This window comes from Streptomyces sp. NPDC006643, from assembly GCF_042870175.1.
Classification (GTDB): Bacteria; Actinomycetota; Actinomycetes; order Streptomycetales; family Streptomycetaceae; genus Streptomyces.
Window position 1 is genome coordinate 229820 of the sequence record NZ_JBIAHA010000002.1, and the last position, 56183, is coordinate 286002.

52 protein-coding genes (2 of these 52 running past the window's edge) are annotated in these 56183 nt (G+C 72.3%); 24 read left to right on the forward strand and 28 right to left on the reverse strand.

All coding sequences use genetic code 11. The features are described from left to right. From ACFYNU_RS03560 to fdhD, 3 genes are all read left to right on the forward strand, one after another. A protein-coding gene (locus ACFYNU_RS03560; RefSeq protein WP_356584877.1) for an NAD(P)H-dependent oxidoreductase subunit E crosses the window boundary here: on the forward strand, window positions 1-788 show its 3' end. It extends 1303 nt beyond the left edge of the window; the window shows 788 of its 2091 coding nt (coding positions 1304-2091); the start codon falls outside the window, past its left edge; the stop codon is at window positions 786-788. Further along, complete coding sequence (locus ACFYNU_RS03565) at window positions 785-1642, forward strand: 2Fe-2S iron-sulfur cluster-binding protein (protein WP_356584876.1); 858 nt, start codon at window positions 785-787, stop codon at window positions 1640-1642. Before ACFYNU_RS03560 ends, ACFYNU_RS03565 begins: the two co-directional genes overlap by 4 nt. Window positions 1643-1710: 68 nt before the next feature. Further along, window positions 1711-2550 (forward strand): formate dehydrogenase accessory sulfurtransferase FdhD, encoded by an 840-nt coding sequence (gene fdhD, locus ACFYNU_RS03570; protein WP_356584875.1) that lies wholly within the window; start codon window positions 1711-1713, stop codon window positions 2548-2550. A gap of 243 nt (window positions 2551-2793) precedes the next feature. Here fdhD and ACFYNU_RS03575 read toward each other — a convergent pair whose 3' ends face one another. Next, on the reverse strand, window positions 2794-3801 hold the full coding sequence (locus ACFYNU_RS03575; protein ID WP_356584899.1) for a bile acid:sodium symporter family protein: 1008 nt from the start codon (window positions 3799-3801) through the stop codon (window positions 2794-2796). 292 nt (window positions 3802-4093) lie between these two features. Between ACFYNU_RS03575 and ACFYNU_RS03580 the strand changes: the two genes are divergently transcribed. The 3 genes from ACFYNU_RS03580 to ACFYNU_RS03590 all read left to right on the forward strand — a co-directional run bounded on the left by ACFYNU_RS03580 (window position 4094) and on the right by ACFYNU_RS03590 (window position 8035). Continuing rightward, the gene (locus tag ACFYNU_RS03580; RefSeq protein ID WP_388765131.1) at window positions 4094-4990 is read left to right on the forward strand and encodes a LysR substrate-binding domain-containing protein; all 897 of its coding nucleotides are present in this window, start codon (window positions 4094-4096) and stop codon (window positions 4988-4990) included. Window positions 4991-5301: 311 nt separating this feature from the next. Then, window positions 5302-7101, forward strand: coding sequence for a long-chain fatty acid--CoA ligase (locus ACFYNU_RS03585; protein ID WP_356584874.1), 1800 nt, complete (start codon window positions 5302-5304; stop codon window positions 7099-7101). Between the two features lie 94 nt (window positions 7102-7195). Continuing rightward, on the forward strand, window positions 7196-8035 hold the full coding sequence (locus ACFYNU_RS03590) for an aldo/keto reductase (RefSeq protein ID WP_356584873.1): 840 nt from the start codon (window positions 7196-7198) through the stop codon (window positions 8033-8035). Between the two features lie 13 nt (window positions 8036-8048). On the opposite strand, the gene ACFYNU_RS03595 is transcribed toward ACFYNU_RS03590, so the two are convergent. From ACFYNU_RS03595 to ACFYNU_RS03620, 6 genes are all read right to left on the reverse strand, one after another. Next, window positions 8049-8759, reverse strand: coding sequence for a hypothetical protein (locus ACFYNU_RS03595; RefSeq protein WP_356584872.1), 711 nt, complete (start codon window positions 8757-8759; stop codon window positions 8049-8051). A 64-nt stretch (window positions 8760-8823) separates the two neighbouring features. Continuing rightward, on the reverse strand, window positions 8824-9780 hold the full coding sequence (locus ACFYNU_RS03600; protein ID WP_356584871.1) for an AraC family transcriptional regulator: 957 nt from the start codon (window positions 9778-9780) through the stop codon (window positions 8824-8826). A 50-nt stretch (window positions 9781-9830) separates the two neighbouring features. Continuing rightward, window positions 9831-10133 (reverse strand): 4a-hydroxytetrahydrobiopterin dehydratase, encoded by a 303-nt coding sequence (locus ACFYNU_RS03605; RefSeq protein ID WP_356584870.1) that lies wholly within the window; start codon window positions 10131-10133, stop codon window positions 9831-9833. Between the two features lie 3 nt (window positions 10134-10136). Further along, window positions 10137-11456 (reverse strand): NAD(P)/FAD-dependent oxidoreductase, encoded by a 1320-nt coding sequence (locus ACFYNU_RS03610; protein WP_356584869.1) that lies wholly within the window; start codon window positions 11454-11456, stop codon window positions 10137-10139. Window positions 11457-11515: 59 nt separating this feature from the next. Further along, window positions 11516-12490, reverse strand: a complete 975-nt coding sequence (locus ACFYNU_RS03615; protein WP_356584868.1) for a LamG-like jellyroll fold domain-containing protein — start codon at window positions 12488-12490, stop codon at window positions 11516-11518. After that, window positions 12480-13877 carry a PQQ-dependent sugar dehydrogenase gene (locus tag ACFYNU_RS03620; RefSeq protein WP_356584867.1) on the reverse strand — a complete coding sequence of 466 codons (1398 nt, stop codon included), beginning with the start codon at window positions 13875-13877 and terminating at the stop codon, window positions 12480-12482. The genes ACFYNU_RS03615 and ACFYNU_RS03620 overlap by 11 nt, the downstream gene beginning before the upstream one ends. Window positions 13878-14229: 352 nt before the next feature. On the opposite strand from ACFYNU_RS03620, the gene ACFYNU_RS03625 reads away from it, so the two are divergent. Next, the gene (locus tag ACFYNU_RS03625; protein ID WP_356584866.1) at window positions 14230-14856 is read left to right on the forward strand and encodes an LAETG motif-containing sortase-dependent surface protein; all 627 of its coding nucleotides are present in this window, start codon (window positions 14230-14232) and stop codon (window positions 14854-14856) included. A 151-nt stretch (window positions 14857-15007) separates the two neighbouring features. Here ACFYNU_RS03625 and ACFYNU_RS03630 read toward each other — a convergent pair whose 3' ends face one another. The 3 genes from ACFYNU_RS03630 to ACFYNU_RS03640 all read right to left on the reverse strand — a co-directional run bounded on the left by ACFYNU_RS03630 (window position 15008) and on the right by ACFYNU_RS03640 (window position 17912). After that, entirely contained in the window at window positions 15008-15571 is a 564-nt protein-coding gene (locus ACFYNU_RS03630; RefSeq protein WP_356584865.1) for a ferritin-like domain-containing protein, read from the reverse strand. Window positions 15572-15577: 6 nt separating this feature from the next. Beyond that, window positions 15578-15910, reverse strand: a complete 333-nt coding sequence (locus tag ACFYNU_RS03635) for a DUF5133 domain-containing protein (protein ID WP_356584864.1) — start codon at window positions 15908-15910, stop codon at window positions 15578-15580. Between the two features lie 157 nt (window positions 15911-16067). Beyond that, a complete protein-coding gene (locus tag ACFYNU_RS03640; RefSeq protein ID WP_356584863.1) occupies window positions 16068-17912 on the reverse strand; it encodes a transketolase in 1845 nt (614 codons plus the stop codon). A gap of 201 nt (window positions 17913-18113) precedes the next feature. Here ACFYNU_RS03640 and ACFYNU_RS03645 point away from each other — a divergent pair, with 201 nt between their 5' ends. Then, the gene (locus ACFYNU_RS03645) at window positions 18114-18941 is read left to right on the forward strand and encodes a helix-turn-helix transcriptional regulator (protein ID WP_356584862.1); all 828 of its coding nucleotides are present in this window, start codon (window positions 18114-18116) and stop codon (window positions 18939-18941) included. Between the two features lie 68 nt (window positions 18942-19009). Here the strand turns inward: ACFYNU_RS03645 and ACFYNU_RS03650 are convergent, their stop codons facing one another. The 4 genes from ACFYNU_RS03650 to ACFYNU_RS03665 all read right to left on the reverse strand — a co-directional run bounded on the left by ACFYNU_RS03650 (window position 19010) and on the right by ACFYNU_RS03665 (window position 22811). Further along, window positions 19010-19180, reverse strand: coding sequence for a hypothetical protein (locus ACFYNU_RS03650; protein ID WP_356584861.1), 171 nt, complete (start codon window positions 19178-19180; stop codon window positions 19010-19012). Window positions 19181-19345: 165 nt separating this feature from the next. Next, window positions 19346-19714 (reverse strand): hypothetical protein, encoded by a 369-nt coding sequence (locus ACFYNU_RS03655; protein ID WP_356584860.1) that lies wholly within the window; start codon window positions 19712-19714, stop codon window positions 19346-19348. A gap of 411 nt (window positions 19715-20125) precedes the next feature. Further along, window positions 20126-22270, reverse strand: coding sequence for a phage holin family protein (locus ACFYNU_RS03660; protein ID WP_356584859.1), 2145 nt, complete (start codon window positions 22268-22270; stop codon window positions 20126-20128). A 136-nt stretch (window positions 22271-22406) separates the two neighbouring features. Beyond that, complete coding sequence (locus tag ACFYNU_RS03665; RefSeq protein WP_356584858.1) at window positions 22407-22811, reverse strand: hypothetical protein; 405 nt, start codon at window positions 22809-22811, stop codon at window positions 22407-22409. 258 nt (window positions 22812-23069) lie between these two features. On the opposite strand from ACFYNU_RS03665, the gene ACFYNU_RS03670 reads away from it, so the two are divergent. Further along, window positions 23070-23855 carry an MBL fold metallo-hydrolase gene (locus ACFYNU_RS03670; RefSeq protein WP_388765134.1) on the forward strand — a complete coding sequence of 262 codons (786 nt, stop codon included), beginning with the start codon at window positions 23070-23072 and terminating at the stop codon, window positions 23853-23855. A gap of 11 nt (window positions 23856-23866) precedes the next feature. Continuing rightward, window positions 23867-24532: a VTT domain-containing protein gene (locus ACFYNU_RS03675; RefSeq protein ID WP_356584856.1), complete on the forward strand. Its 666-nt coding sequence runs from the start codon at window positions 23867-23869 to the stop codon at window positions 24530-24532. Between the two features lie 63 nt (window positions 24533-24595). Here the strand turns inward: ACFYNU_RS03675 and ACFYNU_RS03680 are convergent, their stop codons facing one another. Beyond that, complete coding sequence (locus ACFYNU_RS03680; protein ID WP_356584855.1) at window positions 24596-25879, reverse strand: aminotransferase class I/II-fold pyridoxal phosphate-dependent enzyme; 1284 nt, start codon at window positions 25877-25879, stop codon at window positions 24596-24598. 74 nt (window positions 25880-25953) lie between these two features. Continuing rightward, window positions 25954-26526, reverse strand: coding sequence for a TIGR03086 family metal-binding protein (locus ACFYNU_RS03685; protein ID WP_356584854.1), 573 nt, complete (start codon window positions 26524-26526; stop codon window positions 25954-25956). A gap of 135 nt (window positions 26527-26661) precedes the next feature. Between ACFYNU_RS03685 and ACFYNU_RS03690 the strand changes: the two genes are divergently transcribed. From ACFYNU_RS03690 to ACFYNU_RS03705, 4 genes are all read left to right on the forward strand, one after another. Further along, window positions 26662-28164: a phosphatase PAP2 family protein gene (locus tag ACFYNU_RS03690; RefSeq protein ID WP_356584853.1), complete on the forward strand. Its 1503-nt coding sequence runs from the start codon at window positions 26662-26664 to the stop codon at window positions 28162-28164. A gap of 115 nt (window positions 28165-28279) precedes the next feature. Beyond that, window positions 28280-28846, forward strand: coding sequence for a GNAT family N-acetyltransferase (locus ACFYNU_RS03695; RefSeq protein WP_356584852.1), 567 nt, complete (start codon window positions 28280-28282; stop codon window positions 28844-28846). Window positions 28847-28916: 70 nt separating this feature from the next. After that, window positions 28917-29726 carry a methyltransferase domain-containing protein gene (locus tag ACFYNU_RS03700; RefSeq protein WP_356584851.1) on the forward strand — a complete coding sequence of 270 codons (810 nt, stop codon included), beginning with the start codon at window positions 28917-28919 and terminating at the stop codon, window positions 29724-29726. 58 nt (window positions 29727-29784) lie between these two features. Next, the gene (locus tag ACFYNU_RS03705; protein ID WP_356584850.1) at window positions 29785-30144 is read left to right on the forward strand and encodes a VOC family protein; all 360 of its coding nucleotides are present in this window, start codon (window positions 29785-29787) and stop codon (window positions 30142-30144) included. A 97-nt stretch (window positions 30145-30241) separates the two neighbouring features. Here ACFYNU_RS03705 and ACFYNU_RS03710 read toward each other — a convergent pair whose 3' ends face one another. Together ACFYNU_RS03710 and ACFYNU_RS03715 are read right to left on the reverse strand one after the other, a co-directional pair. Beyond that, entirely contained in the window at window positions 30242-32230 is a 1989-nt protein-coding gene (locus ACFYNU_RS03710) for a DUF5107 domain-containing protein (protein WP_356584849.1), read from the reverse strand. Window positions 32231-32335: 105 nt separating this feature from the next. Continuing rightward, a complete protein-coding gene (locus ACFYNU_RS03715) occupies window positions 32336-33232 on the reverse strand; it encodes an arginase family protein (RefSeq protein WP_356584848.1) in 897 nt (298 codons plus the stop codon). A 67-nt stretch (window positions 33233-33299) separates the two neighbouring features. Between ACFYNU_RS03715 and ACFYNU_RS03720 the strand changes: the two genes are divergently transcribed. After that, window positions 33300-33647: a DUF6204 family protein gene (locus ACFYNU_RS03720; RefSeq protein ID WP_356584897.1), complete on the forward strand. Its 348-nt coding sequence runs from the start codon at window positions 33300-33302 to the stop codon at window positions 33645-33647. Here the strand turns inward: ACFYNU_RS03720 and ACFYNU_RS03725 are convergent. The 5 genes from ACFYNU_RS03725 to ACFYNU_RS03745 are packed head-to-tail and all read right to left on the reverse strand — an operon-like array spanning window position 33628 to window position 39402. Beyond that, window positions 33628-34194, reverse strand: coding sequence for a GNAT family protein (locus ACFYNU_RS03725; RefSeq protein ID WP_356584847.1), 567 nt, complete (start codon window positions 34192-34194; stop codon window positions 33628-33630). The two genes, ACFYNU_RS03720 and ACFYNU_RS03725, sit on opposite strands and share 20 nt — an antisense overlap. Before the next feature lie 33 nt (window positions 34195-34227). Further along, window positions 34228-35166 carry an LD-carboxypeptidase gene (locus ACFYNU_RS03730; protein ID WP_356584846.1) on the reverse strand — a complete coding sequence of 313 codons (939 nt, stop codon included), beginning with the start codon at window positions 35164-35166 and terminating at the stop codon, window positions 34228-34230. Then, a complete protein-coding gene (locus ACFYNU_RS03735) occupies window positions 35163-37178 on the reverse strand; it encodes a prolyl oligopeptidase family serine peptidase (RefSeq protein ID WP_356584845.1) in 2016 nt (671 codons plus the stop codon). Before ACFYNU_RS03735 ends, ACFYNU_RS03730 begins: the two co-directional genes overlap by 4 nt. Before the next feature lie 12 nt (window positions 37179-37190). Next, window positions 37191-38567: a M20/M25/M40 family metallo-hydrolase gene (locus ACFYNU_RS03740; RefSeq protein ID WP_356584844.1), complete on the reverse strand. Its 1377-nt coding sequence runs from the start codon at window positions 38565-38567 to the stop codon at window positions 37191-37193. Window position 38568: 1 nt separating this feature from the next. Then, window positions 38569-39402, reverse strand: coding sequence for a M55 family metallopeptidase (locus ACFYNU_RS03745; protein ID WP_356584843.1), 834 nt, complete (start codon window positions 39400-39402; stop codon window positions 38569-38571). Window positions 39403-39616: 214 nt separating this feature from the next. On the opposite strand from ACFYNU_RS03745, the gene ACFYNU_RS03750 reads away from it, so the two are divergent. Continuing rightward, on the forward strand, window positions 39617-40444 hold the full coding sequence (locus tag ACFYNU_RS03750; RefSeq protein ID WP_356584842.1) for a lipase family protein: 828 nt from the start codon (window positions 39617-39619) through the stop codon (window positions 40442-40444). A 72-nt stretch (window positions 40445-40516) separates the two neighbouring features. Here ACFYNU_RS03750 and ACFYNU_RS03755 read toward each other — a convergent pair whose 3' ends face one another. The 4 genes from ACFYNU_RS03755 to ACFYNU_RS03770 form a co-directional block, all read right to left on the reverse strand. After that, window positions 40517-41236 (reverse strand): class I SAM-dependent methyltransferase, encoded by a 720-nt coding sequence (locus ACFYNU_RS03755; protein ID WP_356584841.1) that lies wholly within the window; start codon window positions 41234-41236, stop codon window positions 40517-40519. Between the two features lie 48 nt (window positions 41237-41284). Continuing rightward, window positions 41285-43789, reverse strand: a complete 2505-nt coding sequence (locus tag ACFYNU_RS03760) for a SpoIIE family protein phosphatase (RefSeq protein WP_356584840.1) — start codon at window positions 43787-43789, stop codon at window positions 41285-41287. Window positions 43790-43924: 135 nt separating this feature from the next. Continuing rightward, a complete protein-coding gene (locus ACFYNU_RS03765) occupies window positions 43925-46408 on the reverse strand; it encodes an MFS transporter (protein WP_388765002.1) in 2484 nt (827 codons plus the stop codon). A 401-nt stretch (window positions 46409-46809) separates the two neighbouring features. After that, window positions 46810-47268 (reverse strand): SRPBCC family protein, encoded by a 459-nt coding sequence (locus tag ACFYNU_RS03770; protein ID WP_356584895.1) that lies wholly within the window; start codon window positions 47266-47268, stop codon window positions 46810-46812. 222 nt (window positions 47269-47490) lie between these two features. On the opposite strand from ACFYNU_RS03770, the gene ACFYNU_RS03775 reads away from it, so the two are divergent. From ACFYNU_RS03775 to ACFYNU_RS03790, 4 genes are all read left to right on the forward strand, one after another. Then, the gene (locus ACFYNU_RS03775; RefSeq protein WP_356584839.1) at window positions 47491-48525 is read left to right on the forward strand and encodes an Rv2578c family radical SAM protein; all 1035 of its coding nucleotides are present in this window, start codon (window positions 47491-47493) and stop codon (window positions 48523-48525) included. A 22-nt stretch (window positions 48526-48547) separates the two neighbouring features. Then, complete coding sequence (locus tag ACFYNU_RS03780; protein ID WP_356584838.1) at window positions 48548-49054, forward strand: O-acetyl-ADP-ribose deacetylase; 507 nt, start codon at window positions 48548-48550, stop codon at window positions 49052-49054. A gap of 103 nt (window positions 49055-49157) precedes the next feature. After that, a complete protein-coding gene (locus ACFYNU_RS03785) occupies window positions 49158-49586 on the forward strand; it encodes a RidA family protein (RefSeq protein ID WP_356584837.1) in 429 nt (142 codons plus the stop codon). 3 nt (window positions 49587-49589) lie between these two features. Continuing rightward, on the forward strand, window positions 49590-50186 hold the full coding sequence (locus tag ACFYNU_RS03790; RefSeq protein WP_356584836.1) for a GNAT family N-acetyltransferase: 597 nt from the start codon (window positions 49590-49592) through the stop codon (window positions 50184-50186). On the opposite strand, the gene ACFYNU_RS03795 is transcribed toward ACFYNU_RS03790, so the two are convergent. Continuing rightward, a complete protein-coding gene (locus ACFYNU_RS03795) occupies window positions 50170-50859 on the reverse strand; it encodes an adenylosuccinate lyase (RefSeq protein ID WP_356584835.1) in 690 nt (229 codons plus the stop codon). The two genes, ACFYNU_RS03790 and ACFYNU_RS03795, sit on opposite strands and share 17 nt — an antisense overlap. 367 nt (window positions 50860-51226) lie before the next feature. Here ACFYNU_RS03795 and ACFYNU_RS03800 point away from each other — a divergent pair, with 367 nt between their 5' ends. The 4 genes from ACFYNU_RS03800 to ACFYNU_RS03815 form a co-directional block, all read left to right on the forward strand. Continuing rightward, window positions 51227-53014 (forward strand): 3-hydroxyacyl-CoA dehydrogenase family protein, encoded by a 1788-nt coding sequence (locus ACFYNU_RS03800; protein ID WP_356584834.1) that lies wholly within the window; start codon window positions 51227-51229, stop codon window positions 53012-53014. A gap of 86 nt (window positions 53015-53100) precedes the next feature. Beyond that, entirely contained in the window at window positions 53101-53940 is an 840-nt protein-coding gene (locus ACFYNU_RS03805) for a TetR family transcriptional regulator (RefSeq protein ID WP_356584833.1), read from the forward strand. A gap of 485 nt (window positions 53941-54425) precedes the next feature. After that, on the forward strand, window positions 54426-55763 hold the full coding sequence (gene ccrA / locus ACFYNU_RS03810; protein WP_356584832.1) for a crotonyl-CoA carboxylase/reductase: 1338 nt from the start codon (window positions 54426-54428) through the stop codon (window positions 55761-55763). A 1-nt stretch (window position 55764) separates the two neighbouring features. Beyond that, window positions 55765-56183, forward strand: the 5' end (the start) of a protein-coding gene (locus ACFYNU_RS03815) for a protein meaA (RefSeq protein ID WP_356584831.1). The gene runs 1630 nt beyond the window's last position; only the first 419 of its 2049 coding nucleotides appear in the window; its start codon is at window positions 55765-55767; the stop codon falls past the right edge of the window.

Below are 56183 nucleotides of genomic sequence, written 5' to 3' on the forward strand. Positions count from 1 at the left end.
TCCTCGGCAACGACGTCCTCGGCCAGGGCTACGCCTTCGACATCGAGATCCGCCGGGGCGCCGGCGCGTACATCTGCGGCGAGGAGACGGCCCTCTTCAACTCCATCGAGGGCTTCCGGGGCGAACCACGCTCCAAACCGCCGTTCCCGGTGGAGAAGGGGCTGTTCGGCAAGCCGACGGCCGCCAACAACGTCGAGACGCTGATCAACGTCCTGCCCATCCTGACGATGGGCGCAGAGGCGTACGCGGCGATCGGCACCGAGAACTCCACCGGACCCAAGCTCTTCTGCGTCTCGGGCAACGTCGAGCGCCCCGGCATCTACGAACTGCCCTTCGGCGCCACACTCGGCGACCTCCTCGACCTCGCGGGCACCCCGACCGACATCCGGGCGATCCTGCTCGGCGGCGCGGCGGGCGGCTTCGTACGGCCCGACGAGCGGGACATCCCGCTCACCTTCGAGGGCACCAGGGCCGCGGGCACCACCCTCGGCTCCGGCGTGATCCTGGTCATGGACGACACCGTCGGCCTGCCCCGGACACTGCTGCGGATCGCCGAGTTCTTCCGCGACGAGTCCTGCGGCCAGTGCGTGCCCTGCCGGGTCGGCACCGTCCGCCAGGAAGAGGCGCTGCACCGCATCAAGGACCGTACGGGCGCCGAGGCGTCCGACGACATCGCGCTGCTGCGCGAGGTCGGACAGACCATGCGCGACGCCTCCATCTGCGGTCTGGGACAGACCGCGTGGAACGCCGTCGAGTCCGCCATCGACCGTCTGGGGGCTTACAAGTGACCGCCATCCCGCTTCAACTGCCGCGCCGTCTGCTGGAGTTCACGCTCGACGGCGAGCCCACCCGGGTCCCCGAGGGCGCCACGATCCTGGACGCCTGCCGGGCCGCCGGCAAGGACATCCCGACGCTCTGCGAGGGCGACACACTCACACCGAAGAACGCGTGCCGCGTCTGCGTCGTGGAGGTCGAGGGCGCCCGTACGCTCGCCCCCGCCTGCTCACGGCGGGCGGAGCCCGGAATGAAGGTCCTCACCGACTCCGAGCGCGCCAGGACCAGCCGCAAGGTCGTCCTGGAACTGCTCGCGTCCTCCACCGACCTGTCCACGACGCCGCGCGCCGCCGAGTGGATCAAGGAGTACGAGGCCAAGCCCGACCGGTTCGGGCCGGACGCGGCACGGGTCAACGAGACACCGAAGATCGACAACGACCTCTACGTCCGCGACCTCGACAAATGCATCCTCTGCTACAAGTGCGTCGACGCGTGCGGCGAGCAGTGGCAGAACACCTTCGCCATCTCCGTCGCCGGTCGCGGCTTCGACGCCCGGATCTCCACCGAGCACGCCGTGGCGCTCCCCGAATCGGCGTGCGTCTACTGCGGCAACTGCATCGAGGTCTGCCCCACCGGCGCGCTCAGCTTCAAGTCCGAGTTCGACATGCGGAAGGCCGGGACCTGGGACGAGTCGGCGCAGACGGAGACCACCACGATCTGCGCGTACTGCGGCGTGGGCTGCAACCTCACCCTGCACGTGCAGGAGAATGAGATCGTCAAGGTCACCTCACCGCACGACAACCCGGTGACCCACGGCAACCTGTGCATCAAGGGCCGCTTCGGCTACCAGCACGCGCAGCAGCGCTGAGGGCACGGCCAGAGGCGCGGGTCTTCGAGCAGCGGAATCCGAACGAGCGAGGAACGGGGAGGATCACCATGGGACGCGTCACCGAGCGCCGCCGCACCATCCGCATCAGGGACGGTGCCGTCACCAGCCGCCCCGACACCCTCGTCGCCGAGGAACCGATGGAGATCCGGCTGAACGGCAAGCCGCTCGCCATCACCATGCGCACCCCCGGCGACGACTTCGCGCTCGCCGCCGGGTTCCTCGTCAGCGAGGGCGTCCTCGGCTCGGCGGATGACGTCCGGTCGATCGTGTACTGCGCCGGGGCGACGGACGACGGCCGCAACACGTACAACGTGGTCGACGTCCAGCTCGCGCCCGGCGTCCCGATGCCGGACATCAACCTGGAACGCAACGTCTACACCACGTCGTCCTGCGGCCTGTGCGGCAAGGCCAGCCTCGACGCCGTACGCACCACGGCCCGCTTCCCCATCTCCGACACTCCCCCGGTCCGGGTCGAACCTGCTCTGCTGTCCCTCCTCCCCGACCGGTTGCGGGCGGCACAGCAGGTCTTCGACCGGACCGGGGGTCTGCACGCGGCGGCCCTGTTCTCCGAGGACGGTGAACTGCTCGACATCCGGGAGGACGTCGGCCGCCACAACGCGGTCGACAAACTCGTCGGACGGGCGCTCCAGCAGGGGCTGCTGCCCCTGTCACGGGTGATCCTGCTGGTGTCGGGACGCGCGTCGTTCGAACTCGCCCAGAAGGCGGTGATGGCCGGGATCCCGGTCCTGGCGGCGGTCTCCGCACCGTCGTCGCTCGCCGTCGACCTCGCCGCGGAGACCGGGCTCACCCTGGTCGGCTTCCTCCGCGGCCCCTCCATGAACGTGTATGCCGGCGACGACCGCATCGCCCTCCACAGCGAGGTGTGACGCGCTGCCGCGGCACGGGATACACGGGATAAGGACCCGGCCGGCGGGGAGCGCCCCCTGCGCCGGCCGGGTTCCTCCCCCTTTGGGGGGCTCGGTTCGCCTCCGGGGCGCTTTTAGTCGCTGTCGACGGTCGACCGTGCTCGGCCCCTCGTTCCTCGGGGCCCCCGCGCGCTCTCCCTTTCGACACCGACGCGCCCCTTCGGCTCACTCGCCGGGTGCCCCGCCGGCGGCCGTCCTATCTCTTCACGCGTCGGCGGTTCGGGTGGCCCGCGGTTCGGTGATCTCGCGCTCGGCCGGCCGTGGTTCACCGGCGAGCGGCTCATCCGGCTCGGGATCCAGCGCCCTGCGCTTGGCGATCACCGCGCAGACCAGCAGTTGCAGCATGTGGAACAGCATCAGCGGCATGACCGCGAGGCTCGCCTGCGCGCCGAACAGCACGCTCGCCATCGGGAGCCCCGCCGCCAGGCTCTTCTTCGAGCCGGCGAACTGGATCGCCACCCGGTCCGACCGGTCGAAGCCCAGCCGCCGCGCGCCGTACCAGCTGATCGTCAGCATCGCCGCGAGCAGCGCCACCTCGACCGCGAACAGCGCGCCGAGCCGGCCCGGGGTCACCTGGTGCCAGATGCCCGCGACCATGCCCTGGCTGAAGGCCGTGTAGACGACCAGCAGGATGGAACCGCGGTCCACCCGGCCCAGCAGTGTGCGGTGCCGGGCGAGGAAGCCGCCGACCCAGCGCCGTAGCAACTGCCCGGCCACGAACGGCAGCAGCAGTTGCGCCACGATCCGCAGCAGCGAGTCGGGCGAGAACCCGCCACCACCACCGCCGAGCAGGAGCGCGGCCAGCAGCGGGGTCACCACGATGCCCGCGATGCTGGAGAAGGATCCGGCGCAGATCGCCGCGGGCACGTTGCCGCGTGCCATGGAGGTGAAGGCGATGGACGACTGGATCGTGGAGGGCACCAGACAGAGGAAGAGCAGCCCGTTGAACAGCTCCGGGGTGAGCACGTACGGCACCAGCCCGCGGGTGGCCAGTCCCAGCAGTGGGAAGACGAGGAACGTGCAGGCCAGCACGGTCAGATGGAGCCGCCAGCTCTTGAGGCCGTCCACCGCCTCGCGGGTCGAGAGCCGGGCCCCGTAGAGGAAGAAGAGCAGTGCGACCGCGCCGGTCGACGCCCCGCCCGCGACGTCCGCCGCGGTGCCGGACGCGGGCAGCAGTGCCGCGAGGCCGACGGTGGCGAGGAGGGCGAGCATGTACGGGTCGAGCGGCAGCCAGGACGGCAGCCGGCGACGGGGGCGGGGGGACGGGGCGGAGGACGGGGACGGGGCAGGGGACGCGGACGACGTGCGGCGGCGGTTCATGTGCTCCACTGGCTCTTGCTGTGCTGCTGGATCTCGTATCCGTCATGGATCTTGGTCCGGGCTCCGGGACGGATCGCGCGCTCTCCATCGTCCAGGCTCCGTGCTTGATCGGGAATCCGGCATACGGCTCTGACTGTCATCATGATTCGCGATGGCCGGAACTATCCTGTGCGGCATGTACGACATGTACGACCCCGCACAGCTGCGCACCTTCCTCGCCGTCGCGCAGACCCTGAGTTTCACCCAGGCCGCGCGGCGGCTGGGCGTGCGGCAGTCCACCGTCAGCCAGCATGTGAGGCGGCTGGAGGCGGCGGCCGGGGACCGGCAGCTCTTCACCCGGGACACCCACAGCGTGGAGCTGACCGAGGACGGCGAGGCCATGCTGGGCTTCGCCCGTACGATCCTGGCGGCCCACGAGCGCGCGGCGGCGTACTTCTCCGGGACCCGGCTGCGCGGCAGGCTCCGGTTCGGCGCCTCCGAGGACTTCGTCCTGACGCGGCTGCCCGAGATCCTGGAGTCGTTCCGCTCCGACCATCCCGAGGTCGATCTGGAGCTGACCGTGGAACTGTCCGGCACGCTGCACGAGCGGCTGGCCGCCGGTGAGCTGGATCTGGTGCTGGCCAAGCGCCGGGGCGGGGACACGCACGGCGAGTTGGTCTGGCGGTCCTCGCTGACCTGGATCGGGGCGCCGCATCTGCGGGTCGATCCCGAGCGGCCGGTGCCGCTGATCCTGTTCCCGGCGCCCGGCATCACCCGGGCCCGCGCGCTGGAGGTGCTGGAGGCGGACGGCCGCGCGTGGCGGATCGCCTGTACGAGCGCGAGTCTGAGCGGACTGATCGCGGCGGCCCGCGCGGGACTCGGGGTGATGGCGCACAGCCGTGGCCTGATTCCGCCGGGTCTGGTGCCGGTGCCGGCCCGCGCGGCGCTGCCGGAGCTGGGCGGGGTGGACTTCGTCCTGCTGCACGGGCAGGGGCGGGGCCCGCGGTCGGCGGCCACGTCGGAGCGGAGTCCGGCGGACGCGCTGGCCGACGCGATCCTGGACGGCGGCGACCGGCTGCACCGCCCCGCCGACTCCCGCTGAGCCACACCCGCCACCGACGAGAACCCGCCATCTCGAAGCGCTGGTACAGGCCAAGTCCCCGGCCCGGGGCCGGGGGCGTAATCGCACCGTACAGATTCGGTGGAGATTCCCGCGAAGCGCACTTACTCTACGGTCAGAAGCTCGTCCCCCATCTCTCCCCGGAATACCTTTCCGGCCTCTGACCTGGAGCGATACGCCAGGACACCACTTGTGTCAGCGCTCTCCCGCCGGACCGGCCCTTGGGGTAGCGTCACGGCGCCGTGCGGAGCGCCACAAGGAGCAGGTCATTGCGCGAGTTCACTGTCCGACCCATGGCGTCTGCGCCCCATGCGGGCGGGCTGGCGGACGCCGTATTCGATCATGCGACGGACGATCCCGACCGGGTCGCGCTCGGCCGCAAGGGCGCCGACGGCGGTTGGCTGGACGTGAGTTCGGCCGCGTTCCGCGACGAGGTGCTGGCCCTGGCGAAGGGGCTGCTGGCGCACGGTGTGCGGTTCGGCGACCGGGTCGCGATCATGTCCCGTACCCGCTACGAGTGGACGGTCTTCGACTTCGCGCTCTGGACGGTCGGCGCCCAGTCCGTGCCGGTCTATCCGACGTCCTCCGCCGAGCAGGTCTTCTGGATGCTGTACGACGCCGACGTGTCGGCCTGTGTGGTCGAGCACGAGGACCACGCGATGACCGTCGGCTCGGTGATCGACCGGCTCCCCCGGCTGAGGAAGCTGTGGCAGCTGGACGCCGGCGCCGTCGGTGAACTGACCCGCGCGGGCGCCGAGATCGACGACGAGGTGGTGCACCGGCACCGCCGGGCGGTGACACCCGACTCCACGGCCACGGTCATCTACACCTCGGGCACCACCGGCCGCCCCAAGGGCTGTGTGATCACGCACGCGAACTTCATGTTCGAGACGGACACGATGATCGCCCGCTGGGAGCCGGTCTTCCACTCCAAGCGCGGTGACGAGGCGTCGACACTGCTCTTCCTGCCGCTGGCGCACGTCTTCGGGCGGATGGTCGAGATCGCCGCGATCCGGGGGCGGGTGAAGCTCGGCCATCAGCCGGTGATGCGGGCGAGTGAGCTGCTGCCGGATCTGGCCGCGTTCCGGCCGAGCTTCATCCTGGCCGTGCCGTACATCTTCGAGAAGATCTTCAACGCCGCGCGCCGCAAGGCGGAGCGCGAGGGGAGGACGGGGCCGTTCGACAAGGCCGTGGATGTGGCGGTGAAGTACGCGGAGGCCAGGGAGCACCGGGCGTTCGGGCTCGGCCCCGGCCCGTCGGCGGGGCTGCGGCTCCAGCACCAGTTCTTCGAGAAGGCCGTGTACTCCAAGGTCCGCGAGGCCATGGGCGGCCGGGTACGGCACGCGATGTCGGGCGGTTCGGGGATGGACCGCCGGCTCGGTCTGTTCTTCGAGGGCGCCGGTGTCACGGTCTTCGAGGGGTACGGCCTGACGGAGTCGAGCGCGGCGGCGACGGCCAACCCGCCCGAGCGCACCCGGTACGGGACGGTCGGACAGCCGATTCCCGGCACCACCGTGCATATCGCGAAGGACGGCGAGGTGTGGCTGCACGGGGCGCATGTCTTCGGCGGCTATCTGAACGATCCGGACGCCACCGACGCCGTGCTGCGCGACGGCTGGCTCGCCACCGGCGACCTCGGCGCGCTCGACGAGGACGGCTATCTGACCATCACCGGGCGGAAGAAGGAGATCCTGGTGACCTCGGGCGGCAAGAGCGTGTCGCCGGCCGGCCTGGAGGAGCGCGTACGGGCCCATCCGCTGGTCGCCCAGTGCCTCGTGGTCGGCAACGACCGGCCGTACATCGCCGCGCTGGTGACCGTCGACCAGGAGGCGGTGGAGCACTGGCTCGCGATGCGGGACAAGGCGCCGCTGCTCCCGGCCGACCTGGTGCGTGATCCGGATCTGGAGCTGGAGATCCGGCGCGCGGTGGTGGCGGCCAACACGGCGGTGTCGCAGGCCGAGTCGATCCGTACGTTCCGGATCCTGGCGCATCCCTTCACCGAGGAGCACGGGCTGCTGACGCCGTCGCTGAAGCTGAAGCGCAAGGCGATCGAGACGGCGTACACGGTCGAGGTGAACGCGCTCTACCGCTGAGGGGAAGCGCCCTCCACCGCGAAGCGGGAATGCGGGCGGGTCCCTGTTCGTTGTCGGCCTGGCAATCAACCGACGACGTAAGGATCGACCGCACGTGAGTAAGGTCCCCTCCCTCACCCTCAACAACGGCGTCGAGATGCCCCAACTGGGCTTCGGCGTCTGGCAGGTCCCCGACGACGAGGCGACGCGGGCGGTGAGTACGGCCCTGGAGGCCGGCTACCGCAGCATCGACACGGCCGCGATATACGGGAACGAAGAGGGCACGGGCAAGGCGATCGGCGCCTCCGGGATCGCCCGTGACGAACTCTTCGTCACCACCAAGCTGTGGAATTCCAAGAAGGAGCCCTGGACGCGCGACCGGGTGCTGCGCGCGTTCGACGAGTCCCTGTCGAGGCTCGCCCTCGACCATGTCGACCTGTATCTGATCCACTGGCCGCGCGCCGTACGTGACGACTACCTCACCATCTGGCGCGCGTTCGAGGAGATCGCCGGGAGCGGCCGGGCCAGGGCCGTCGGCGTGTCCAACTTCCAGCCGGCGCATCTGCGGCGGCTGTTGGCCGAGACCTCGCTCGTGCCGGCGGTCAACCAGGTGGAGCTGCACCCGCAGTTCCAGCAGACCGAGGTGCGCGCGGTGGGCGCCGAGCACGGCATCGTGACGGAGGCCTGGTCACCGCTGGGCTCCGGCAAGGGGCTCCTCGAAGTCCCGACCGTGCTGGCGATCGCGCGCAAGCACGGGCGGACGGCCGCGCAGATCGTGCTGCGCTGGCACCTTCAGCTCGGCAATGTGGCGATCCCGAAGTCCGTGACCCCGTCGCGGATCGTGGAGAACTTCGATGTGTTCGGCTTCGAGCTGGACCCGGAGGACCTGGCGGCACTGGCCGCGCTGGACTCCGGGACCCGGCTGGGCGACGACCCGGACGCGTACGACGGCTGAGCCGCGCACGGCCTCACGCGCCGGACGGGCCCCGGTCCGTCCGGCGCGCCGGGGCGGCGGGGCGGCCGATCTCGTGGCCGAGGAGCGCCAGTCCCGCGAGCAGGCAGACCATGCCCAGCGGCACGGTCCAGTGGTTGCGGCCGAAGCCCATACCGACGGCCATCACCAGGGTGCCGGCGGTGACCAGCGCCGCCGATCCCGGCGTTCCGCGCCGTACGACGGCGGCCAGGACCGCGAACACGATCAGTCCGACGAAGAGGATCTGCGCGCCGACACCGTAGACGACCGCCTCGGCTCCGGGGATGTCCTTCACCTCGGAGAAGGCGTTCTTGAGTTCGGCGCTGTCGGCCGAGGTGAAGCCGCCCGCGAGGTCGACGACCATCTGCACGATGTTCGCCAGTGAGCTGAACAGGACGATCGCGACGCTCGTCGTCACGGCGATCCGCCGCCCCGTGGTCCGCGCCCCGGCGATTCGGCGAAAGCGCAGGCCCATGAGGGCGAACAGGACGAATCCGGCGAGCCATACGGCGTGCGCGGCCGTCCACCAGCCGCCCGGTTCGGACTGCCCGTCGATCGGCCGCATCAGCAGCCAGCCGCCGAGGAAGAGCGCGGGCGCCGCGGCGAACAGCACGCGGTCGCTCGGGCCGCCGGAGGCGGCTTCCGATGCCGGAGCGGCGGTGTCGACACGGGTGCGGGCGGGGCTCGTTGAGCTGGTCAGGTTCATGCCCGAACTCTCCCAGCGGCCCCGTCGCCCGTCACTCGGGACGGCACCCGAACGCCCTCTGGGGCTAGCCCCCGGTCACCAACTCCGGTTTCCCCGCGCGGTGTTCCTGCGGGCTGATGCCCCGTACCCGCTTGAACGCCGCGCTCAGCGCGAACGAGCCGCCGTAGCCGACCTGCCGGGCGATCGACTCGACCGTGGCGTCCGTCTCCCGCAGCCGGTCGGCGGCCAACGACAGCCGCCAGTCGGCGAGATACGCCATCGGCGACTCCCCCACCAGCGCGGTGAAGCGGCGGGCGAGCGCCGCGCGGGAGACCCCGCACTTCGCGGCGAGCGACGCGACGGTCCAGGGGTGGGCCGGTTCGTTCTGGAGCAGCCGCAGCGCCCGGCCCACGACGGGGTCGCCCATCGCCCGGTACCAACCGGGCGCCGCCGCGTCGGGCCGGGAGAACCAGGTGCGCAGCGCGGCGATCAGCAGCAGGTCCAGCACCCGGTCCAGCACGACGCTCTGGCCGGGGTTGTCGCGTGAGATCTCCTCGTCCAGGACCGGGAGCAGCGGGCAGTTCCACGCGTCGGCGGGCAGACGCAGCACGTCGGGCAGCGCGTCGAGCAGCCGCCGGCTGACCTCGCCCGCCATCTGGTAGGTGCCGACGAGCACCGTGGCCGACCCGTCGGGAGCGTTGCCCCAGGTGCGTACGCCCAGCCGCATGGACTGCGCGAGCGGTTCGCCGCGCAGGGTGTGGCAGGTGCCGCCGGGGCCGATGAGGGCTTGCGGCGTGCCGCCGGGTGCGTCGGTGACGGTGTACGCCTCCGGGCCGCGCACGATCGCGATGTCGCCGGGGCGCACCAGGACGGGGGCCGGGTGGGTGTCGTGGACGATCCAGGCCTCGCCGTGGGTGACGCACATCAGACAGAGCGGGGCGTGGTCCTCGATCCGTACGGACCACGGCGGTTCCATCACCATGCGCAGCAGGAAGGCCCCGCGGGCACGGGGTCCGTCGAGTAGTCCGGCGAGTACGTCCATACCAGCCAGATTAGATGCGCGGCGGACCGGCGCGGCGGGCCGTCCCGCGCTCAGGCCGCGCCGTGGGTGGGCGCGATCTCCTCGACCCGTGCGGCCAGGTCGAAGTCCCGGTCGGTGATCCCGCCCACGTCGTGCGAGTTCACCGCGACGTCGACGGTGTTGTAGCCGAGGGTGAGATCGGAGTGGTGGTTCAGCTCCTGCTGGATGCCCGCGACATGCACGACCATCGCCGTGGCGGCGAAGTGGTCGGCGAGCCGGTAGCTGCGGGCGATCTTCCCGTCCTCCACGGACCACTCGGGCAGCGCCGCCAGCCGGTCGGCGATCTCCTGCGGTGTCAGCGAATCCTTGGCCATGGCTCACTCCTCACGGGGCCCGCCGGGGACCCTCGCCAGTTCGGGGGACGCGGTGTCGAGCGGCACCGTGTAGGAGCGTACGAGCCCGAGCTGTACGGCCTGCCGGGGCAGTACGGCGTCGAGCATCCAGTCCGCGGCGACGCGCACCCGGTTGCCCGGCATGGCCGCCAGATGGTAGCCGCGGGTGACGGCCCCGGCGAGCGGGCCGGAGAGCGGTACCCCGAGGGGGTTGGCCGCCGCCTTGATCCCGCCGAGGTCGACGAGGAAGCCGAGGTCGTGGTGCGCGTACGTCTGCCACTCCCCGTACCCGAGGGACGCGGCGACGTTGCGGCCGGCCACCTTGCCCTGGCGGGCGGCGTGCTGCGCCGTCATGGGCGTGTACTGGCCGGGCCTGGTCAGATCGGGTACGGCGGCGGCGTCACCGCAGGCGAAGACCTCGGGGTGGCCGGGCACGCCCAGCCGCGGATCGACCACCAGCCTGCCGTTCTCGACGGGCAGCCCGACCTCGGCGACCAGCGGGTCGGGCCGTACGCCGACGCACCAGACGAGGGTCCGGGTCTCGATGAAGTCCCCGTCGTCGAGCTGGACGCCCTTCGGGGTGGCCTCGGTGACCGAGGTGCCGGTGCGGACGTCGACGCCGCGCCTGCGCAGCACCCGGTCGGCGGTGTCGGACAGCTTGCTGTCCAGCTCGGGCAGGACCCGGGGCGCGATGTCGAGCAGCAGCCAGCGGGGGCTGAGCCGCCGTTCCCAGCCGGGCTGTTTGCGGATCAGGGCGTCGGTGAAGAGCTTGCCCTGGGCGGCGACCTCGGTGCCGGTGTAGCCCGCGCCGACCACCACGAAGGTGGTGCGCGTGGCGGTGAGCTCGGGCTCTCCGGCGGCGGCGAGTTCTATCTGGCGGGTGACGTGGTCGCGCAGGTAGAGCGCTTCGGGCAGGCCCCGGAAGCCGTGCGCGTACTCGGCGACGCCCGGGATCGGCAGCAGTTTGTTGACGCTGCCGACGGCGAGGACGAGCCGGTCGTACGTCAGCTCGCCCCGCTCGCCCTCGGGGCCGGTGTAGCGCACGAGGCGCTGCTCCAGGTCGACGTGGCGTGCCTCGCCGAGTACGACGCGTACGCGGGGCAGCGAGCCGGGGAGCGAGACGGTCACCCTGCGCGGTTCCAGGATTCCGGCCGCCACCTGAGGCAGGAGCGGGAGGTAGAGGAAGTAGTCGGTCGGGTTGAGCAGGACGACTTCGGCCTCGTCCCGTACGCGTCGCGACAGCGTGCGGGCGGCCTCGAAGCCGGCGAACCCGGCTCCGACGACGACGATGCGGGAACGGCTCACGTTCGACTCCGGACTGTGGCGTATCGGGTCGTACGGTCGGCTGCCCCCGTGGCTTCCTATTATCCTCCGGTCCGCCGGTGCTGCGACCTGATCTCGGCGGGCGTGAGCGCCCGGTCGAAGAACGTCAGGTCGTCCATCCGGCAGTCGCAGGGATTGCCCTCCTGGGTGTTCTGCGGATAGCTGCCGCCGATCTTGATGCCGCGCGGGTCGGTGGGCGACGCGGCGTCGGGCTCCGGTGGTCCCTCCACCGCCCACGGGTCGCCGGGCACGACGTACCGGCCGGGCAGCGGGCGCCCGTCGCGGTACAGCGCCAGCGCGCCGGTGTCGAAGTCGAACGTCGCGGCGAGGGACACCCAGGTGTCGGGCGGCAGGATCTGCCGCCAGTCGGCGTCGGCGGCGTACGTCTGTGAACTCCCGCCGTCCAGGCGGCGGCCGAGCGCGACGACCTTCATCTCGCCGTCGACCGTGATGAGTTCGAGCAGGGCGCGTACGTCGTGCCCCTGCGAGGTGCCCGACAGGATCCCGGCGAGGCCGATCGCGTTGTAACGGTCGGCCGGGTCGGGGGTGCCCGAGTTGAGCGCGGGATTGTCGGCGGTCATCCGGAACCAGCCCATGACGGTGGCCTGCCGCGCCCCGTTGAAGGCACCGAGGGTGGGCACCCCCTGGGGCCCGTACACCCCGGCCTTCCAGTCGTCGTTGCCCGCCGCGCCGGGCGAGATCTGGCGGGTACGCAGGACATGGCCGGGCCGCTGGTCGTCGCGCACCCGGGACTGGGCCCCGCCGTTGACGAGTGCGAGCGTCGTGCCGGAGAGCCCTCGGTCCCGCTCCCGGGCGCGGTCCCCGGGGACGGGGTGCTCGAAGTCGTACGCGGCGACGGCGCGCGGCACGCTCACCGAGTCCCCGCCGTCCGCCGGATCCGCCCCGCTCACGGGATCGCCCGCCGGGGCGAACGCGGTGACCAGCAGGGTCGTGGCCAGTGCAAGGGTGAGGGCGGCCCGGCGACCGGGGCCGGCCACGGTGGTGTCAGCGCGCATCGGTCACCTTCCAGATCCGGCCGTTGGCCTTCGAGAGAACGAGCAGCTCACCGTCCCCGTCCATGCCGAACCGCACGTCGACCCGGTCGTCCCCGGCCAGCTCCGCCATGGAGGTCGTGGCGCCCGTGGTGTCGAGGACCTTGAACTGGTGGACCTCGGCGAGCGGCCCGCCCCGGCGCATGTCCGCCACCTCGGAGTAGAAGATCCGGCCGCCGACGCCTTCGCCGTAGACGTACTTGCCCCGCAGCTCGGGGATCTCCGCCCCCCGGTAGACGAAGCCGCCGATCAGCGCGTTGCCGCTGTCGGCGCACGGCGTGGACGGCGGCGGGACGTGGTCGAAGGCCGCGACGGGGTAGGTGTAGCCGTTGTTCTCGTCGCCGTCCGGGAGCGGGTAGACACCGCAGGTCGGGTTGCCCTCCTTGCGGTACTCGAAGGGCCCCTCGCGGTCGCTCCAGCCCAGATTGTCCCCGGCCCTGACGTCGTACACGGACTCGATGCGGTGCTCCCCGATGCTCCCGACGAACAGCTGGCCGCTGCCGCCGGAGTCCCAGCTGAAGCGGTGCGGGTCGCGGAAGCCGTACGCGTAGATCTCGCCGAGCACGTACTGCCGGTGGACGAAGGGGTTGGACGGCGGGATGCCGTACTTGCCGCCGGGGCCGTTGTCGCCGCTCGGGTCGATGCGCAGGATCTTGCCCTGCGGGACATACAGATCCTGCGGCACGGAGCTGCGCCAGCCGGCGCCGCCGTCACCGGCCGCGATGTAGAGAAGACCGTGGTCCTCGTCCCCCGGGCGGGCGTTGGGGTTGAAGTTGATCTCCTGGATGGTGTGGAGCGTGCCCTGGAAGCCGAGCCGCATCACCTCCCGGCGCGAGCCGGTGAAGGTCGCGGCGGCCGGGTCGTCGGCCGTCCACTCCGTGACCACGCTGTGGACGACCGTGACGCCACCGGACGGCAGGTCGGGACGCTTCTTGAGGGCGTCCCTGGCCTCGGTGTGCACGGTGTAGAACTTGCCGTTGTCGGCGAACTCCGGGTGGAACGCGACAAATCCGAAGCCGCTGCCGAGCCCCTGATGGGACCAGAAGTCGGGGCCGACGGCGGCGCCGACGTCCAGATACTCGGTGGGGGCGCCCGCCGCGCTGAGCAGATACATCTTGCCGTTGAGGTCGGGGACGTACAACCGGCCGGTTCCGTCGGGGACTTCGCCGACGAAGTTGATCCGGGCCCAGCGCTTCAGCCGGTCATCGGTCGGCGGCGGCACCGGCGCCGATCTGGGGAGCGTCGAGAACTCGTCAAGAACCAGGCCAATTTCGGAGAGTGTCGGATCGGGTAGTGGATCGGCGATCGGCCCGTCCGCACCCGCCGAAGCGGCCGGCACGAACAGGGTCATCAGCAACAATCCCGCCGTGACGGCCAGTTGGCGCCTGCCCGCTCTTCCCGTTCCACCTGTTCTGCCGGACTTGCGCATCCCGCTCACCTCATCGGCTCGGACGGTACGGCTCGGACATTCTTCTCCGCGCACACAGAAAGCGCTTCCAGCGAAGCATCCGCGCCAAGTTACAAACGAGACAGGGGCGCGGCAAGAGGCCGGGAGCGAGCAAAGTGGCGCGCACACCGATTTCAGACACAACAGCCCCATGAGACGGTCAAGTCAGCAGGGGTGCGTGGGGAGTCGGTCCCGAATGGCGGTACTGTGCGCGCGCGCCGTCATCCTGGGCGGCGCAGTCCATGCGGAGGATTCAGTGACCATATTCAACAGATCGTGGCGACGCCCCGGGGCGCTCGTGACGGTCGCGGCGACGAGCGCGCTCGGCGTCGGCCTCTTCGTCGCCCCGGCGGTGGCGCACACCCCGGCCTGGGCCGTGACCTGCTCGGAGGTGAGCGTCGATCTCGTCAACTACACCGCCGACAAAGAGAACACGGTGACCCTGACGGTCGACGGCAAGGACCTGCTGCCCACCGAGAAGTTCGGCGGCGAGTTCCACAAGAAGATCGAACTGCCCAAGCACACCAAGGAACTGTCCCTCCACCTCGTGGTGGTGGACGGTTCGGGCAACGACGGTTCGCTCGACGACACCAAGACCGCCCCCGTCTGCGAGGACACCGAGCCGGAGCCGGAGCCGACGCCGTCCACGACGCCGCCGACCGACAAGCCCGAGCCCACGCCGACCGAGGCGACGCCGGAGCCGAGCAAGACGACGGCCGCGGCCGAGGTCCCCTCGTCGCAGCCGAGCCCCGCCGGTGACGACCTCGCCGAGACGGGTTCCTCCAGCACGACCCCGCTGATCGCGGGCGCCGCCGCCGTCATCCTGGTGGCCGGTGCGGGCATCACGTGGGCCGCGCGCAAGCGCCGCGCCGTGGGCAACTGACCCACCGCGCGACAACCGCTGACAACTGCCGACGAACGACGGGCACAACCGCCGACGGACGCAGAACCGCCGTCGGCCGGCGGGCACTTGAGTGCCCGCCGGCCGGCGGCGGCGCCGTTTCGCGAGCGGTGCGGGGGTGCTGCGGGGGCCGTCAGGACTCGTCGGGCCTGGCGGACTTGGCCACACCCGGCAGCCGCTCCAGCAGCCCGCGCAGATCGTCCGCGTGCTCCTCCTCCTGCGCGAGCAGATCCTCGAAGACCCGGCGCGTGGTGGGGTCTCCGGTGCCCAGCCACTGTGCGATCTCCGTGTACGAGGCGATGGCCACCCGCTCGGCCACCAGGTCCTCCTTGATCATCTCGATCAGGTCCATACTCGCGTCGTACTCCGCGTGCGAGCGCTTGGTCAGGGTGTCCGGATTGAAGTCGGGCTCACCGCCGAGCTGTACGATCCGCTCGGCCAGCTTGTCCGCGTGCTCCTGCTCCTCGCCCGCGTGCTCCAGGAACTCGGCGGCGACCGGCTCCGCGTACAGCCCCGTCGCCGTGTAGTAGTGCCGCTTGTAGCGCAGGACGCAGACGATCTCGGTGGCCAGCGCCTCGTTCAGCACCTGGATGACGCGCTCGACGTCCGCCCCGTAGGCGTCCGTCACGGGACCCTTCTCGATCTCCTTGCGCGCGCGGTCGCGAATGGTCTCGATGTCGGTGAGGAATTCGGCCATGACCGTTTACATCCTTTCTTTCTTGCTGCTGTCGGTGCTGGTGCTCCTGCCGCTCCTGGTGTCGCTCCCGCCGCCGTCGGCGCCGCCGCGCCGACCGGCCCGCAGAATCCCCCGGGCCGGGAGTTTCCGGTCGCCGCGCGGGCCCCTGCCCAGATACGACTCCGCCGCGCGGATCGCGTCATGGGCCGTCCGGTGCCCCATCAGCACGCACAGGGTGTAGGCGACGTCGTCCAGCCGCCGCCGGCGCGCCGAGTTGTGCGGCTCTTGCAGCACCAGTTGCTCCCAGGTCCGGTAGCGGCGCAGAAGCTGGGCGAGCCCGGCCTTGTCCGGCAGAAGCATGCTCTTCTCCCGCTTCCCGAAATCGGCCCGGCCAATCCGGGCAACGGAAGACACAAAGGTGTCCGGCTCGTCCACAGTGCGCCGCTCACCGGCCGTCCGCAAACGGACACGTTCCGCGACCGGGCCCCGACCGGCCCGCCCCCGGCCCGCCACGCCGTCAGCGCACCATCGCCGTCCCCGTGAGGAGCTTCACGGCGGCGGCGATCGAATCGGCGTCGATACCGGCGGCGCGCAGCTGCTCCTCGGGGGTAGCGGACCCCGGAATGTCCCGTACCCCGAGCCGCACGAGCCGGGGCGCGGGGCGGCCGTCGGAGAAGACCTCGGCGACGGCGTCGCCCAGACCGCCCTGCGGGTGGTGGTCCTCCACCGTGATCAGACAGCCGGTGTCGGCGGCGGCGGCCTGGAGCGTGACCTCGTCGGCCGGCTTGACCGAGTACATGTCGATGACGCGCACCGTGATGCCCTCGGCGGCCAGCAGGTCCGCCGCCACCAGGCACTCGTGGACGGTGATCCCGGAGCCGACGAGTGTCATGCGGTCGTCGATGGAGTGCCGCAGCACCTTGCTCCCGCCGACCGGGAACTGCTCGTCGGGGCCGTAGATGACCAGCGTCTTCGCCCGCAGCGTGCGCAGATAGCTGACGCCCTCCAGTTCGGCCATCGCGGCGACGAGCCGGGTCGTCTGGTTGGCGTCGCACGGCTGGAGCACCGTACTGCCGTGCAGGGAACGGAACATGGCGATGTCTTCGAGACCCATCTGGGAGGGCCCGTCCTGGCCGATGGAGACACCCGCGTGCGAGCCGACGACACTGATCGACGCCCGGCTGACGGTGGCCATCCGCAGGAAGTCGTGGGCGCGGGTCAGGAAGGCCGCGAAGGTGGAGGCGTACGGGATCTGCCCGCAGGCCTGCATACCGACGGCGGCGGCCACGAGTTGCTGCTCGGCGATGTACAGCTCGAAGTACCGCTCGGGGTGCTCCTTCGAGAAGAACTCGGTCCGGGTCGAGTCGCCGACCTCGCCGTCCAGCGCCACGATGTCGCCGCGCGCGGAGCCGAGCGCGGTCAGGGCCTGCCCGTACGCGTCCCGGGTGGCGATCTCGTCGCCCACGGCGAAGCGCGGCAGATTCAGATGGCCGATCTCGGGCCTGGCGTCGGCCAGCGCCGACGTGGGCTTGCGCACCTCGACCCGCATGGACCGCCGGCCGCCCAGCTCCTCGATGGCGCTCGCCGCGTCCGGGAGGGGCTTGCCGTGCATGCCCTCGCGGTCCTCGACGGCGGCGACTCCCCGGCCCTTCCGGGTGGCGGCGATGATCGCCGTCGGCTCCCCCATGGTGGAGCGCGCCTCCTCAAGGGCCGATTCGATCGCCTGGATGTCGTGGCCGTCGATCTCGATGGTGTGCCAGCCGAAGGCGTGCAGTCTGCGGGCGTACGCGCCGAGGTCGTGGCCGTGGCGGGTCGGGCCGCGCTGACCGAGCCTGTTCACGTCGAGGATCATCGTCAGCGAGTCGAGATGCTGGTATCCGGCGTGCTCGGCGGCCTCCCAGATCGAGCCCTCGGCCATCTCGCTGTCGCCGCAGAGCACCCAGACCCGGTACGGGGCCTTGCCGAGCCGCTGCCCGGCGAGCGCCATCCCGACGCCCACCGGCAGGCCCTGCCCGAGCGAGCCGGTCGCGACGTCCACCCACGGCAGCCGCGGGGTGGGGTGGCCCTCCAGCCGGCTGCCTTCCCGCCGGTAGGTGCGGAACTCCGACTCGTCGATGGCGCCGGCCGCGAGATACATGGAGTACAGCAGGGGCGACGCGTGGCCCTTGGAGAAGATCAGCCGGTCGTTCCCGGGGTGTTCGGGCCGGTCGAAGTCGTAGGTGAGGTGATTCGACAGCAGCACGGCGGCGATGTCGGCGGCGGACATCGACGAGGTGGGGTGTCCGGAGCCGGCCAGATCGGCGACACGGACCGAATCGACCCTGAGCTGCTGCGCCAGTTCTGCCAGTAGTTCGGTACGCATGTCACTCCTCAACCTCACGGGATACGACCTCCTCGGAGACGGCCTCACGGGAGACGACCGGGAGCGGCAGCCAGGCCACGCCGCTTCAACCCCTTATGCACCAGATTGCCCCACCTGAGGGAAGCGCGCAGAACGCACGCCCCCCGGCGGACGGCGTCCCGGCCCCGACGAGTGCCCACCGGGCCCGGCTACCGTCCACGTATGACATCTCGTACGACGGGGACCGGGGTCGGACCGCTGCTCAGGAGCTGGCGGGAACAGCGCCGGATCAGCCAGCTGGAGCTGGCACTGCGCGCCGACTCCTCCGCCCGGCACATCAGCTTCGTGGAGACGGGCCGGTCCCGGCCGAGCGAGGCGATGATCCTGCGGCTCTCGGACCACCTGGACATCCCCGTACGCGAGCGCAACGGCCTGCTGCTGGCGGCCGGGTACGCGCCCCGCTTCACCGAGACCGCGCTGGACGACCCGTCGATGGCGGCGGTGCGGGAGGCGCTGGAGCGGCTGCTGCGGGGGTACGAGCCGTATCCGGCGCTCGTCGTGGACGGGACGTACACGCTGGTGGCGGCCAATCGGGGCCTCGCCCTGATCATGGAGGGCGTGCCCGAGCATCTGCTGGTGCCGCCGGTCAACGCGATGCGGGTCATCCTGCATCCGGAAGGGGCGGCGCGGCGCATCCGCAACTTCCGGCAGTGGCGGGGGCATCTGCTGGACCAGATGGAGCGGCAGATCGCGCTCGACCGCTCGGACGCGCTGCGGGCGGTGTACGAGGAGGTCGCCGCGTATCCGCCGCCGGAGGGGGTCGAGGACGGCCCGGCGGAGACCGACGAGGCCGGGGACGCGGCGGCCTTCGCGCTCGGGAACTTCGCGCTGCCGCTGCGGATCGAGCACGGGGGGCAGGTCCTGACGTTCCTGTCGTCGATCTCGACGTTCAACACCCCCATGGACGTGACGGTCGCCGAGCTGGCGATCGAGACGTTCCTGCCGGCCGATCCGGCGACGGCGAAGTATCTGCTGTCGGCGCTGGGCTAGACACGCCCCGGGGTCTCGGGGGCGGACCGGTCCACCGGTGGGGCCGGTGGACCGGTCCGGTCGCCGGGTCAGTGAGTGTCGTGTCCGTCCCGGCGGGGCTCGGCGGTCCGGGTCGGGCCGGTGGGAGCCGTCGTGGGGGCGGCGGGGGCGGTCGGCGGGGCCTTGGTCTCGTGCTCGCTGGAGCGCTGCGCCTCGGCGCGCAGCAGGGCGTTGAGTACGGCGAAGGGGTCGATGGGCATGGCTCTGTCCTCGCGGTGCGATGGGGGTTGACCGGGCTGACGGGGTCGGGGCCGGGCCGCGGAGTGACGTCGTCCGCCGGTGGGGCGGGCGAGCGCGTCAGGCGTCGTGAGCCGGACGGGACTTCGCGGGCGGGGCCGCCGGGCACGCGGGGCGTGCCGGACCTCTCAGCAGCGCAGCACCACGCGACGGGGCGCGGGAGGCGTACCGGGCGCGTCCGCCGACCGGGCGACCACTCCTCCGTACGGAGGGCGGAGCGACGCCCGCAGGTCCGCTCCGGCGCCCGTCCCCGCCGCCCGGCGGCCCGCCCGTGACGACGAGGGCTGCGCGGCCATCGCCGTGTCGTGGTGCCCCTCCCCCACGGGCTCGGGCACCGTCGACGCGGCCGGGCGGGGTTCCGCGCCGCGCGCGGCCGACGCGCAGGGGTCGAGCGACATCCCCAGGAGGGCGCACAGCACCATCAGCACGACGCACAGAGGCCCACGGCCCGCCGTGGCGGGCCGGGCGGCGCTGCGCGGTTCCAGGGCGCTGTTCACTCGGCACGACCTCCTGATCGTGCATCCTGTGCCCGCGCCCGCCGCCGTGCCCGCCGGGAGCCCGAGAACCGCTCTCCCGGGGGACACGGGTTACGCCGACCCGTGCAGGGCGGCCCTGTCGCGGGCTGATCTCACGCCGGTGCCGCGGATCGCGGGCCCGGCACGACGCCCCCGGGTCCGCGTTGACGTCAGGTGCCCTCGGGGTCCGGCTCCGGCTGTTCCCGGGGACACGGGTTACGCCCACCCCCGTGCAGGGCGGCCCCTGCGCGCCGGGCGGGGGCCTGCCGATCACGCCGGATCAGTGAGGCCCCGCCGCGCGGCGGCTGATGGCACCCCGGTGCCGTGGATCGCAGGCAGGCGCGGCGCCAGGGGCCGCGAGCCCGGCACGACACCCCCGGGTCCGCGTGGGCGTCAGGTGCCCTCGGGGTCCGGCTCCGGGTCCGGCTGGGGTACCGGGCCGCTCTCCGGGGTCTGGCCGAGGGGGATCTGCGGGCCCAGGCCGTCGTACAGCCAGCGCTTGAGCACCGTGTGGACCTGTTCCGCGCCCACCAGCTCACCGCCGCCGGGGACCGGTGCGGGCAGGGTCAGGGGCGACAGCAGGAAGGCGTTCGACTGCTCCCCGCCGAGCCCTCCGTGGGAGCCGATCTGTTCCTCGAAGGCGTGCACACGGCCCGTCGCCGGGTCGTACATCGAGTTGACCATGATGTCCGCGACATGCGGGAAGGTGTCGGTGCGCCGTACCGCGTCGGCTGCGCCCGGCCCCATCGCGGCCAGGATCCCCGTGTCGTCGTCCAGCTTGGCGACGGGGACCTCCGCGCCCGCGGGGCCCAGCACCACGGAGCCGTTCGCCTCGCCGCGTACGAGGAGGAAGCCGATGCCCGGATGGTTGGCGAGGGTGCGCAGCAGCGCCGGGTGGCGTTCGTCGATCTGTTCGCGGCTCATCCGCTCCGGGACGTCCGGGAAGGAGATCAGCCCCAGATTCCCCGAGGCGAGCACGATCGGGTCGGAGCCGCGTGCCGACCGCTTCTCGGCAGCGGCCTCGCCCTCGTTGGTCTCGTCGCCCTCGACGGGGCGGTGGAGGGCTATCCGTACGGCGTCCCGGGCCGCCTGGCGCGCCTCCGCGCCGCTCTTCGTACGTTCGGCGCGGCGCGGCACGGGCAGCCCGCAGCCGGCCCGTACGAGATCCCGGAGCGTGAGCCCGTACACACTCAGGAAGGTCTCGCCGGGGCTCTGGCCGTGGTCGGAGAGGAGCACGAGGCGGTACGAGCGCGGCGCGTGCTCGGCGACCTTGGCCAGCAGCGCGATCGAGCGGTCCAGCCGCTGGAGGACACGGGTGGCGTCGCGGCTGTGCGGCCCGGAGTGGTGGGCCACCTCGTCGTACGCGACGAGGTCGGCGTAGACGGCGGCGCGCCCGGCCAGCATGTCCCCTATCACCGCCGCGACGACGACGTCCCGCTCGACGACGGTCGCGAACGCCCGGATGAACGGGTAGAGCCCGCCCCGGCCCACCCTGGGCCGGTCGCCGCGGACGCGCGCCCGTGTCGACTGGCCCAGCTCACGACAGACCTCGGCGACGAAGGAGACGGCCGTGCGGACGGCGTTGGCGGGGTCGGTGAAGTACGCGAAATAACCGGCCCGGGAGCGGGTGGCCCTGCCGCGCCGCGCGGCCATGGACAGGACGAGCGCGAGCTGGTCGGCGCCGCCGCTGAAGAGATTGCCGCGGCTGGCGCCGTCGAGGGTCAGCAGCCCGGCGTCACGGGTGTGTTCGACGGCGCGGCGCTGGAGTTCGGCGGCGCTGGCCGGCCGGTTGCTGACCATGATCCGGCCGCTCTCCTTCTCGTACCAGCGGAAGGCGGGGATGTCGTGGTTGGTGCCGTGCAGGATGCCGAGCTGGCTGGCGCCGGTCTGGCTGGACCAGTCGGTGCGCCAGGGGGTGAGCCGGTGCGTGGGGCGCTCGCCGAGCCAGTCGGCGACGGTGGGCATGTGGCCGGCGGCGACGGCGTCGAGCAGCACCTGATGGCCGACGCCGTCGAGTTGGAGGAAGAGCGTGCCGGGTGACGCCGTGGAGCCGAGGCGCGCACTGTCCTCGCCGCTGCGGCGTCGGCGGCGTCCGGCGAGGCGGGAGAGCCGGCGCCGATAGGCGTCGTCGTCGCGGACGGCGAGGGCGGTGGAGGTGGCGGACGCGACGGCGGACATGACGGCGGCGACGACGATCGCGGTCTCGGGGTTGGCGGCGCCCCCGCCGTCGGGGGTGACCTTGAGCGCGACGAGCAGCAGCGAGCCGTTGAGGAAGAAGACCAGCAGGCCGAGCACCAGGGCCGGTACGAGCAGCAGGGCGCGGACCAGCAAGGGCCAGACCAGCGCGCTGAGCAGACCGAAGGCGCCCGCTCCCCAGGCGGCGGTGATCGCGGTCCTGGTGAGGCTGTCGTCGGCGCCCTGGAGCTGGAAATCGGGCAGGATCCCGGCGAGCACCAGCATGGTCAGCGCGGAGACCCCCCACACCACGGCCACCCGCACCAGGGCTCGGCCGGCGGTCCGCCATCGACCCTCGAACACCGCGTCTTCACCTCACGTCCAGGGCCCGCACACCCCGCGGGCTCGATGCACAGCCTGACACAGCGCGCGGCGCGGCCGGTCCTCGCACGGGGGCGGAGACGGGCGGGACGGGCTCGAAGGGGGCGGCGTGGTGGTGTCAGCAGCCGTCGTAGCCCGCGGTCGGCATGGAGAGCCTGCGGTGGACCTTGGCCTTCGACGTCGCGTCGTACAGAGGTTCGTCCGTCCCCACGGTTTCCAGGGGGATGCCACGGCGCTCGCACTCGGCGGAGAAGGCGGGGACGGACGCGAACGCCCGGTCGAGCACTCGTTCGGTGGGGACGACGAAGGCGTCGATCTCGCCGGCCTCGACGTCGACCCAGAGGCCGCAGTGGTCGGAACGCATCCGGTAGAGGAGCAGTTGTCGGGTGACGACGTAGCCCTTGTCGGCGGCCCACTGCGCGCACATGGCCTGCTGCCCGCGGATGTCGACCAAGAACGGCTCGCGGTCGAGTTCTTCGAGCGGGGTGAGGCTGGCTATCGCCGCCACTCGTAAATCGCCCATGTTTCCGGCCCCCCGCCTCGCTTCACCCGACCGCTCCCCCCGAAGCCGCCCCCTGCCCCCCGGTGTTCGACGACCCTACTCCGATCAGACCCTCTTCAGGAGGCGCGTATCGGGCAGGGACAGGCGCACGGATGTGTCGCAGGCGCACGCCCTCGGGCGCGCGGGGCGCAGGGGCGCGAGCCCTCCCCTGCCCGTGGGCCGGCCGGCCGCCGTACGCTGAGAGCCGGATACGGACGGAGCTGAGGTCCCGCTTTGGGAATTGTCATCACCTGGTGGGGTCATGCCACCTGCACCGTCGAGGACTCCGGCGTCCGGGTACTGACCGACCCGCTCTTCGCCCGCCGCCTGGCGCATCTGCGCCGCCGGCGCGGTGAGGTGCCGCCGCCCGAGGCGGCGGTCGCGGACGCGGTCCTGGTCTCGCATCTGCACTCCGACCATCTGCATCTGCCGTCGCTGGCCAAACTCGCGCCGGGCACCCGGCTGCTCGTGCCGCGTGGTGCCACGCGGGCGGTGCCCGGACTGCGGCGGCTCGACGCGGCCAGACGGACGGGTGGTCTGCGGATCACCGAGGTCGACGCGGGCGACGAGGTGGCGATCGGGCCGCTGCTGGTACGGGCGGTGCCCGCGTACCACGACGGGCGACGGCTGCCGGTCGGCCCGCAGCGCTCCCCCGCGCTCGGCTATGTGATCACCGGTGAGCACCGGACGTACTTCGCGGGCGACACCGGGCTCTTCGACGAGATGGCGGACGTCGTGGGCCCGGTCGATGTGGCGCTGCTGCCGGTCGGCGGCTGGGGGCCGCATCTGGGCCACGGTCATCTGAACGCCGCCCGCGCGGCCGAGGCGCTGTCCCGGCTCGGCGCGGGCACGGCGGTGCCGGTGCACTACGGCACGTTCTGGCCGATCGGTCTGGACGGGGTCAGACCGCACGAATTCCATTCGCCCGGCGACGAGTTCGTCCGGCAGGCGGCCCGGCGCGCGCCCGACGTCGCCGTGCACCGGCTGCGGCACGGCGAGAGTGTGCGGCCGGGGGCCGCCCGGTGATCGACCAGCTCATGAGTCAGCTGCCGTCGGAGTCGGCGCAGCAGGCAGTCACCTATCCCTCGCTGTTCCTGCTGGTGGCGCTGGGCGCGCTGGTGCCGGTGGTGCCGACGGGCGCCGTGGTGAGTTCGGCGGCCGTCGTCGCCTTCCATCAGACGGCGCCGCTCGCGCTGCTGTACATATTCGTGGTGGCGTCGTTCGCGGCGTTCCTCGGCGACATCACGCTCTACTGGCTGGGGCGGCGGGGGGTCAACTCGAAGAACGGCTCGCGCTGGCTGGCGGCGCTGGAGCGGCGGGTCTCCGACGACACGCTCGAACAGACGCAGCGCAAGCTGCGGGAGCACGGCGTGACGGTTCTCGTCCTCTCCAGGCTGGTGCCCGCGGGGCGGATTCCGGTGATGCTGGCGTGCCTGCTGACCAGGTGGCCGACGTCGCGGTTCATCAAGGGCGCGCTGCCGGCCTGTCTGGCGTGGGCGGCGACGTACCAACTGATCGGCATTCTCGGCGGTTCGCTCTTCGACGAGCCGTGGGAGGGCGTGGTCGCCGCGGTGGCGCTGACGGTGCTGATCAGCGGCGGGCCCACGGTCTGGCGGCGGCTGCGGCGGCACGGCAAGGAGGGCGGGCCGGACGGGAACGGCGCGGCGGACGGGCCGGCGGAGTCGGACGGTCAGCAGGCGTGAGGGCGGCGGTGCGGGTCGCCGGGTGAGCCTCGGTGCGGGTCGCCGGGTGAGCCTCGGTGCGGGTCACGACGTGGGGTCTCGATGCGGGTCGCGGGGTCGGCGCAGCTCCCGCAGCGCCGCCGTCAACAGGTGGAGCGCTTCGGCGACATGGGGCAGTTCCAGCGGCTCCACGGCGGTGAGGGACTCCGTCCGCAGCTCCGGGGTCGCCCCCAGCAGCGGCCCGGTGTCGAGCCGCACCCGCAGGGCGCCCAGTTCGTCCCCGAAGCGGTGCCCGCCGGGCACCGGCATGCCGAGCCGTTCGCCCAGGAGCTCTTCGAGTTCCATGGAGTCGCCGACGCCCCGCGCGCCCAGCCCACGGCGCAACGGGCCGAGATCCGCGTACAGATGGCGGCCCGCCCCCGGCGGTCTGGCCAGCGCCCCGGCCCCGAGAACGGCGCCGTGCACGGCGGCGGCCACGCGCGCGTGCAGCGCGGCTGCCTCGGCGGCCCGCGCCGTCACGGCCGCCGGCTCGTCCAGCGCGTAGGCGGCAGCGGCGGCGACCGGCCCCGCGACGAGCGCGCCCAGCGCGGTGAGATGGTCCACCGTCCTGGCGCGCCGGGCGGCGCCGCCGGGCGTGGCGGGGAAGCGCGCGACGGCGGCGGGCCAGGACGCCGGGGTGAGCGCGCCCGCCAGGTCGAAGAAGACGGTGACGTCGTCGGGCCACATCTCGGCGGGGCTGAGCGGCACCGTCTCGTGCGGCCGGTGCAGGGTGTCGCGCCAGGTCTCGTCGCTGATGATGTGCAGGCCCTCGCCGACGGCCGCCTCGCACGCCTCCCTGAGCAGCTCGGGCGGGGCCACGGTGCCGGTCGGGTCGTCGGCGATCGAGAGCAGCAGCAGCCGGGGTGTGCCGCCCTCGGCCCGTACCCGGCGCACCGTCTCCAGGAGGGCGTACAGATCGGGTACGCCGCCGCACTCGGCCGGGGTCGGCACCTGGAAGACCGGCCGGCCCAGGAGTCTGGCCTGCGGCGCCCAGGACGCCGGGTGCGGGCGGGGCATGAGGACGTCGCCTCCGTAGGCGGCGAGCAGCGCGAGGAGCAGCGGCTGCGCGCCGGCCGCCGCCGCGACCTCCTGGGGATGCGCGGGCAGACCGCGCCTGGACCAGTAGCCGCAGGCCGCCTCGCGCAGGACGGGTCCGCCGCCGGGCGGCTCGGGCGCGGTCCGACCGGCCGCGCCCGCGAGTACGGCGACCAGCTCGGGCAGCGCGGGCAGACCGGAGTCGGGGGCCAGCGGCCCGTACCGTACGGGCCCGCGCCCCTCGCGTCCCTCGTCCGAGGCGCCGGTCGTTCCCGTGCTCCCCGTCGTCCCCATGCCCGTCACCTCCCGCACTCCGCCCACCGGCCGCGCCGGGTGTCCGAGGACCGTGCCCCGCGCGGCGGAGGCCGCTACACCTGGCGGCCCAGCAGCGCCAGCAGCCGGGCCTGGGCGTCGGCGCCCCGCGGGGGATCCAGCGGGGCGTCGAACAGACCGCTCTGCGAGAGGCTCACCGCGTACGGTCTGACCTCCTCCAGCGCGAAGTCGACCAGCGGTCCGGGCAGCCGTTCGTTCACGCCGATCCCGCGTGACAGGTCCCATGTGTGCACGACCGCGTCGAGCACCATCTGTGAGCAGTACGCGTCGGCCTCCGTCGGGCCGTAACTGAGCTGCACCGGGCGCTCCAGCGCGCCCCGCTCGGCGAACGCGGCGCGCGCGCCCGCCGCCGCGCGGTCCCAGGCGGCGACCGGGTCGTCGCCGAGCACGTCGCCGTCGAAGGCGTCGCCGACCTCCGCCATGGTCCGGCGCTCGCTCACCAGCGCGGGCACCCACAGCTGCTCGGCCGTCAGGTGGTTCACCAGGTCGCGCACGGACCACTCCGTGCACGGGGTCGGCGCGTCCCACTGGTTCGCGTCGACGGCGTGCACCCGGTCCGTGAAGAGGTCGAGCGCCTCGCCGTGCCGGTCCAGCAGTGGATTGTCCATGGCACCCACTCTCCCCGGCCGCCCGGCCGGACGCGAATCCGGCCGGTCACGGCCGGGACGCCGGTCGCCGGAACAGCGCTCGCCCGGTCGCCGGAACGCTGCTTGGGGTCACGCGGTACGGGGTACCCGCGTTGCATGTCTGACATCTACGCGGGCCGCACCCCGGTCGACCCCGGTACCCGGGCCGGAGTCACCGCCCTGCTGAGCGGCTTGGACCGGCGGGTCTTCCGGTCGGCTGCGAACCGGCACTGGCCGGGCGCCGGACCGGTGCTGCCCCGGCTCAGCCGCTCGGCCAACCACGGTCTTCTCTGGTTCGGCGCCGCCGCCGGCATCGCGTTCCTCGGGCGCGGGCAGCGCTCCCGGCGCGCGGCCCTGCGCGGGGTGGCCTCGCTGGCCGTGGCCTCGGCCGCGATCAACACCGTCGGCAAGCGGACGGTGCAGCGCCGGCGGCCCGTCCTGGATTCCGTTCCGGTGATCCGGCAGCTGAAGCGGCAGCCGATCACCACCTCGTTCCCGTCCGGGCACGCGGCGTCGGCCGCCGCCTTCGCGACGGGGGTGGCCCTGGAGTCGAAGGGCTGGGGCGCGGTCGTGGCGCCGATCGCCTTCTCCGTCGCGGCGTCGCGCGTCTACACCGGCGTGCACTACCCGAGCGACGTGCTGGTGGGCGCGGCGCTGGGTGTGGGCGCGGCGTTCGCGGTACGCGGCATCGTGCCGACCCGCTCCCAGCTGCCCTCGCCCGGCCGGCCGCACGCGCAGGCACCGGCCCTGCCGGAGGGCGACGGCATGGTCATCGTCGTCAACCGCGCGTCGGGCTCGTCGGACACCGCGGGCGCGCTGCACGACGCGCTGCCGCTCGCGGAGTTCGTGGAGTGCGACCCCGAGGAGGTGAACACGGAGCTGGAGAAGGCGGCTGAGCGCTGTACGGCGCTCGGCATCGTCGGCGGTGACGGCACGGTCAACCGGGCCGCGGTGGTCGCCGCCCGGCACCGGCTGCCGCTGGCGGTGTTCCCCGGCGGCACGCTGAACCACTTCGCGTACGACCTCGGCATCGAGCACGCCCAGGACACCTGCCGCGCGATGACGGCGGGCGACGCGGTCCGGGTCGACCTCGGGCGGTTCACCGGGCCCGACGGGGTGACCGGCCACTTCCTCAACACCTTCAGCCTGGGTGTCTATCCGGAGCTGGTGCGCGTACGGGAACACTGGTCGCCCCGCATCGGCGGCTGGCCCGCCGGAGTGGTGGCGGCGGCGAAGGTGCTGCGCGGCCAGCATCAGCTGGAGGCGGAGTTCGACGGCCGGCGGCGGTCGCTGTGGATGCTGTTCGCCGGGAACGGCATCTACCAGCGCTTCGGGTTCACCCCCGGCCACCGGCTCGACCTCGCGGACGGTCTGCTGGACGTGCGGGTCGTGCACGGCGGAAGCTTCCCGAGCCTGCGGCTGCTCGCCGCCGCGGCGGCCGGACCGCTGAGCCGGTCGCCGGTGCACGCGGCGGAGCGGATGCGGCGGGTACGGATCACGGGGATCGCGCCCGGTACGCCGCTGGCCTTCGACGGCGAAGTGGCCGAGGCCCCGACCGAGTTGACGATCGACAAGGGGAACGAGGCGCTGACGGTGTACCGTCCGCGCGCCTTCCAGTGAGCGCCGGCCCGGCCACTGAGCCCGGCCGCTGAGCCCGGCCACCGGGGCCCGGCCGCCGATGTGCGCGTTCGGATATCGGTGGCGGGGCCGGGACCGGGGGCCGAGGATCACCGGTATGGAATCCGCGCCCACGACCTTCCTCGAAACCCCCCGGCTGCGCCTGCGCTCCTGCGTCGAGGCCGACCTCGGGCGGCTCCTCGCGCTGGACAACGACCCGGGTGTGAAGCGCTTCATCGACGGCGGCGTGCCCGCCGAGCCCGGGACGTTCCGGGACGAGGCCCTGCCCCGGCTGCTCGGGCGGGGCTTCTGGGCGGCCGAGGAGCGGGCCACCGGCGAGTGGCTGGGCTGGTTCGAGCTGAGGCCGCTGCACGACACCGGCTGGCGGGTGGTGGAGCTGGGCTACCGGCTGCACCGGGCCGTATGGGGCCGGGGGTACGCCACGGAGGGCGCCCGCGCGCTCGTGCGTAAGGCGTTCACGGAGCTGGGCACCGAGCGGGTCACGGCGAACACGATGACCGTCAACACGGGCTCCCGGCGGGTCATGGAGAAGGCCGGACTGACCTTCGTACGGACGTACTTCGAGGAGTGGCCGGAGGTCATCGAGGGCTCCGAGGAGGGCGACGTGGAGTACGCGCTCACGCGTGAGGAGTGGCGGCGGACCATCGCGCCGACCACATCGTAAGACGCGGGTCTCATATTCCGACATGGCGGCGTACCGTGACGGGACCACTTCACCCGAGGGAGTCCGGATCATGCCGAGAGAGACCGCCGTCTACACCCACGGCCACCACGAGTCCGTCCTGCGCTCGCACCGCTGGCGCACCGCGGCCAACTCGGCGGCCTATCTGCTCCCCGAACTCCGTTCGGGACTCGATGTGTTGGACGTGGGCTGCGGCCCCGGCACCATCACCGCCGATCTGGCCGGGCTGGTGGCGCCCGGCACGGTGACGGCGGTCGACGCGGCGGCGGACGTGCTGGAGCGGGCCGCCGAAGCGGCCCGGGAACGCGGCCTGGACAACGTCCGGTTCGCGGTCGCCGACGTCCACGCGTTGGACTTCCCCGACGACTCGTTCGACGTCGTCCACGCCCATCAGGTGCTCCAGCACGTCGGGGACCCCGTACAGGCGCTGCGCGAGATGCGCAGGGTGTGCAGGCCCGGGGGCGTCGTCGCGGCGCGCGACAGCGACTACGGCGCGTTCACCTGGTATCCGTCGTCGCCGGTGCTGGACGGCTGGCAGGAGCTGTACCGACGGGTCGCCCGCGCCAACGGCGGCGAACCCGACGCCGGCCGCAGGCTCCGCGCCTGGGCCCGCGGCGCGGGCTTCACGGACATCACGTCCACGGCGGGGACGTGGTGCTTCGCGACACCGGAGGAACGCGCGTGGTGGAGCGGCCTGTGGGCGGAGCGTACGACCGCGTCGGTGTACGCGGAACTGGCGGTGCGCGGCGGCCACGCGGACGAGGAGCGGCTCATGGCGATCGCGGCGGGCTGGCGCGCGTGGGGCGACGACCCGGACGCGTGGTTCATGGTCCCGCACGGTGAAATCCTGTGCCGGGTCTGAGAGTTGGTTCCCCGCGGTTCATGGTCACTACGAGCGGTGCTTCGATACCCTCACCGGTATGGAAATCCTGGGAACCACGCTGCGTATCTGCGTCGACGACCTGGAGACCTCGGTCGCCTTCTACGAACGGCTGACCGGTAGCCCCGCGCTCCGTTTCGAGCGCGGTGGGGTCTCCGTCGCCGCCGTCAGTTGCTTCCTGTTGATGAGCGGTCCGGCGGAGGAGATCGAGGTGCTGCGCAAGGTCACCGCCACGATCGCCGTCAAGGACGTCGACGAGGCGTACGCCGCGCTCACCTCCGTCGGCGCCCAGGTCCTGGCGGGCCCGGTCCCCACCCCGGCCGGCCGCAACCTGATCGCGGTCCACCCGGACGGCTCGGTCTTCGAGTACGTGGACCGCAACCCGGTCCAGAGCGCCTGACCCGACGCGCGCGGGAGACGGTCCGTGCGGCTTCGCCGGACCGCCCGTGTGCGGCCGGGCCGTCCACGGCCGCACCTCCCCCGCCCCGCCGAGCCCGTCAGCCTTCCGGCCGCATCCGGTAGTCGTACTCCTCCGGCAGCGGATCGTCCGTCAGGGACGCCCAGACCTCGTTCAGCGTCTCCGCGCCCTCGCGCAGGTCCGCCACCTCGAAGCCCGCGTCGAACAGGGCGCGGGCCGCCGCCTTCTCGTCCTCGGCGAGCAGGACCTGGGCCTCGATCAGCCGGAACGCCCCGCGCTCCCGGATCCCGTCCGGGAGGCTGTCGAGGATCCGGCGCGCCTCCCGTGCCCGGTCGGCCGCGAGCAGCGCGGCGATCGCCTCGCGGGCCAGCGCCGCCGTGGCCGCCGTCCAGGACTCGGCGCCGCCGGCGTCCTCCCGTTCCCGGCAGAGGTCGTCGAACGCCTCCGCGTACTGGTCGGCCGCCCGCTCCCCGTTGCCGCCCTCCCGGTCGGCCAGTGCCAGACAGCGCAGCAACGGCCAGCGGGAGGTGGCCAGTTTGAGGCCGCGTTCCCAACTCCGCACCGCCTGGGCCAGATCGCCCGCGTGCCACTGCGTGACGCCGAGGTGATACTCCGTCAGCGGCTCGGCGGGCGCGGTCTCCAGCATGTCGCGCCAGTGCGGGGCGACGAGCGTCGGGCCCGGCGGTTCGGGCGTACGGGCCTTCGGGAACGTGCCCTGGGTGTACAGCTCGACCCACGGCGCCTGCTCGTCGCCGAGCAGGGACTCGTCGAACGGTGTGCCGGGCAGCTGGTACCCGCCGCGCATCGCGCCGCGCATGACTTCGAGCGCGCCCCAGCCCGAGCCGGTGGCGAGCCGTTCGCCGGGCTCGGTGTCCGCGTGCGGCAGCCACGCCTCGTACGCGGCGTCGATGTCCGCGCGGGGCAGTACGCCCTCCAGCCGGTTCTCGACCTCGGCGCGGGCCGCGTCCCAGTCGGCGCCGTGGACGGCGGCGGGGTCGGCCGACAGCGGGCCGTACGACTCCAGCCAGCTGAACTCCTCGTGGCCTTCGAGCTTGACGTGTTCGAGCTGGGTACGGGCGAGCCCGGCCTGGATCTCGGCGTAACCGGTCGTGTCCGGTTCGGTGAGCCACCGCTGCCAGCGCCGGCCGCCGCGCCCGGCGCCCCACAGGAAGAGCTTGCGGCCACGCAGCAGGTCCGTGGACGTCTGGACGAGCCCGTGGCCCTCCCCGTCGAGCGAGGTGATCCACTTCCGGGCGGCCCCCGGGACTTCGTAGAAGTAGTCCGCCGGGTGTTCGCCGCGCAGCGGGTACGTGCGGTCGACGCCCTCGTGCTCGGGCACCGGGACGCGGCGCAGGGTCCGCGCGTAGCCGAAGTGCCACGCCTCGTCGGCGGGGGCGAGGACACGCGTACGCGCGTCCTCGGGGACGGCGATGTTGGACCACCAGTAGACCGGCGCGGGCCCCTGGTGCGGATTGCGTATCCGGACGCCGACATGCAGGAAGTCCGAGTCGTCGGGCAGCCAGAGGTCTACCTGGAACGGCAGGCCGCGCAGTGGCTCCCACTCCCAGAGGCGGACCATCTCGCCGCCGTCGGGCGCGGGCACGAGCGCGGCGTTCAGCGGCGCGCAGGAGAGGGTGGTGTGGCCGGTGGCGCCGATGTTCCACTCGATGCCGCCGGAGAACCAGGCGCCGTTGAGCGCGAAGTCCGCGGGCTGGAACACCGGGTTGCGGTAGACCAGTTCGCGGCCGGTGGGCTTGTGGTGCAGGGAGTGGACGCGTCCGCCGAGGCCCGGTAGGACGGTGGCCCGCAGCCGGTCGTTCTCGATGACGATCGCGTCGAAGTCGGTGGGCTCGCGGTCGCGGCCGTAGCCGTCCAGGATCCGGACGGGCAGCAGGGTGCGCAGGGGCTCGTACCCGATCTGCCGGGCCATGTCGCGGGGCAGGTCCCGCTTCGCGCGTTCGTCGACCGAGTGCGTCTCGTCGAGCGGCCGGAGCGCGGGCAGGGGGTTCTCCGGCCCCAGAGGGGCGGCAGGCAGGGTCAGTACGGCACGTCGCACGCTCGTGGCCACAGGCAAACCTCGCTTCGCTCACGGGGGCCGGCGGCTCGGTTGGCCGGCGCGCACCCGATGACCATGGAACACGGTCGAGTGCGCGCCGAACAGAGCACCCAGGGGTCAGTCTTGGGTGAAGGCCGCCACAACGATGTCCGCGAGGAGCGCCCCGGCGGCGCCGTCGGGGTCGAGATCGGGGTCGTAGATGGTCAGGTTGAGGCCGACGCAGCGCTCCGAGCGCACCAACACCCGCAGGAGCGACTCCAGTTCGTGGGGCAGCAGCCCGCCGGGGTCCGGGGCGTCGACGGCGGGCATGACCTCGGGGTCGAGCACGTCCGCGTCGAGATGCACCCAGAAGCCGTCGGTGACGGGCAGCTCCAGTGTCTGGAGCACGGCACCGGCCATCTCGGCGACGCCCCACTCGCGGAACTCGCCGACGGACACCGTGGGGATCCGCAGCCGGGCCAGCTCGGCGAGGTCCTCGTCGCCGTCGCGGATGCCGAAGAGGCGTACGTCCTCGTCACGGACGTACGGGCGCAGCCCCTCGATGTCGCTGAGGTCGGCCTGGCCGCGCCCGGTGGCGATGGCCAGTTCCTCGCCGCCCGCCGCGCCGACGGACGGGGAGTTCCCGGTGTGCCGGAAGTCGGCGGAGCCGTCGATCGCGGCGATGCCGTACCGGCCGAGCCGCCGCAGCGCGAGCGAGGCGCCGAGCTGGATGGAGCAGTCGCCGCCGAGGACCAGCGGGAAGTCGCCTGCCCGCACATGGTGCTCGATCCGGTCGGCGAGGCGGGGGGTGTACGCGGCGATGGCGGCGGCGTTGAAGACACCGTCGCCCTCCTTCCAGTCGCCCCGGTCGTAGCGGGGCGGAACGACGACCCCACCCTCGAAGGCACCGAGCCGCCGCAGGATCCCCTGCTCACGCATGGCACCGGCCAGCTTGTAGCAGCCGGGCACGGTGCCGGGCGCCGGTGGGCGCAGGCCGAGGTTGGAGGGGGCGTCGATGACCACGATATTCCGCATGCGGTCCATCCTCGGCGTCGTACGCTCGTTCTTCAAACAGGATCTTCAGGAAGAAGGCGGCACGTCCATGGCCACACAGCACACGTACCGGGTGATCGTGCGCGGGACCTTCTCGGAGCTGACGGACGAGGCGCGCGCGTGGCTGCTCGGCGAGGTCGACGAGCACGGGCTGAGCCAGATGCGGTTCACGCCGGAGGGGTCGCTGACCTACGACCGGGTGCTCAAGCACTTCTCGTACCGCTTCGTGGTGGTGTCCGACGCGGCCGACGGCGAGGAGATGGCCGCGGCGGTCGCCGAGGACCGGGCCGAGGCGGCGCTGAGGGCGCTCGCCGGAGGCGCCGGTGTGGGGTTCGGCGAACTGCGCTCGACCGTGACGGACATGGACACGATGAAGATCAACCGGAAGGGGCGCTAGGGGGTGTGTTGTCGGACATGTCCGCGGTGATCGCCCAGCGTTCGTGGTCGCGCCAGTCGCCGTCGATGCGCAGGAAGTCCGGCGAGTAGCCCTCGTGGCGGAAGCCCGCGCGGCGTACGAGTGCGATCGAGGCGGCGTTCGCGGGCTGGATGTTGGCCTCCAGGCGGTGCAGGCCGAGCGGTCCGAACGCGTGGCGCAGTACCTGGCGGAGCCCTTCGCCCATCAGGCCCCGGCCGGCCGCGTGGGCGAAGGCGCCGTAGCCGAGGGTCCCGCTCAGGAAGCCGCCCCGGACGATGTTGTTGATGTTGATGAACCCGGCGATCCGGCCGCCGTCGGCCAGGTCGCAGACGAGGAAGCCCGCCTTGGTGGGGTCCTCGATGACGCCGCTCGCGTAGTCGGTGTACGCCTCGGGGGTCTGGGGCGGGAAGAGCCAGGGGCGGTGCAGTTCCCTGCTGTCGCGGGCGAGCGCGGCGAACTCGTCGGCGTCCTCGTACCGGTAGGGGCGTACGCGCGTGCGCTGACCTGCGGGGGCGGTGCTGTCGGGCATCGCGCCAGCCTAGACGGTGCCGTGCGGGGTGCGTCAGCTCAGCGCGGGCGCGTCCAGGGTGAGCGTGGCGCCGTCGGCGGATGCCTCCAGGAGAGCCGGGACGCCCAGCGGCACCGTCAGATTCGTCGGGCCGTGCCCGAAGCCCAGCTCCTCCACGATCGGCACACCGAGTCCGCCGAGCCGGTCGAGCATCAGGGCGCGGACCGTCTCGTACGGGCCGCAGCCCGTCCAGGAGCCGAGCACGATCCCCGCGACGCCGTCCAGCCAGCCGGAGCGCAGGAGTTGGGTGAGGATGCGGTCCAGCCGGTACGGCTCCTCCTCGACGTCCTCGATCAGCAGCAGCCCGCCGGCGGCGGACGGGCGGGCGTGCGGGGTGCCGAGGTCGGCGGCCAGCAGGCTGACGCAGCCGCCGAGGGTGACGCCGTGGGCCCGGCCGGGGACCAGGGCGCGGGCCGTGGCCGTGCCGACGGTGCGCACCGTGTCGGGTTCGAGGAGCGTCGCGCGCAGCGACTCCTGGGTGCCCGGGTCCTTGAGGAAGGTCAGGGCGGCGACCATCGGGCCGTGCAGGGTGGCGACGCCCGCGCGGACGGCGAACGCCTCGTGCAGCGCGGTGATGTCGCTGTAGCCGACGAAGGGCTTGGGCGGCGCCGCGCGCACGGCGTCCCAGTCGAGCAGGTCGACCATGCGCTGGACACCGTAGCCACCGCGTGCGCACAGGACGGCCTCGACGGTCGGGTCGCACCAGGCGTCCTGGAGGTCGCGGGCGCGTGCCTCGTCCGCGCCGGCGAGATAGTCGAACTCCCGGTGCCGGTCCAGGACATGGGGCGCCACGACGGGGTCGAGACCCCAGCCGCGCAGGATGTCCAGGCCCGCTTCGAGGCGGTCGGCGGGCAGCGGGCCGCTGGGGGCGACGACGGCGACCTTCGCGCCGGGCCGCGGGCGGGGCGGGCGTACCCGCGCGGTGAGCGTCATTTCCGCAGCTCCAGTCGGGGGACGTCGGGGCGGCTGATCCCGAACGTCTGGGCGTACAGGGACAGTTCGGCCTCCAGCGCGCGGACCATCGTGTCCGCCTTGCGGAAGCCGTGGCCCTCGCCCTCGAAGGCGATGTACGCGTGGGGGATGCCGCGCCCGGTGAGCTGGTCCAGGAAGCGTTCGCACTGGACGGGCGGGCAGATCACGTCGTCCAGCCCCTGGAGCAGCAGGAACGGCGCGGTGATCCGGTCGACGTGGTTGATCGGGGAGCGTTCGCGGTAGCGGCCCGGTACGTCGGCGAAGGGGCCGACCAGCGACTCCAGATACCGCGACTCGAAGTCGTGGGTGCCGTCGGCGGCCCAGGTCGACAGGTCGAGGATCGGATAGCTGATGGTCACGCACGCGTAGAGATCGGTGCCGGTGAGCGAGGCGGCGCTGGTCCAGCCGCCCGCGCTGCCGCCCCGGATCGCGAGGCGCGCGGGGTCGGCGGTGCCCTCGTCGGCGAGGGAGCGGGCGACGGCCGCGCAGTCCTCGACGTCGACAACTCCCCATTGTTCGCGCAGCCGTTCGCGGTAGGCGCGGCCGTAGCCGGTGGAGCCGCCGTAGTTGACCTCGGCGACGCCGATGCCGCGCGAAGTGAAGTAGGCGATCTCCAGGTCGAGTACGAGCGGGGAGCGGCTGGTGGGCCCGCCGTGCGCCCATACGACGTACGGGGGCAGTTCGTCGCCGGGCGCGCTGTGGGAGGGGCTGTGCGGCGGATAGATGTGCGCGTGGATCTCCCGGTCGTCCGGGCCGGTGAACACCCGGATCTGCGGCTCGGGGTAGTACACGGGATCGACCGGGTCGTGGTGTGCCGAGCCGATGACCCGGGCGCGCCCGGTCGCCGTGTCCAGTTCCACGATCTCGTACGCGCTGCGCGGACTGGCGCCGACGCCGATCACACGGGTGCCCCGGACGGCGAGGGTGGCGGCCCATTCGGTCCACGGCCCGGCGGCGTCGGCGAGTTGGCCGGTCTCGGGGTCGAGGATGCCGAGCGCGGTGGCGCCCTTGCCGTGGATGACGGCGACGGTGCCGTCGGCCAGCGGCCGGAACCACTGGAGGCCGATCGTCCACAGCGGTCCGCCGAACTCCTCGTCGACGACAGGGCTCAGCCGGGTGGGAGGGGAGACGCCGGCCGGCCGCGATTCGTCGAGCCTGAGCCGGTCCAGCTGCCACCAGTCGCCGGGGTCGGAGACGTACAGGAGCGAGCCGTCGGCCGCCCAGTCGGCCTGGGCGACGGATCGCGTCGGGCTTCCGGCGACGGTGCGGACCTGTTCGAAGGTGTCGGTGTCCGTGATGTCGGCGAGCAGCAACTCCGTGCCGTCCCAGGGCATTCGGGGGTGGTCCCAGGCGATCCACGCGACGTGCCGGCCGTCCGGCGACACCCGGGGTCCGGTGACGAAGCGGTGCGAGTCGTCGGAGAGTTCGCGCACGGCGGCCCGGTCGTCGGCGGCCGACCCGTCCAGGGGTACGGCGGCGACGACGCGGCGTACGTCGGTGGGTGACTCGCCGGTGAACTCCTCCAGTACGCACCAGACCTCACCTCCGTCGAGGCGCAGCTGGGGGTCGGCCCAGCGCAGGGTGCCGGTCTGCCGGCCGTCCGGGGCGGGGGCCGGGGTGAGTGGGCGCGGGGGCGCGTCGCCGTCCGGCTCGTACGCGTACAGGCGCTGGTCCGGGAAGTGCGCGAAGACGACGAGAGGGGAGCCGTCGGCCCGTACCGCCCCGGCCCAGGGCCTGCCGCCGTACTCGATGACCCTGCTGCGGACGTTCCAGGGGGCGGGCAGGACCGATTCCTCGCGGCCGTCGGGCCGGCGCCGTACGAGAACACGCCGGCCGCCCTCGCCGGGGCGCGGCTCCGTCCACCAGACCTCGTCGCCGACGGTGGCGACGTTGTCCGGCCGCCCGTCGTGCGAGGCGGCCAGCGCGGCGTCGACCGGTGACGGCCACGAGCCGTACGGCGCGATCTGCGGCATGCCCAACTCCCTTCAGGCGGACTGGAGATAGTGATCGAGGACGCGTACCCCGAAATGCAGGGCGTCGACCGGGACGCGCTCGTCCACGCCGTGGAAGAGCGCCTGGTAGTCGAAGCCGACGGGCAGCTTCAGCGGTGAGAACCCGTAGCCGGTGATGCCGAGGCGGGAGAACTGCTTGGCGTCCGTGCCGCCCGACATGCAGTACGGCACGACGTGCCCGGCCGGGTCGAACCGCTCGACGGCCGCGCGGAGTTTGGCGTACGTCGGGGAGTCGACCGGCGCCTGGAGGGCGACCTCGCGGTGGTGGAACTCCCAGTCGACGTCGGGCCCGGTCAACTGGTCCATGGTGTCCCGGAATTCGTCCTCGGTGCCCGGCAGCATCCGGCCGTCGACATAGGCGACGGCCTGCCCCGGGATCACATTGACCTTGTAACCGGCCTCCAGGACCGTCGGGTTGGAGCTGTTGCGGACGGTCGCCGCGACGAGATCGGCGGCGGGGCCGAGCTTGGCGAGCAGCGCGTCGGCGTCGAAGTGCTCGGACTCGAAGTCGCCGTCGATGCCGTGCAGCGCGGCGAGTTCCCGGAGGGCCGCCCGGACGGTCGGGGTGATCCTGAGCGGCCATTCGTGGTCGCCGATCCGGGCGACGGCGGCGGCGAGCCTGCTGACCGCGTTGGAGCGATTGACCTTGGAGCCGTGGCCCGCCCGGCCGTGCGCGGTGAGCTTGAGCCAGCCGGTGCCGCGCTCGCCCGCCCCGACGGGGTAGAGCGCCATGCCGGGCCCGGCGTGGAAGGTGAAGGCCCCGGACTCGCTGATGCCCTCCGTACAGCCCTCGAACAGCTCCGGGTGGTGGTCGGCGAGGAAGCCGGAGCCGTCGATCGCACTGGCCTCCTCGTCGGCCGTGTACGCGAGCACGATGTCGCGGCGCGGCCGGATCCCGGCGCGGGCCCAGGCGCGGACGACGGACAGGACCATCGCGTCCATGTTCTTCATGTCGACGGCCCCGCGGCCCCACACGACGCCGTCCCTGACCTCGCCGGAGAAGGGGTGCACGGACCAGTCGGCGGGCTCGGCCGGCACCACGTCCAGATGGCCGTGGACCAGGAGCGCGTCGGCGGTCGGGTCGGTGCCGGCGATGCGCGCGACCACGTTGGTCCGGCCGGGGGTCCGTTCGAGGAGGGTGGGCTCCAGTCCGGCGGCGGCCAGCCGCTCGGCGACGTACTCGGCGGCGGGGCGCTCGAAGCAGTCGCCGCCACCGCGGTTCGTCGTGTCGAGACGGATGAGGTCCGAGGTGAACGACACCACCTCGTCCAGCGCCACCGCGTCGACGGCCTGGGGCGTCCCGCCCGTGTCCGGGGTCTCCGGGGTCTCCGGGGTCTCGTTCGCTCTCATGTCAGCCATACTGTTCCTCCACCGCGGCCGAGACGATCGTGGTGACCGCCTTGAACGTGCGAATGCCCTCGTACATCGTCTCGCTCGTGTAGGCGACGCGCCGCTCGCCCGCGGGCACCACGCCCGGTACGACGGTGGCCGCCCCGCAGAGATGTTCGGCGTCGAACTCCAGTTCCACGGTGAACGGGCCGCCGACGACCGGTTCGTACCGTACGGCCAGCGCCGTCGCCTCCTCGGCCGCCGCACGGATGTCGGCGGCGGTACGGGCGGGGGTGCGGCAGACCGCCGCGTACCGCGAGACATGGTCCTTGACCGCGACCTTGCGGGCGTCGGGCGCGTAGCCGTCGGCGTCCCGGCAGGTCAGGTCGTCGCCGGTGACGAGGACCACGGGGACGCCGTACTCGGCGACGACATGGGCGTTGAGCAGACCCTCGCTGGCGCGCACGCCGTTCAGCCAGACGCCGGTGATCGAATTGGCGAGATAGGTGTGGGCGAGAACGCCCTCGGTGCCGGCGCCGGTGTGGTAGCCGACGAAGGCGATCGCGTCGACGTCACCGTGCTGCACCCCTTCGACCATGCTCAGCGACTTGTGGCGCCCGGTGAGCAGCTGGGCCCGTTCGTCCAGCTCTTCGAGCAGCAGATTGCGCATGGACCAGTGCGCCTCGTTGATGAGCACCTCGTCGGCGCCGCCGGCCAGGAAGCCGAGGACGGCGGCGTTCACGTCCGAGGTGAACAGGGTCCGGCAGCGCTCCCACTGCGGTGTCCCCGGCAGGACGTCGGCCGGCCAGGTCACACCCGTGGCGCCCTCCATGTCGGCGCTGATGAGGATCTTCATGCAGCGAAACCGTACGCGCCGCCGGACACGACGACCACCCCGGCCGCCGTCGGGTGCGTCGAGTGCGCCGGTCGGCGTGAGCGCGGAGGCGAGTGCGCCGGTCGCCTACCGGGCGGCCGGCGCGGGAGAGGGACCCGGCGTGCCGAACGGCGGCTCGTCGTCGTTTGCCGGGCGTACGGCCCCTACCACCGCCCGCTCCGTCCGGAGGACACCGATGGCCATCCCCGCCCTGGACCACACGACGACCCGCTACTCCCTCCCGCACGCCTACTGGATGGCCCGCGCGGCCGGGCTGGCCCCGCTGGACCCGGACGCCATCGAGGCGCAGGCCAACGCGTGGGGTTTCGACCAGGTGCGGCACTTCGAGTCGACGCACCGGATGCCGTTCCCGATCGAGGACACCCAGGCGTACGTCATGGCCGGCGACCGCATGATCGTCGCCGGTTTCCGGGGCACCGAGGTCCTGAAGATCTACGACTGGCTCACCGACGTCAACACCCCGCCCGTCCCCGGACCGGGGAACAAGGGCTTCGTCCACTACGGCTTCCAGCAGGCCCTGCGGTCCGTCTATCCCCGGATCCGCGACGCCATCCAGGAGTTGCGCACCGACGGGCAGAGCGTCTGGTTCACCGGTCACAGCCTGGGCGGGGCCCTCGCGATGCTCGCGGGTGCCAACTGGTACTTCGAGGAGCCTCGGGAGCTGCCCGACGGCGTCTACACCTTCGGCCAGCCGCGTACCTGTGAACGGCTCCTCGCCGGCCTGCACAACAAGGCGTTCAGGGAACGGTGTTACCGCTTCGTCAACAACAACGACATCGTCCCCCATCTCCCTCCCGAACCGGCTTTCACACACGTCGACTCGCTGCGCTATTTCGACGCCGACGGCCGGCTGCACGAGTCCCTTCCGCTGTCGGCGCGGCTGCTGGACCGGGCCAAGGGGCTGAGTGCCGACCTCTTCGCGCCCGGGGCGGACGCGGTGAAGGACCACCATCTGGTCAACTACCTGGCCGCGTTCGAGAAGAATCTCGCCAACGCCCGCTGAGAGCGGGGCGGTTGCACCGGATCGGTGTCCGCCGCCCGGCCCGCCGAGCGGGCCGGGCGGCGCGCGCCTCCGTCAGGCGGGGGCCAGGACGAACCACCGGGCCGGCAGGTCGATCCGGGTGCCGTCGGCCAGATACTCCGTCTGGGGCAGCGTGGTGTCCCCGCTGTCGATGATCCGCAGGCCCGCCTCGCCCAGCAGCCTGGGCACCTCGTCGTCGGCGGCCCCGGCCGGCTTCAGACCGTGGTCGAAGACCCGTCGCAGCTTCGCGGGCGGCCCGCCGGGGGACTCGGCGGCCCGGCGGAACAGCTCCTTCGAGCCCGAGGTCAGCTCCACGACGAACGCCCGGCCGCGCGTGCCCAGCAGCGCGGCCACCGCCCCGGCGACCGCCGGCCGGTCCTGCGGCTCGCTCTGGTGGATGACGGCGCGCATATAGACATGGGTGTCACCGACCCGCGCCGACAGGGCCCGGACCGCCTCGTGGTCCACAAGACTGAGCTGTTCGAACTCGGCCACCTTCTCGGTGTCGGCCCGCCGGGCGTGCTCGATCGCCGCGTGCGAGAGGTCGACGCCGAGCGCGCGGGCGAAGCGGGTGGCGAGATAGCGGGTCTGGGTGCCGTTGCCGCAGCCGAGGTCGACCACGGGCAGCGCCGGGTCGGCGTGCGGCAGCAGGATCTCGCAGTGCGGTACAGCGGTGAGGGAGGGGTCGGAGTCCCAGATCGCCTCGCCCGGCGCGTCGGAGGTCGCACGCCAGTAGCCTTCCCATGAATCCCGGTAGCGCTCAGACACGCCCATCTGCGGCCTCCCCGACTCCCGCCCCGTACGAGGCGAATTGACGACGCGTCAGTTACGCGTCACGCGCGAACCCCTTCCCGCCAGAGCCTGTTCGAACCACACCGTCTTGCCTTGCGCCGTACTGCTGCTCCCCCAGCCGCGCGCCAGCCGGCTCACGACCCGCAGTCCCCGCCCGAATTCGTCGTCGGGCTTCGCGCCGAGCAGGCTCGCCGGGGCCGGTTCGTCGTCGGTGACCTCGCAGAGCAGCGCGTCGTTACGGACCAGCCGCAGCCCGACATGGCGGATACGCGCATGCCGTACGGCATTGGTGACCAGCTCGCTGACCATCAGCTCCGCGCTCTCCACGGCCCCCGGCAGATCCCAGTCGTACAGCTGGCCGCGCACCAGGCGCCGGGCCCGCGCGACCTCGCGCGGGTCGAGCGCGAGCTGCCACTCGGCGACGTCGCCGTCCGGGATGCCGTTCAGCCGCGCCATCAGAAGGGCCACGTCGTCCTTGCGCCCGCCGTGGGTGTTGAGCGCGCGGATGATCGTGTCGCAGGCGTGGTCCATGGAGGCGGCGGGATGCGCGGCCGATTCGCAGAGCGCCGCGAGGCCCGATCCGATGTCCTGGCCGCGCACCTCGACCAGGCCGTCGGTGCAGAGCACCAGCCGGTCGCCGGGGGCGACCCGTACGGTCGCGGTCTCGAAGGGCACTCCGCCGACACCGATGGGGGCGCCGGTCGGCAGGTCGAGCAGTTCGCTGCGGCCGTCGGCGGCACGGACGATGACGGGCGGGATATGCCCGGCGTTGGCGATCTGAAGCTCGGAGTGGATTGGGTCGTAGACCGCGTACAGGCACGTCGCCAGATAGTTCTCCCCCAGGCGCTGCGCCAAGTCGTCCAGATTGCGCAGCAGTTGGGCGGGCGGCATCTCCATGGTCGCCATCGTCTGGACGGCCGTCCGCAACTGGCCCATCATCGCCGCCGAGTTGAGCCCGTGGCCCATGACGTCGCCCACGACGAGCGCGGTACGTGAGCCGGGCAGTTTGACGGAGTCGAACCAGTCGCCGCCGACCCGGCCGAGCCTGGCGCCGGGCAGATAGCGGGTGGCGATGTCGCAGCCCGCCATGCGCGAGGCGACCTGCGGGAGCATGCTGTCCTGGAGCGTGTCGGCGACATTCTCCTGATACGTGTACATCCGGGCGTTGTCGAGGACCAGACCGGCCCTGGCGGCCAGTTCGGCGCCGGTGGTGCGGTCCATGTCGTCGAAGGGCTGCCGTCCCTGACGCCGCATCAGCACCATGAATCCGAGCACCACGTCGCGGGCCTTGAGCGGTACGAGCAGCATGGAGCGGTTGTTGATGAGCGGGCGCAGGTCGCGCTTCTCGAACTGGGCGGAGATCCGGTCGCCGTCCTCCTCGCTGAGGTGCGGGATGAGGACCGGCTCGCCGGTGACCATGCACTGGAAGAACGGGGTGTGTTCGGGGAAGGCGATGGCCTCGCCGACGGGCACGGTGTCGTCCCAGCGGCCCGGTTCGTCGTTGTGCTCGACCCAGACCCGGTGCCAGATGGTGGTCACGTCGGGCGGGCCGGTGGGGAAGCCCTCGCCCGCCAGGACGGCGGCGCGCAGATGGGTGCCGGCGAAGTCGGTGAAGCGGGGCACGGCGGCGCTGGTGACCTCGCGGATGGTGCGCGCCAGGTCGAGGGAGGAGCCGATAAGTCCGCTGACCTCGTTGAGGAATTCCAGCCGCTCGCGGACCGCCGCGTATTCGAGGTCGAGTTCCGGGTCGGGCGCGGGCGCCGGAAGATGATCGAGATGGCCGGGGCGATCGAAGTGGTGCGTGTCGTGCGCCGGGCGGGCGCCCTGAGCGCCCGGCGCATGCGCACCCTCCGCGCGCCCCCGCCGTCCGGCCGGGCGGCGTGGCACACCCCAGTCGGGGGTGACGGGGACCCGGTCGTGGTGGCTGAACTCCAGTACGGGATAACCGAGTTCGAGGACCTGGCCGACGATGCGACCGGAATCGGCGACGCTCATGTTCGGCAGGATGTGCGGGAGTTGGCCGGCCAGCGAATCGGCGTCGGGGAATTCGGTGTGCAGCGAGAAACTCGGCGCGATCCGGCCGCTGTCGATGCCCGCGTCCATACGCAACTGGTCGACGTCGGCGGCGAGTACGAGATGACGGCCCGGGCCCGGTCCGACCAGCGGGTAGGCCCACCACAGCACATCGAGCCGGGGGCGGCCCGCGTCGGAGAGCTTCGCCCGGCCGGCGGTGGGGTAGGAGCTGCGCCCGTGCAGCTCGGGTCCCAGCTCGTCGTACCCGTCGTCGTCCTCGTACGTCTCGGCCGGGCCGTTGACCCGCCCGGTCCGGTCCTCGGTGAGCGCCCCGGCGACCGGCATCAGATCGCCCGCCGGCTGGCCGACCGCGTCTTCCTTGGAATGGCCGAAAAGGCGCCGTGCGCCGCTCGACCAGTGCGACACGAGGCCGTCGGCGTCCACGACGACCACGGCAAGCGGAATCCGGCCGGTCACGGCGCGTTCGCGCCGTGACCGGAGCGACGGAGTGCCACTGTCCATGGGTGGAAGGCTCCTTCCCCGCCGCCGGGATCTGCGGCTGTGCACCCACGGTACGGCTCCGAACACGCAATGCGCCGGGCAATGAACCAATAGGTTGTGCGCCCGCGTACGCCGGGAAAGTTGACTGAAATTCAGTCAGTACCCGGCGGCGTCCTCGTGCCCCAGTTGCAGGTCCCTCTCGGTGCGTCCGCCGCCCGCCATCCGCAGCACCGTGGCCACCGGCGGATACCCCGCGGCGATGACGGTGTACTCGCCGGACGACAGGTCGACGAAGCGGAACGTCCCGTCCGCGCCCGTCGTCAGCGTGTCGACGACATTGCCCGCCGCGTCGAGCAGCGTGACGCGGGCGTCCTCGACCGGCCGGCCGCCGCCGGCCCGCACCGTACCGCGCAGCACCGCGCCGCCGGCCAGTTCGATGTCCTGCCGGGTCTCGCGCGACGCCTGGACGCTGACGAGGAGCGCGGCGGGCCGGAAGGCGGGCGCGCTGGCCGCGAGGGTGTACTCCCCCGCCACCAACTCCGAGATGACATAGCTGCCTTCGCGCCCGCTGCGGGTGGAGGCGACCACGTCGCCGCGTACGTCGGTGAGGGTGACGGCCGCGTCGCGCACGGGGGTGCCGTCGGCGGTCAGTACGGCGCCGGCGAGGCGGCCCGCCCCGCCGAGGACCACGTCCAGCTCGACGGCGCGCTCGCCGACGGTGACGGTGACCGCCTGCGGCTGGTGCCCGCCGGCCGCGGCGATCATCACGTACGAACCGGCCCCCGGCACACTCAGCGCGTACCGCCCGTCCTCGCCACTGGCTCCGCGCCCGATCTGGGTGCCCTGGACGTCGATGAGGGTGAGGGCGGCGCGCGGGACGGTCGTGCCGTCGTGGTGCTGGACGATGCCGCAGACGGGGACGCCCGGGGTGTACGCGGGCGACGCGGCGCCGTTCGCGACAGCGGCAGCGGCAGCGGCAGCGGGGATGGCGGGACCGGCGGCCGGGGTGGGGACGGAGCCGCGGGCGGCCGGGACGGCGGTGGACTCGGCGGCGGAGGCGTTGTGGGACACCAGCGGTTTCTCCTTGAGGAAGAAGGCGATGAGCAGGCCGAGCAGGAGCACCGGCACGAGGTAGAGGAAGATCCGCGGCATCGCGTCCGCGTACGCCTGGATATAGCCGTCCCGCAGCGCGGGCGGCATCGCGTGCACCATCTGCGGGGTGATGGATTCGGCGCTGGGCAGTCCGGCCCCGGCCGGGATGCGGTCGGCGAGTGCGTCGGTGAGCCGGTCGGCGAAGAGCGTCCCGAAGACGGCGGCGCCGACGCTGCCGCCGATCTGCCGGAAGTAGGTGTTGGCGCTGGTGGCGGTGCCGAGGTCGGAGGGCTGGACGGAGTTCTGGACGGCGAGGATCAGCACCGGCATGACCAGGCCGACACCGACGCCGAGGACGGCCTGCCAGACGCTGTATTCGAGCCGGGAGGTGTCGGTCTCCAGCTGGGACAGCAGCCACATGCCGACGGCCGAGATCGCGGCGCCCAGGATGGGATAGATCCGGTAATGGCCCGTCCGGCTGATGAGTTGGCCGGAGACGACGGATGCGACGACGATGCCGCCCATCATCGGGATCATCAGCAGGCCGGACTCGGTGGCCGACGCCCCGTCGACCATCTGGAGGAAGGTCGGCAGATAGCTGGCGGCGCCGAAGAGCGCGATGCCGATCACCGCGCCGACGAGACCGGTGATGTTGAAGACCGAGTCGCGGAACAGCCGCAGCGGGATGATCGGTTCGGGGGCGAAGCGCTCGACGACCAGGAACAGGACGGTCGTCACGACCGCGCCGGCGGCGAGGCCGAGGATGACGCGCGAGCCCCACTCGTACTCCGTACCGCCCCAACTGGTCAGCAGCACCAGGCAGGTTGAGGCGGCGGCGAGCAGGACGGCGCCCGCGATGTCGAGCCGGGCCTTGCCGCGGGGCTTGGGGAGCTTCAGCACGGCGGTGACGACGGCGAGTGTGACGAGGCCGAACGGGACGTTGAAGTAGAAGCACCAGCGCCAGGAGACATGGTCGGTGAAGAAGCCGCCGAGCAGCGGTCCGGCGACGGAGGCGAGGCCGAACGCGCCGCCGATGAGGCCCATGTAGCGCCCGCGTTCGCGGGGCGGCACGATGTCGGCGATGATCGCCTGCACACCGATCATGAGTCCGCCCGCGCCGATGCCCTGGAGGGCGCGGAAGGCGATGAGTTCGTTCATCGTGCGGGACCAGCCGGCCAGGGCGGATCCGATCACGAAGACGACGATGGCGAACTGGAAGACGCCCTTGCGGCCGAAGAGGTCGCCGAGCTTGCCGTAGATCGGCAGGCCGATGGTGGACGTCAGCAGATACGCGGTGATCGCCCAGGACATCCGGTCGAGACCCTGGAGTTCCCCGACGATCTTCGGCAGGGCGGTGGCGACGATCATCTGCTCCAGCGCGGCGAGAAGCAGCGCGAGCATCAGCCCGACGAAGACCAGGCGCACCCGGCGCGGGGAGAGCTCACCGCCCGGGGTGGCGGCGCCGGGAGCGGGTGGGGGCGGGTTGATCGTGGCCGGAGCGGGCGCGGCGGCCTGCTCGTCGTCCTTCACCAGCGTGATCCCACCCACGAATTGCTCCCCTTCGTCGCGTCTGCGCGGCGTAATTCTTCACATTGCACGCAGAGCGGGAGCAAGCTGGGCGGTTCACCGAAGGCCGTACGGCGCACGGCGGCACTGGGTTGTGAGACCGGTCAGGGGGCGCTCATCAGGGGCTTTCCCATGACGCGTGGTGCGCGGGCGCACGTAACGCGTCACGGGGGAAACCACTCGAATCGGTGACCCGGGGAGGCCCTGGATGGACGTCGGGGGCGCCCCGGCCGCAAGGGACTTGACGGCTCGGAACGCCCCTCGGGCCCGCCGGAGCGGGAGCCGGGACTCAGGAGTTCAGTAACTCACGGAAACTCGCGGGCTCACGGATTCGCCGTCGGCCGCCGTCAGTCACGAACTCACGGACTCGCGAACTCGCGGGCTCAGGGCGCCTCGGGGGCCTTCTCCGTCTCGGTCGCGAGGTTCGCGAGCAGCTCGTCGTAGATACGGGCGAGGCCCTTGGGCGCGAACTTCCGCTCGAAGAAGCCCCCGATGCCGCTCGCGCCGTCCCACACGCTGGTGACGACGGCCTTCGAGCGGCCCTCCCCGGCCGGGGTGACCACCCAAGTGGTGACCATCGAGGAGTTGCGGTCCTTCTCCACGAGCTGACCGTCGGTGGGCTCGGTCACCTCAAGGAGGCAGTCACGGATGCGCTTGCTCGTCGCCTGGAGCTTCCAGTGGACGAGTGTCCCCTCGCCGTCGCCGCCCTCACGGACCTCGTACTCGCTGAAGTGCGCGGGCATCACCTTCGGGCGGACGTCCTGGTAGTCCGCCAGCGCGTCGAACACCGTCTCCGGGTCCGCCGCGATGATCCGCTCCGTCGTGGCTTCGACCTGCGCCATGGCTTCCTCCAGCATTCGGTTCTCCGGGCGGCCAGCCAACCATCTCCACGGGGCGGGCCCAAATCCGGGGCCCGCTCCACGGCTTCGGCTCCCCCGCCGGCCTCGCACACCACACGGCCGGCGGTCCCGGCGCCGGCCGGGGAGAGCCGCCGGAACGGTCGCGCATGGCGATCATGGGAACAAGTGTTCTATTCTGTGGTCAGTACAACTGAGGAGGCGCACATGCGCTGGGACAATCTGGCCGAGAACCCCACGTCGGCCCGCGACGCGGCACTCTTCGGTACGGACGCGGTGACCACCAGGACCTTCGACACCCCCGAGTTCCGGGGCATCACCTTCCACGAGATCCGCGCCCGTTCGATCGTGAACCGGGTGCCGGGAGCCTCCCGGATGCCCTTCGAATGGACGGTCAATCCGTACCGGGGCTGCTCACACGCGTGCGTCTACTGCTTCGCCCGCAAGACCCACAGCTATCTGGACCTCGACACCGGCATCGGTTTCGACTCCCAGATCGTGGTCAAGATCAACGCGCCGGAACTGCTCCGCCGCCAACTCGCGTCACGCCGCTGGCAGGGCGCGCACATCGCGATGGGCACCAACGTCGACTGCTACCAGCGGGCCGAGGGCCGCTACCGGCTGATGCCGGGCATCATCTCGGCGCTGCGCGACCACGCGAACCCCTTCTCCATCCTCACGAAAGGCACGCTGATCCTGCGCGACCTCGAACTGCTGCGACAGGCCGCCCAGGTCACGGACGTCGGCGTGTCCGTCTCCGTCGGCTTCACCGACGAACGGCTGTGGCGCACGGTCGAGCCCGGCACGCCCTCGCCGCAGCGCCGGCTCGACGCCGTACGCACGCTGACGGACAGCGGCATCGGCTGCGGGGTCCTGATGGCCCCCGTCATCCCCTTCCTCGGCGACAGCGCGGACCAACTGCGGGCCACGGTGCGGGCGATAGCCGCCTCCGGGGCGACGTCGGTGACCCCGCTGGTGCTGCATCTGCGGCCGGGCGCGCGCGAGTGGTTCATGCAGTGGCTGCGTGAGCACCACGCGTATCTGGTGCCGCGCTACGAGCGGCTGTACGCGGAGGGGGCGTACGCGCCCAAGTGGTACCAGCGCCGCATCACGCGCCAGGTCCATGAACTGGCCGACGAGTTCGGCATCGGCCCGGCGGGACGTTCCGGCCGGCGGCGGGTGCTGGTCCCGGAGCCGGACGTGGTGCCGGAGCCGGGTCCGACACAGCTGACGTTGTTGTAGTGCCGGGTGCGATCATCCCGGTATGACAGTGATCGAGGTCGTACGGGGCGACATCACGCGCCAGGACACGGACGCCATCGTCAACGCAGCGAACGAGTCGCTACGCGGCGGGGGCGGCGTGGACGGCGCGATCCACTGGGCAGCGGGCCCGCGACTGGCCGAGGCGGGCGCGGCGATCGCGCCGTGCGCCCGGGGCGACGCGAAGGCGACCCCGGCCTTCGACCTGCCCGCGCCGATCCGCCATGTGATCCACACGGTGGGCCCGGTCTGGAAGGGCGGCGACCGGGGCGAGCCGGACGTCCTGGCGTCCTGCTACCGCCGCTGTCTGGAGGTGGCCGACGAACTGGGCGCCAGGAGTGTCGCGTTCCCGGCGATCTCGACGGGCATCTTCGGCTTCCCGCCGGACCGGGCGGCCGGTATCGCGGTCAGCACGCTGAGGTCGACGCCGACAGCGGTGGAGCGGATCCGTCTGATGGCGTTCGACACGGCGTCGTACCGTCTGCTGACGGCGGCGAACACGGGGCAGTAGAGGCGTTGCCGGTTGTCCTCTGGCGCCGGGCGGGCACCGCGCCGCGCGCCCCACCGGCGAAAACCCCTCGTTCGCCGGCCGCCGTGTCCGACAGGATGGGCGTATGACTCGACTCACTCATGTGCACTCCCCCGCCGGCGTCGCCCCCGGCACCGGCTACAGCCATGTCGTCTGGGGCACCGGCCGGTTCGTCGCCGTGTCCGGGCAGTGCGCCTTCGACGCCGACGGGCAGGTCGTCGGGGAGGGCGACGCCGGGGCGCAGGCGCGGCAGGTGTTCGAGAATCTGCGGCGCTGTCTCGCCGAGGCGGGCGCGTCCTTCGACGATGTGGTGAAGCTGACGTACTTCGTGACGGACGTCGCGCACCTCCCCGCCGTGCGCGTCGCGCGCGACGAGGTGATCGACACCGCCCGGCCCCCGGCCAGCTCCGCCGTCCAGGTCGCCGCGTTGTTCCGGCCCGAACTGCTCGTCGAGATCGAGGCGTTCGCGATCGTCGCCGAGGCCGAGGCTGAGACCGAGACCGAGGACGCCTAAGCCATGGGTGGCCTGCTCGTCCGGGCGATGACCGCCGACGACTGCGACGCCGTCGCCGCCGTGCGGATCGGCGGCTGGCGGTGGGCGTACGCCGGGTTGATGCCACGGGCGTATCTCGACGCGATGAGCGTCGAGGAGGACGCGGCGCGCCGGCGCGCCCAGCTGCCGAGCGGCGCCGGCGACAGGCGCGTCGTGAACGTCGTCGCGGAGCGCGCCGGAACGGTCGTCGGATGGGGCTGCCTCGGGCCCTGCCGGGACCAGGACGTCCCCGACGGGACCGGTGAGCTGTACGCCCTGTACGTGGACCCGGAGCAGGTCTCCACCGGCGTCGGTCGCGCGCTGGCGCGGACGCTGGTGGAGCGCGCCACCGCGGACGGTTTCTCCTCCCTCGTGCTCTGGGTGCTGAGGGAGAACGACCGCGCCCGGCGGTTCTACGAAAAGGCCGGTTTCACACCTGACGGCGCCGAGGAACCCTTCGAGGTCGGCGGCGTCTCGGTGCCCGAGGTCCGTTACGCACGCTCCCTCACCCGCCCCGTCACCCAGACCGTCACCCGGCCCCTCACCCGGCCCCTCACCCGGACCGTCACGCGAGCCGGCTGAGCGCCTCCGCCGCCGCGCCGGAGAGCCGAGGGTGCCCCCGGGCCGCCCGCAGCAGCGGCAGCGCGCGCCGGTCGCCCAGCCGCCCCAGGCCCTCGACACAGGCGAGCGCGACCCGCCAGTGGGTCTCGTTCGGCGCCAACAGGCGCTCCAGGGTGGCGATCAGGGCCGGTACGGACTCCGGCGCGCGCAACTCGGCGAGCAGCCGCACCGGTTGGAGGGCGTACGCCGTGCGCAGCACATTCGTCGCGAGCGCGGCGGCGGCACGCGGCGTACGGGGGTCGCGCAGCCGCGCCAGCGCGCGGGCGGCCGACACACAGCGCTCGGCGTCGCGGTGGTTCAGGAGCAGCACCAGCGTCTCGAACGCCCGCCGGTCGCCCGCCGAGCCGAGCCGGAAAGCCGCGATCTCCCGTGCCCACAGGGGGTGTCGGGGTGCGACGAGGACGTCCGCCAGTTCCTCGTGGTCCTCGGTGGCGATCAGTCGCCGGTAGGTGGCCGAGTCACGGGACTCGTCCCGTAACCGGTCGGCGAGTGCGCGCAAGTCCTCGTCGCCGACAGCCCGTTCGGCACGGGGGGTGACCGAAGCGCGGGGTCCGGTCACCCTCACCGCCTCGGCCGTGCCCGGCGCCGTCCCCGACGTATCCGCAGGTCCTGCCTGCCGTTCCAGCTCGCTCATGCCGGGCAGAGTATCCGCGCTGCGTGTCCGTCAAAACGCTCTCCGTGACCGGCGGGGTCGCGAACGGCCGGTTTCCGCCGGTGACGTACCGCACATCTCCCCAGGGCTGGCGCGCTCATTACCCACCGGTTAACCTCAGGTGAGCGGGAAACCTCCGCGGCTCCCGGTGGCCTGGTGACGCAGCCACCGTGAGTGTGGTGTCCGTCGGTTCGGCGCCATGTGGTTCGGCAGCACGGCGGCGCGACTCCGGGACAGGGTCCGCCGGTTCGCACTTCTTCGCGCCATCCACGCACACGCACGCACGCACAGAACACGCGCCCGCGCGCCTGTCCTCTCTTCAGTCGTCACTCACCCCTGGAGTCCCGTGATGGACATCCCTCTCTCCACCATCGCCGTCGTCGGCCTCGGCACGATGGGCACCGGCATCGCCGAGGTCCTCGCCCGGGCCGGCCGTGAGGTCATCGGCATCGACACCGACGAGATCGCCACCGGCCAGTCGGTCGCCGCGCTCGAAGCGTCCACCGCGCGCGCCGTGGAGCGCGGGCGGATCACCGAGGACGAGCGGCGCGGCGTGCTCACCCGGTTCCGTACCTTCACCGATCTCCAGGCCGCCGCCGACGCCGATCTCGTCATCGAGGTCGTCCCGGAGTCGTACGAGATCAAACAGCAGGTCTTCCGCGCGCTGGACGGGATCGTCGGCCCCGGCACCATCCTGGCCACCGGCACGAACGCCCTGTCGGTGACCCGGCTCGCCGCCGACTCCGCGCGCCCCGAGCGGGTGCTCGGGATGCACTTCTTCAACCCCGCCCCCGCGATGAAGCTGGTCGAGGTCGTCTCGTCGGTGCTGACCGCGCCGGCGGCCGTCACCGCCGTCACCGCGCTGGCACGGGAGTTGGGCAAGGAGCCCGTCGCCGTGGGCGACCGGCCCGGTTTCGTCGCCGACGGGCTGCTCTTCGGCTATCTGAACCAGGCCGCCGCGATGTACGAGGCCAAGTACGCGACGCGCGAGGACATCGACGCCGCGATGCGGCTGGGCTGCGGACTGCCGATGGGCCCGCTGGCGCTGCTCGACCTGATCGGCGTCGACACCGCCCGTACGGTCCTGGAGGCCATGTACGCGGCGTCGCGCGACCGGCTGCACGCCCCGGCGCCGGTCCTGCGGCAGCTCAGCGAGGCCGGGCTGACCGGGCGGAAGTCCGGGCGGGGCTTCTACACGTACGAGGCGCCGGGCAGCGGCACGGTGGTGCGCGACGCGCTGACCCCGCTGGACGCGGGGCCGGCGCCGAGCGGGCGGCCCGAGGTCCGGTCGGTCGGCGTCGCCGGTTCCGGCACGATGGCGAGCGGTATCGCCGAGGTGTTCGCCAAGGCGGGTTATGTCGTGGTGCTCGCGGCCCGCAGCCAGGAGAAGGCGGACGCGGCCAAGGCACGCGTGGCCAAGTCGCTGGGCCGTTCCGTCGACAAGGGGCGGCTGACCGGTGAGGCGCGCGACGACACCCTGGCGCGGATCACGCCGGCCGGTTCACTGGACGCGTTCGACGACGTGGATCTCGCCGTCGAGGCGGTGGCCGAGGACCTGGAGGTCAAGCGGCAGCTGTTCGCGACGCTCGACAAGGTCTGCAAGCCCGGTGCCGTGCTGGCCACCACGACGTCGTCGCTGCCGGTCGTCGCCTGCGCCCGCGCCACCACGCGCCCGCAGGACGTCGTCGGCATGCACTTCTTCAACCCGGCGCCCGCCATGAAGCTGGTCGAGGTGGTCCGTACGGTCCTCACATCGGACGAGGTCCACGCGACGGTCCGCGCGGTGTGCGCGACGATCCGCAAGCACCCGGTGGACTGCGGCGACCGGGCCGGTTTTATCGTGAACGCGCTGCTGTTCCCGTATCTGAACAACGCGGTCAAGATGGTGCAGGAGCACTACGCGACGCTGGACGACATCGACGCCGCGATGAAGCTGGGCGGCGGCTATCCGATGGGGCCGTTCGAGCTGCTGGACGTGGTCGGTCTGGATGTCTCGCTGGCGATCGAGCGGGTCCTGCACCGCGAGTTCCGCGACCCGGGTCTGGCTCCGGCGCCGCTGCTGGAACACCTCGTGGCGGCGGGCTGTCTGGGCCGTAAGACGGGCCGCGGGTTCCGTGAGTACGCGGCGCGCCGATAGGGGTGTCCGGGCCGTGTCCGGCACGTCGGAGCCCGCCCGCCGCCGGCCGCCCGGAGCAGCCCCCACAGGCGCGCTCTCCTGCGCGGATGCAGTACGTTCGGGGCATGGCTCAGCCCGCTGACTCCGCCCGACGGCCCGCCCGTACGACCTCGACGACCGACGCGCCGGAGAGCGCCGCCGGCGGCCGTGCGGCGGCCCAGCGGCTGAAGATGCGCCGGGAACTGTCGGCGGCGGCCATGGAGTTGTTCTCGACCAAGGGGTACGAGGCGACCACCGTCGACGAGATCGCGGCGGCGGCGGGAGTCGCGCGGCGGACGTTCTTCCGGCACTTCCGCTCCAAGGAAGAGGCGATTTTCCCCGACCACGACGACACCCTCGTCCGCGCGGAAGCGGTCCTCCAGGCGGCGCCCGCGCACGAGCATCCGCTCGACACGGTGTGCCGGGGCATCAAGGAAGTCATGCGGATGTACGCGGCGCAGCCGACCCTCTCGGTGGCCCGCTACCAGCTCACCCGTGAGGTGCCGACGCTGCGCGAGGCCGAGATCGCCTCGGTGGCCCGTTACGAGCGGCTCTTCACCCGTTATCTGCTGGGCCACTTCGACGAGCACGAGCACACCGACGGCAACGACGACCCGCTGCTCGCCGAGGTGGCCGCGTCCGCCGTCGTCACCGCGCACAACCATGTGCTGCGGCGCTGGCTGCGCGCCGACGGCCAGGGCGATGTGGAGGCGCAGTTGGACCACGCCTTCGCGATCGTCCGTGACATCTACGGCTCGGGCATCGGCGCGGGCCGGACCATGGGCGGCGGCGAGCGGCCCGCGGCCTCGGTGAGCGCCGGCGGCGAGGTCCTGGTGGCGGTGGCCCGTACGGACGCGCCGCTGGACGAGGTCATGCGCACGATCAAGCAGGCACTGAAGGACGCGTAGGCCGCCCCCGGCCTGCCGCCTGCCCGCCCGAAGCCCGCACGAAGCCCGCACGACATGCCTCGCGTGACACGCCTCCGCTGAGACACCCCGCCGCCAAACAGCCACCTAAGGTGACATTTCACCTCACAGAGTGGACTGCTGGTGCTCATGCGTGCCTCACGGATGACAACTGAGACAGATTCTTGGCACGCAGTGCCTTGTCCAATGACATTGCGTGCCATACGTTGGGGATGTCCGGGCGGCCGGCGAACCGAGACCTCTCGTCCGCCGACTGTCCCCGCGAGCCCCCCGGCCCGCGTGCCCGGACGCCTGCGTCACAGGCACCTCGCACGCCCACCCGGCGTCGCCACGCACGAGCACGCGCCGCACCACGCGCCGAACCGACGGCACACCTCCACCGCACCACGCGCACAGCGCAGTCTTCCGTCCCATCCCTCAGGGACCCGTTCAGCGTTCCCGCAACACGCTTCGCCGGAGGCCACACCGTGAAGGACATCCTGGACGCCATCCAGTCGCCGGACAGCACGTCCGCCGACTTCGCCGCACTCCCCCTGCCCGACTCGTACCGCGCGATGACCGTGCACAAGGACGAGACCGAGATGTTCGCCGGTCTCGACTCCCGCGAGAAGGACCCGCGCAAGTCACTCCACCTGGACGACGTCCCGGTGCCCGAACTCGGCCCCGGCGAGGCCTTGGTGGCCGTCATGGCCAGCTCGGTCAACTACAACTCCGTCTGGACCTCGATCTTCGAGCCGATGTCGACCTTCGGCTTCCTGGAGCGCTACGGCAGGCTCAGCGAGCTGACCAGGCGTCATGACCTGCCGTACCACGTCATCGGCTCCGACCTGGCGGGCGTCGTGCTGCGCACCGGGCCCGGTGTCAACACCTGGCATCCCGGGGACGAGGTCGTCGCGCACTGTCTCTCCGTGGAGTTGGAGAGTTCGGACGGGCACAACGACACGATGCTCGACCCCGAGCAGCGCATCTGGGGCTTCGAGACCAACTTCGGCGGTCTGGCCGAGATCGCGCTCGTCAAGTCCAACCAGCTGATGCCCAAGGCCCCGCACCTGTCCTGGGAGGAGGCGGCGGCGCCCGGCCTGGTCAACTCCACCGCGTACCGCCAGCTGGTGTCGCGCAACGGCGCCGGGATGAAGCAGGGCGACAACGTGCTGATCTGGGGGGCGAGCGGCGGACTCGGCTCGTACGCCACCCAGTTCGCGCTCGCCGGCGGCGCCAACCCGGTCTGTGTGGTCTCCAGCGACCACAAGGCGGAGATCTGTCGGCGGATGGGCGCCGAGGCGATCATCGACCGCACCGCGGACGACTACCGGTTCTGGCGCGACGAGCACCACCAGGACCCGCGCGAGTGGAAGCGGTTCGGCAAGCGCATCCGGGAGCTGACCGGGGGCGAGGACGTCGACATCGTCTTCGAGCACCCGGGCCGGGAGACCTTCGGGGCGAGCGTGTACGTCACCCGCAAGGGCGGCACGATCGTCACGTGCGCGTCGACGTCCGGCTACACCCATGAGTACGACAACCGCTATCTGTGGATGTCGCTGAAGCGGATCATCGGCTCGCACTTCGCCAACTACCGCGAGGCGTGGGAGGCCAACCGGCTCGTCGCCAAGGGCAAGATCCACCCGACGCTGTCCAAGGTGTATCCCCTGGAGGAGACCGGCCAGGCGGCGTACGACGTGCACAGCAACCGGCACCAGGGCAAGGTCGGGGTGCTCGCGCTGGCGCCCCGCGAGGGCCTGGGCGTCAGCGATCCGGAGACCCGCGCGCGGCACATCGACGCCATCAACCGCTTCCGGGACGTGTGACATGCCGGACGCGGAGACCGGCGGCGGCAGGGGCCCCAGGGACCGGCCGTGGCTGATGCGGACGTACGCCGGCCATTCGACCGCCGAGGCGTCCAACGCGCTGTACCGGAACAATCTCGCCAAGGGCCAGACCGGTCTCTCGGTCGCCTTCGACCTGCCGACCCAGACGGGTTACGACCCCGACCACGTCCTCGCGCGCGGCGAGGTCGGCCGGGTCGGCGTGCCCGTCTCCCATCTCGGGGACATGCGGCGGCTGCTGAAGGACATCCCGCTGGACCGGATGAACACCTCGATGACCATCAACGCCACGGCCATGTGGCTGCTGGCGCTCTACCAGGTGGTCGCCGAGGAACAGGGCGCGGACCGCGAACTGTTGCAGGGCACGACGCAGAACGACATCGTGAAGGAGTATCTGTCGCG

Coding starts and splice junctions, on each gene's coding strand:
- ACFYNU_RS03740 (WP_356584844.1), bottom strand. CDS start 38,567: ATGAGAGCGAACGAGACCCCGGAGACCCCGGAGACCCCGGACACGGGC.
- fdhD (WP_356584875.1), top strand. CDS start 1,711: ATGGGACGCGTCACCGAGCGCCGCCGCACCATCCGCATCAGGGACGGT.
- ACFYNU_RS03805 (WP_356584833.1), top strand. CDS start 53,101: ATGCAGTACGTTCGGGGCATGGCTCAGCCCGCTGACTCCGCCCGACGG.
- ACFYNU_RS03775 (WP_356584839.1), top strand. CDS start 47,491: ATGCGCTGGGACAATCTGGCCGAGAACCCCACGTCGGCCCGCGACGCG.
- ACFYNU_RS03680 (WP_356584855.1), bottom strand. CDS start 25,879: ATGGGGACGACGGGGAGCACGGGAACGACCGGCGCCTCGGACGAGGGA.
- ACFYNU_RS03715 (WP_356584848.1), bottom strand. CDS start 33,232: ATGCGGAATATCGTGGTCATCGACGCCCCCTCCAACCTCGGCCTGCGC.
- ACFYNU_RS03725 (WP_356584847.1), bottom strand. CDS start 34,194: ATGCCCGACAGCACCGCCCCCGCAGGTCAGCGCACGCGCGTACGCCCC.
- ACFYNU_RS03650 (WP_356584861.1), bottom strand. CDS start 19,180: ATGCCCATCGACCCCTTCGCCGTACTCAACGCCCTGCTGCGCGCCGAG.
- ACFYNU_RS03605 (WP_356584870.1), bottom strand. CDS start 10,133: ATGGCCAAGGATTCGCTGACACCGCAGGAGATCGCCGACCGGCTGGCG.
- ACFYNU_RS03645 (WP_356584862.1), top strand. CDS start 18,114: ATGACATCTCGTACGACGGGGACCGGGGTCGGACCGCTGCTCAGGAGC.
- ACFYNU_RS03770 (WP_356584895.1), bottom strand. CDS start 47,268: ATGGCGCAGGTCGAAGCCACGACGGAGCGGATCATCGCGGCGGACCCG.
- ACFYNU_RS03785 (WP_356584837.1), top strand. CDS start 49,158: ATGACTCGACTCACTCATGTGCACTCCCCCGCCGGCGTCGCCCCCGGC.
- ACFYNU_RS03760 (WP_356584840.1), bottom strand. CDS start 43,789: ATGGACAGTGGCACTCCGTCGCTCCGGTCACGGCGCGAACGCGCCGTG.
- ACFYNU_RS03695 (WP_356584852.1), top strand. CDS start 28,280: ATGGAATCCGCGCCCACGACCTTCCTCGAAACCCCCCGGCTGCGCCTG.
- ACFYNU_RS03640 (WP_356584863.1), bottom strand. CDS start 17,912: ATGCGTACCGAACTACTGGCAGAACTGGCGCAGCAGCTCAGGGTCGAT.
- ACFYNU_RS03600 (WP_356584871.1), bottom strand. CDS start 9,780: ATGGACGTACTCGCCGGACTACTCGACGGACCCCGTGCCCGCGGGGCC.
- ACFYNU_RS03675 (WP_356584856.1), top strand. CDS start 23,867: ATGAGTCAGCTGCCGTCGGAGTCGGCGCAGCAGGCAGTCACCTATCCC.
- ACFYNU_RS03615 (WP_356584868.1), bottom strand. CDS start 12,490: ATGCGCGCTGACACCACCGTGGCCGGCCCCGGTCGCCGGGCCGCCCTC.
- ACFYNU_RS03690 (WP_356584853.1), top strand. CDS start 26,662: ATGTCTGACATCTACGCGGGCCGCACCCCGGTCGACCCCGGTACCCGG.
- ACFYNU_RS03575 (WP_356584899.1), bottom strand. CDS start 3,801: ATGCTCGCCCTCCTCGCCACCGTCGGCCTCGCGGCACTGCTGCCCGCG.
- ACFYNU_RS03580 (WP_388765131.1), top strand. CDS start 4,094: ATGTACGACCCCGCACAGCTGCGCACCTTCCTCGCCGTCGCGCAGACC.
- ACFYNU_RS03585 (WP_356584874.1), top strand. CDS start 5,302: ATGGCGTCTGCGCCCCATGCGGGCGGGCTGGCGGACGCCGTATTCGAT.
- ACFYNU_RS03665 (WP_356584858.1), bottom strand. CDS start 22,811: ATGGGCGATTTACGAGTGGCGGCGATAGCCAGCCTCACCCCGCTCGAA.
- ACFYNU_RS03755 (WP_356584841.1), bottom strand. CDS start 41,236: ATGGGCGTGTCTGAGCGCTACCGGGATTCATGGGAAGGCTACTGGCGT.
- ACFYNU_RS03685 (WP_356584854.1), bottom strand. CDS start 26,526: ATGGACAATCCACTGCTGGACCGGCACGGCGAGGCGCTCGACCTCTTC.
- ACFYNU_RS03780 (WP_356584838.1), top strand. CDS start 48,548: ATGACAGTGATCGAGGTCGTACGGGGCGACATCACGCGCCAGGACACG.
- ACFYNU_RS03795 (WP_356584835.1), bottom strand. CDS start 50,859: ATGAGCGAGCTGGAACGGCAGGCAGGACCTGCGGATACGTCGGGGACG.
- ACFYNU_RS03730 (WP_356584846.1), bottom strand. CDS start 35,166: ATGACGCTCACCGCGCGGGTACGCCCGCCCCGCCCGCGGCCCGGCGCG.
- ACFYNU_RS03735 (WP_356584845.1), bottom strand. CDS start 37,178: ATGCCGCAGATCGCGCCGTACGGCTCGTGGCCGTCACCGGTCGACGCC.
- ACFYNU_RS03620 (WP_356584867.1), bottom strand. CDS start 13,877: ATGACCCTGTTCGTGCCGGCCGCTTCGGCGGGTGCGGACGGGCCGATC.
- ACFYNU_RS03700 (WP_356584851.1), top strand. CDS start 28,917: ATGCCGAGAGAGACCGCCGTCTACACCCACGGCCACCACGAGTCCGTC.
- ACFYNU_RS03705 (WP_356584850.1), top strand. CDS start 29,785: ATGGAAATCCTGGGAACCACGCTGCGTATCTGCGTCGACGACCTGGAG.
- ACFYNU_RS03750 (WP_356584842.1), top strand. CDS start 39,617: ATGGCCATCCCCGCCCTGGACCACACGACGACCCGCTACTCCCTCCCG.
- ACFYNU_RS03790 (WP_356584836.1), top strand. CDS start 49,590: ATGGGTGGCCTGCTCGTCCGGGCGATGACCGCCGACGACTGCGACGCC.
- ACFYNU_RS03720 (WP_356584897.1), top strand. CDS start 33,300: ATGGCCACACAGCACACGTACCGGGTGATCGTGCGCGGGACCTTCTCG.
- ACFYNU_RS03630 (WP_356584865.1), bottom strand. CDS start 15,571: ATGGCCGAATTCCTCACCGACATCGAGACCATTCGCGACCGCGCGCGC.
- ACFYNU_RS03800 (WP_356584834.1), top strand. CDS start 51,227: ATGGACATCCCTCTCTCCACCATCGCCGTCGTCGGCCTCGGCACGATG.
- ACFYNU_RS03595 (WP_356584872.1), bottom strand. CDS start 8,759: ATGAACCTGACCAGCTCAACGAGCCCCGCCCGCACCCGTGTCGACACC.
- ACFYNU_RS03745 (WP_356584843.1), bottom strand. CDS start 39,402: ATGAAGATCCTCATCAGCGCCGACATGGAGGGCGCCACGGGTGTGACC.
- ACFYNU_RS03635 (WP_356584864.1), bottom strand. CDS start 15,910: ATGCTTCTGCCGGACAAGGCCGGGCTCGCCCAGCTTCTGCGCCGCTAC.